Annotated in this window: 56 protein-coding genes; 30 read left to right on the top strand and 26 right to left on the bottom strand. The window is 62.8% G+C overall.

What is annotated here, in order from left to right:
* Window positions 1-195 precede the first annotated feature (195 nt).
* Entirely contained in the window at window positions 196-1,401 is a 1,206-nt protein-coding gene (locus ACFRJ9_RS08360) for a hypothetical protein (RefSeq protein ID WP_377666352.1), read from the bottom strand.
* A gap of 529 nt (window positions 1,402-1,930) precedes the next feature.
* Window positions 1,931-2,350 (bottom strand): hypothetical protein, encoded by a 420-nt coding sequence (locus ACFRJ9_RS08355; RefSeq protein ID WP_377666350.1) that lies wholly within the window; start codon window positions 2,348-2,350, stop codon window positions 1,931-1,933.
* 779 nt (window positions 2,351-3,129) lie between these two features.
* Here ACFRJ9_RS08355 and ACFRJ9_RS08350 point away from each other — a divergent pair.
* Complete coding sequence (locus ACFRJ9_RS08350; RefSeq protein WP_377666348.1) at window positions 3,130-3,465, top strand: FxLYD domain-containing protein; 336 nt, start codon at window positions 3,130-3,132, stop codon at window positions 3,463-3,465.
* A gap of 153 nt (window positions 3,466-3,618) precedes the next feature.
* Complete coding sequence (locus ACFRJ9_RS08345; protein WP_377666346.1) at window positions 3,619-4,068, top strand: hypothetical protein; 450 nt, start codon at window positions 3,619-3,621, stop codon at window positions 4,066-4,068.
* Window positions 4,069-5,149: 1,081 nt separating this feature from the next.
* Here ACFRJ9_RS08345 and ACFRJ9_RS08340 read toward each other — a convergent pair.
* The 6 genes from ACFRJ9_RS08340 to ACFRJ9_RS08315 form a co-directional block, all read right to left on the bottom strand.
* A complete protein-coding gene (locus tag ACFRJ9_RS08340) occupies window positions 5,150-5,956 on the bottom strand; it encodes a hypothetical protein (RefSeq protein ID WP_377666345.1) in 807 nt (268 codons plus the stop codon).
* A 263-nt stretch (window positions 5,957-6,219) separates the two neighbouring features.
* Complete coding sequence (locus tag ACFRJ9_RS08335) at window positions 6,220-6,879, bottom strand: ATP-binding cassette domain-containing protein (RefSeq protein WP_377666343.1); 660 nt, start codon at window positions 6,877-6,879, stop codon at window positions 6,220-6,222.
* Window positions 6,870-7,904, bottom strand: a complete 1,035-nt coding sequence (locus tag ACFRJ9_RS08330) for a hypothetical protein (RefSeq protein WP_377666341.1) — start codon at window positions 7,902-7,904, stop codon at window positions 6,870-6,872. Before ACFRJ9_RS08330 ends, ACFRJ9_RS08335 begins: the two co-directional genes overlap by 10 nt.
* A 2-nt stretch (window positions 7,905-7,906) precedes the next feature.
* Window positions 7,907-8,434 (bottom strand): hypothetical protein, encoded by a 528-nt coding sequence (locus ACFRJ9_RS08325; RefSeq protein WP_377666339.1) that lies wholly within the window; start codon window positions 8,432-8,434, stop codon window positions 7,907-7,909.
* Between the two features lie 149 nt (window positions 8,435-8,583).
* Window positions 8,584-8,976 (bottom strand): hypothetical protein, encoded by a 393-nt coding sequence (locus ACFRJ9_RS08320; protein ID WP_377666337.1) that lies wholly within the window; start codon window positions 8,974-8,976, stop codon window positions 8,584-8,586.
* Between the two features lie 233 nt (window positions 8,977-9,209).
* On the bottom strand, window positions 9,210-10,565 hold the full coding sequence (locus ACFRJ9_RS08315; protein ID WP_377666335.1) for a uracil-xanthine permease family protein: 1,356 nt from the start codon (window positions 10,563-10,565) through the stop codon (window positions 9,210-9,212).
* A gap of 244 nt (window positions 10,566-10,809) precedes the next feature.
* Here ACFRJ9_RS08315 and ACFRJ9_RS08310 point away from each other — a divergent pair, with 244 nt between their 5' ends.
* On the top strand, window positions 10,810-11,415 hold the full coding sequence (locus ACFRJ9_RS08310) for a malonic semialdehyde reductase (RefSeq protein ID WP_377666333.1): 606 nt from the start codon (window positions 10,810-10,812) through the stop codon (window positions 11,413-11,415).
* Between the two features lie 68 nt (window positions 11,416-11,483).
* Here ACFRJ9_RS08310 and ACFRJ9_RS08305 read toward each other — a convergent pair whose 3' ends face one another.
* Window positions 11,484-12,956: an MFS transporter gene (locus ACFRJ9_RS08305; protein ID WP_377666331.1), complete on the bottom strand. Its 1,473-nt coding sequence runs from the start codon at window positions 12,954-12,956 to the stop codon at window positions 11,484-11,486.
* Window positions 12,957-13,062: 106 nt separating this feature from the next.
* Between ACFRJ9_RS08305 and ACFRJ9_RS08300 the strand changes: the two genes are divergently transcribed.
* Together ACFRJ9_RS08300 and ACFRJ9_RS08295 are read left to right on the top strand one after the other, a co-directional pair.
* Window positions 13,063-13,725 carry a TetR family transcriptional regulator gene (locus tag ACFRJ9_RS08300; protein WP_377666329.1) on the top strand — a complete coding sequence of 221 codons (663 nt, stop codon included), beginning with the start codon at window positions 13,063-13,065 and terminating at the stop codon, window positions 13,723-13,725.
* A gap of 207 nt (window positions 13,726-13,932) precedes the next feature.
* Window positions 13,933-14,430, top strand: a complete 498-nt coding sequence (locus ACFRJ9_RS08295) for a 2'-5' RNA ligase family protein (protein ID WP_377666327.1) — start codon at window positions 13,933-13,935, stop codon at window positions 14,428-14,430.
* Here ACFRJ9_RS08295 and pgm read toward each other — a convergent pair.
* Window positions 14,427-16,097, bottom strand: coding sequence for a phosphoglucomutase (alpha-D-glucose-1,6-bisphosphate-dependent) (gene pgm, locus ACFRJ9_RS08290; protein WP_377666325.1), 1,671 nt, complete (start codon window positions 16,095-16,097; stop codon window positions 14,427-14,429). The two genes, ACFRJ9_RS08295 and pgm, sit on opposite strands and share 4 nt — an antisense overlap.
* 200 nt (window positions 16,098-16,297) lie before the next feature.
* On the bottom strand, window positions 16,298-17,053 hold the full coding sequence (locus tag ACFRJ9_RS08285; RefSeq protein WP_377666323.1) for an SDR family NAD(P)-dependent oxidoreductase: 756 nt from the start codon (window positions 17,051-17,053) through the stop codon (window positions 16,298-16,300).
* 218 nt (window positions 17,054-17,271) lie between these two features.
* Here ACFRJ9_RS08285 and ACFRJ9_RS08280 point away from each other — a divergent pair, with 218 nt between their 5' ends.
* On the top strand, window positions 17,272-17,949 hold the full coding sequence (locus tag ACFRJ9_RS08280) for a DUF4190 domain-containing protein (RefSeq protein WP_377666321.1): 678 nt from the start codon (window positions 17,272-17,274) through the stop codon (window positions 17,947-17,949).
* Window positions 17,950-18,043: 94 nt separating this feature from the next.
* Here ACFRJ9_RS08280 and ACFRJ9_RS08275 read toward each other — a convergent pair whose 3' ends face one another.
* From ACFRJ9_RS08275 to ACFRJ9_RS08265, 3 genes are read right to left on the bottom strand one after another with little or no spacing between them, the layout of a single operon-like run.
* The gene (locus tag ACFRJ9_RS08275; protein WP_377666319.1) at window positions 18,044-19,543 is read right to left on the bottom strand and encodes a peptide MFS transporter; all 1,500 of its coding nucleotides are present in this window, start codon (window positions 19,541-19,543) and stop codon (window positions 18,044-18,046) included.
* Window positions 19,544-19,584: 41 nt separating this feature from the next.
* Window positions 19,585-21,045, bottom strand: a complete 1,461-nt coding sequence (locus ACFRJ9_RS08270) for an amidase (protein WP_377666317.1) — start codon at window positions 21,043-21,045, stop codon at window positions 19,585-19,587.
* On the bottom strand, window positions 21,038-21,781 hold the full coding sequence (locus tag ACFRJ9_RS08265) for a Type 1 glutamine amidotransferase-like domain-containing protein (protein WP_377666315.1): 744 nt from the start codon (window positions 21,779-21,781) through the stop codon (window positions 21,038-21,040). Before ACFRJ9_RS08265 ends, ACFRJ9_RS08270 begins: the two co-directional genes overlap by 8 nt.
* Before the next feature lie 150 nt (window positions 21,782-21,931).
* Between ACFRJ9_RS08265 and ACFRJ9_RS08260 the strand changes: the two genes are divergently transcribed.
* The 3 genes from ACFRJ9_RS08260 to ACFRJ9_RS08250 all read left to right on the top strand — a co-directional run bounded on the left by ACFRJ9_RS08260 (window position 21,932) and on the right by ACFRJ9_RS08250 (window position 23,567).
* Window positions 21,932-22,258, top strand: a complete 327-nt coding sequence (locus ACFRJ9_RS08260) for a rhodanese-like domain-containing protein (RefSeq protein ID WP_377666313.1) — start codon at window positions 21,932-21,934, stop codon at window positions 22,256-22,258.
* Between the two features lie 43 nt (window positions 22,259-22,301).
* Window positions 22,302-23,234: a prephenate dehydratase gene (gene pheA, locus ACFRJ9_RS08255; RefSeq protein WP_377666311.1), complete on the top strand. Its 933-nt coding sequence runs from the start codon at window positions 22,302-22,304 to the stop codon at window positions 23,232-23,234.
* A gap of 102 nt (window positions 23,235-23,336) precedes the next feature.
* On the top strand, window positions 23,337-23,567 hold the full coding sequence (locus ACFRJ9_RS08250; protein ID WP_377666309.1) for a hypothetical protein: 231 nt from the start codon (window positions 23,337-23,339) through the stop codon (window positions 23,565-23,567).
* On the opposite strand, the gene ACFRJ9_RS08245 is transcribed toward ACFRJ9_RS08250, so the two are convergent.
* Complete coding sequence (locus ACFRJ9_RS08245) at window positions 23,564-24,625, bottom strand: diacylglycerol/lipid kinase family protein (RefSeq protein ID WP_377666308.1); 1,062 nt, start codon at window positions 24,623-24,625, stop codon at window positions 23,564-23,566. The genes ACFRJ9_RS08250 and ACFRJ9_RS08245 overlap by 4 nt on opposite strands.
* A gap of 112 nt (window positions 24,626-24,737) precedes the next feature.
* Here ACFRJ9_RS08245 and serS point away from each other — a divergent pair, with 112 nt between their 5' ends.
* On the top strand, window positions 24,738-26,018 hold the full coding sequence (gene serS, locus ACFRJ9_RS08240) for a serine--tRNA ligase (protein ID WP_377666306.1): 1,281 nt from the start codon (window positions 24,738-24,740) through the stop codon (window positions 26,016-26,018).
* Here serS and ACFRJ9_RS08235 read toward each other — a convergent pair.
* Together ACFRJ9_RS08235 and ACFRJ9_RS08230 are read right to left on the bottom strand one after the other, a co-directional pair.
* Window positions 26,015-26,143, bottom strand: a complete 129-nt coding sequence (locus tag ACFRJ9_RS08235; protein WP_377666707.1) for a hypothetical protein — start codon at window positions 26,141-26,143, stop codon at window positions 26,015-26,017. The genes serS and ACFRJ9_RS08235 overlap by 4 nt on opposite strands.
* Window positions 26,097-26,510, bottom strand: coding sequence for a class I SAM-dependent methyltransferase (locus ACFRJ9_RS08230; protein ID WP_377666689.1), 414 nt, complete (start codon window positions 26,508-26,510; stop codon window positions 26,097-26,099). The genes ACFRJ9_RS08235 and ACFRJ9_RS08230 overlap by 47 nt, the downstream gene beginning before the upstream one ends.
* 288 nt (window positions 26,511-26,798) lie before the next feature.
* Here ACFRJ9_RS08230 and helR point away from each other — a divergent pair, with 288 nt between their 5' ends.
* From helR to ACFRJ9_RS08210, 4 genes are all read left to right on the top strand, one after another.
* Entirely contained in the window at window positions 26,799-28,985 is a 2,187-nt protein-coding gene (gene helR, locus ACFRJ9_RS08225) for an RNA polymerase recycling motor ATPase HelR (RefSeq protein WP_377666304.1), read from the top strand.
* 90 nt (window positions 28,986-29,075) lie between these two features.
* On the top strand, window positions 29,076-29,921 hold the full coding sequence (locus tag ACFRJ9_RS08220; protein WP_377666302.1) for an HAD family hydrolase: 846 nt from the start codon (window positions 29,076-29,078) through the stop codon (window positions 29,919-29,921).
* Window positions 29,922-29,980: 59 nt separating this feature from the next.
* Complete coding sequence (locus tag ACFRJ9_RS08215; RefSeq protein WP_377666300.1) at window positions 29,981-30,820, top strand: DUF6597 domain-containing transcriptional factor; 840 nt, start codon at window positions 29,981-29,983, stop codon at window positions 30,818-30,820.
* 79 nt (window positions 30,821-30,899) lie between these two features.
* Window positions 30,900-31,295, top strand: a complete 396-nt coding sequence (locus ACFRJ9_RS08210; RefSeq protein ID WP_377666298.1) for a DUF1761 domain-containing protein — start codon at window positions 30,900-30,902, stop codon at window positions 31,293-31,295.
* Between the two features lie 21 nt (window positions 31,296-31,316).
* Here ACFRJ9_RS08210 and ACFRJ9_RS08205 read toward each other — a convergent pair whose 3' ends face one another.
* From ACFRJ9_RS08205 to ACFRJ9_RS08170, 8 genes are all read right to left on the bottom strand, one after another.
* Window positions 31,317-32,399: an aromatic acid exporter family protein gene (locus ACFRJ9_RS08205; protein ID WP_377666296.1), complete on the bottom strand. Its 1,083-nt coding sequence runs from the start codon at window positions 32,397-32,399 to the stop codon at window positions 31,317-31,319.
* A 77-nt stretch (window positions 32,400-32,476) separates the two neighbouring features.
* Entirely contained in the window at window positions 32,477-33,076 is a 600-nt protein-coding gene (locus ACFRJ9_RS08200) for a hypothetical protein (RefSeq protein WP_377666294.1), read from the bottom strand.
* A gap of 58 nt (window positions 33,077-33,134) precedes the next feature.
* The gene (locus tag ACFRJ9_RS08195) at window positions 33,135-33,353 is read right to left on the bottom strand and encodes a hypothetical protein (RefSeq protein ID WP_377666292.1); all 219 of its coding nucleotides are present in this window, start codon (window positions 33,351-33,353) and stop codon (window positions 33,135-33,137) included.
* Window positions 33,354-33,359: 6 nt separating this feature from the next.
* Complete coding sequence (locus tag ACFRJ9_RS08190) at window positions 33,360-33,785, bottom strand: hypothetical protein (RefSeq protein ID WP_377666291.1); 426 nt, start codon at window positions 33,783-33,785, stop codon at window positions 33,360-33,362.
* Complete coding sequence (locus ACFRJ9_RS08185) at window positions 33,757-34,392, bottom strand: hypothetical protein (RefSeq protein WP_377666289.1); 636 nt, start codon at window positions 34,390-34,392, stop codon at window positions 33,757-33,759. Before ACFRJ9_RS08185 ends, ACFRJ9_RS08190 begins: the two co-directional genes overlap by 29 nt.
* 46 nt (window positions 34,393-34,438) lie before the next feature.
* Window positions 34,439-35,215: a hypothetical protein gene (locus ACFRJ9_RS08180; RefSeq protein ID WP_377666287.1), complete on the bottom strand. Its 777-nt coding sequence runs from the start codon at window positions 35,213-35,215 to the stop codon at window positions 34,439-34,441.
* Entirely contained in the window at window positions 35,212-36,192 is a 981-nt protein-coding gene (locus ACFRJ9_RS08175) for a hypothetical protein (protein ID WP_377666285.1), read from the bottom strand. Before ACFRJ9_RS08175 ends, ACFRJ9_RS08180 begins: the two co-directional genes overlap by 4 nt.
* Before the next feature lie 164 nt (window positions 36,193-36,356).
* Entirely contained in the window at window positions 36,357-36,845 is a 489-nt protein-coding gene (locus tag ACFRJ9_RS08170; RefSeq protein ID WP_024818962.1) for an inorganic diphosphatase, read from the bottom strand.
* 211 nt (window positions 36,846-37,056) lie between these two features.
* On the opposite strand from ACFRJ9_RS08170, the gene dacB reads away from it, so the two are divergent.
* From dacB to ACFRJ9_RS08145, 5 genes are all read left to right on the top strand, one after another.
* The gene (dacB, locus tag ACFRJ9_RS08165) at window positions 37,057-38,502 is read left to right on the top strand and encodes a D-alanyl-D-alanine carboxypeptidase/D-alanyl-D-alanine-endopeptidase (RefSeq protein WP_377666687.1); all 1,446 of its coding nucleotides are present in this window, start codon (window positions 37,057-37,059) and stop codon (window positions 38,500-38,502) included.
* A 60-nt stretch (window positions 38,503-38,562) separates the two neighbouring features.
* Window positions 38,563-39,684: a zinc-dependent metalloprotease gene (locus ACFRJ9_RS08160; RefSeq protein ID WP_377666685.1), complete on the top strand. Its 1,122-nt coding sequence runs from the start codon at window positions 38,563-38,565 to the stop codon at window positions 39,682-39,684.
* Between the two features lie 116 nt (window positions 39,685-39,800).
* Entirely contained in the window at window positions 39,801-40,871 is a 1,071-nt protein-coding gene (tilS, locus tag ACFRJ9_RS08155) for a tRNA lysidine(34) synthetase TilS (RefSeq protein WP_377666683.1), read from the top strand.
* Between the two features lie 32 nt (window positions 40,872-40,903).
* Complete coding sequence (gene hpt / locus ACFRJ9_RS08150; protein WP_011772910.1) at window positions 40,904-41,455, top strand: hypoxanthine phosphoribosyltransferase; 552 nt, start codon at window positions 40,904-40,906, stop codon at window positions 41,453-41,455.
* Between the two features lie 683 nt (window positions 41,456-42,138).
* Window positions 42,139-42,759: a hypothetical protein gene (locus ACFRJ9_RS08145; protein ID WP_377666283.1), complete on the top strand. Its 621-nt coding sequence runs from the start codon at window positions 42,139-42,141 to the stop codon at window positions 42,757-42,759.
* Window positions 42,760-42,998: 239 nt separating this feature from the next.
* Here the strand turns inward: ACFRJ9_RS08145 and ACFRJ9_RS08140 are convergent, their stop codons facing one another.
* Window positions 42,999-43,991 carry a hypothetical protein gene (locus ACFRJ9_RS08140; RefSeq protein WP_377666281.1) on the bottom strand — a complete coding sequence of 331 codons (993 nt, stop codon included), beginning with the start codon at window positions 43,989-43,991 and terminating at the stop codon, window positions 42,999-43,001.
* 800 nt (window positions 43,992-44,791) lie between these two features.
* Here ACFRJ9_RS08140 and ftsH point away from each other — a divergent pair.
* The 11 genes from ftsH (at window position 44,792) to ACFRJ9_RS08085 (ending at window position 55,282) form a co-directional block, all read left to right on the top strand.
* Window positions 44,792-46,861: an ATP-dependent zinc metalloprotease FtsH gene (gene ftsH / locus ACFRJ9_RS08135; RefSeq protein WP_377666279.1), complete on the top strand. Its 2,070-nt coding sequence runs from the start codon at window positions 44,792-44,794 to the stop codon at window positions 46,859-46,861.
* Between the two features lie 10 nt (window positions 46,862-46,871).
* Window positions 46,872-47,504, top strand: coding sequence for a GTP cyclohydrolase I FolE (gene folE, locus ACFRJ9_RS08130; RefSeq protein ID WP_377666277.1), 633 nt, complete (start codon window positions 46,872-46,874; stop codon window positions 47,502-47,504).
* A 7-nt stretch (window positions 47,505-47,511) separates the two neighbouring features.
* A complete protein-coding gene (folP, locus tag ACFRJ9_RS08125; protein WP_377666275.1) occupies window positions 47,512-48,417 on the top strand; it encodes a dihydropteroate synthase in 906 nt (301 codons plus the stop codon).
* 12 nt (window positions 48,418-48,429) lie between these two features.
* Complete coding sequence (gene folB / locus ACFRJ9_RS08120) at window positions 48,430-48,789, top strand: dihydroneopterin aldolase (protein WP_377666273.1); 360 nt, start codon at window positions 48,430-48,432, stop codon at window positions 48,787-48,789.
* Complete coding sequence (gene folK / locus ACFRJ9_RS08115) at window positions 48,786-49,325, top strand: 2-amino-4-hydroxy-6-hydroxymethyldihydropteridine diphosphokinase (protein ID WP_377666271.1); 540 nt, start codon at window positions 48,786-48,788, stop codon at window positions 49,323-49,325. The genes folB and folK overlap by 4 nt, the downstream gene beginning before the upstream one ends.
* 2 nt (window positions 49,326-49,327) lie before the next feature.
* Complete coding sequence (locus ACFRJ9_RS08110) at window positions 49,328-49,849, top strand: DUF3180 domain-containing protein (protein ID WP_377666269.1); 522 nt, start codon at window positions 49,328-49,330, stop codon at window positions 49,847-49,849.
* The gene (locus tag ACFRJ9_RS08105; protein WP_377666267.1) at window positions 49,830-50,342 is read left to right on the top strand and encodes a PH domain-containing protein; all 513 of its coding nucleotides are present in this window, start codon (window positions 49,830-49,832) and stop codon (window positions 50,340-50,342) included. The genes ACFRJ9_RS08110 and ACFRJ9_RS08105 overlap by 20 nt, the downstream gene beginning before the upstream one ends.
* Entirely contained in the window at window positions 50,339-51,886 is a 1,548-nt protein-coding gene (locus tag ACFRJ9_RS08100) for a PH domain-containing protein (protein WP_377666265.1), read from the top strand. Before ACFRJ9_RS08105 ends, ACFRJ9_RS08100 begins: the two co-directional genes overlap by 4 nt.
* Complete coding sequence (locus ACFRJ9_RS08095) at window positions 51,879-52,787, top strand: Rossmann-like and DUF2520 domain-containing protein (protein WP_377666263.1); 909 nt, start codon at window positions 51,879-51,881, stop codon at window positions 52,785-52,787. Before ACFRJ9_RS08100 ends, ACFRJ9_RS08095 begins: the two co-directional genes overlap by 8 nt.
* A gap of 5 nt (window positions 52,788-52,792) precedes the next feature.
* Window positions 52,793-53,695: a pantoate--beta-alanine ligase gene (gene panC / locus ACFRJ9_RS08090; protein WP_377666261.1), complete on the top strand. Its 903-nt coding sequence runs from the start codon at window positions 52,793-52,795 to the stop codon at window positions 53,693-53,695.
* A 102-nt stretch (window positions 53,696-53,797) separates the two neighbouring features.
* Window positions 53,798-55,282, top strand: a complete 1,485-nt coding sequence (locus ACFRJ9_RS08085) for a DHA2 family efflux MFS transporter permease subunit (protein ID WP_377666259.1) — start codon at window positions 53,798-53,800, stop codon at window positions 55,280-55,282.
* Window positions 55,283-55,890 lie beyond the last annotated feature (608 nt).

Genomic DNA, 55,890 nt, shown 5'->3' with positions numbered 1-55,890 from the left:
TTCGCAAGATAGGCGGGTGGAAGCGTCCACCAGCCCCGACCGCGTCTGAAGGAATGCGCAAAGCCGCCTGCACGGCACGGTGCGACGGCAGGAAAGCTTCGAACGGCCCTGAATCCGCAAATGGGCGGTGTCCCACCAGGAGCGTCCCAGTTCCAAGGAAGTGAAACATTCTCGTAGTTGGGATTGGCTAAGCGACTAGTCAGTCCAGACATGAGGTTCGACGCGGGACTCCTGCAGACGTTGTGGAATGTTTGATGCCAAAGCCAAGGGGGAAACTACGCCCTCTTGATAGACGGGGGAGTACTCGGCGGGGATCCAAGGCTTGGTCGAATCTGAGAGCAGGGCTGTGAGCATATCCCGGTTGGCGGGTGCCTCGGCCCACGAATGGAACAGCCCGCCTGGATACTCCTCCAGATGGCCGGAGAGGTGCGGGCGGACAGCGTCTGCGTAGTGTGGCCCAAACCACATCCACCACTGTGAATGTGGTTTTAGGCCCACCCAGCCACTAGCCAATCCCAACAATCGATACTCTTCCGCGCCAGGGCCGTCTACGAGTTGTTTTCGTTCGAGCGTGTAGTCTCGCAAGACTTCAGCAGCTGCGTGAAATGCCCGACTTTCCTCCGCGAACCGGATAAAGAACTCCCGCACTCTCGTGCGGAACGATTCGTCGAGTAGGGCTTCCGATGCGATTGTCATGCGCATGGTCCGAACGTCGGTCGCGCTAGTCGATATCCGCGAACTGAGCGATACCCAAGTCACTGGGTACTTCGGCTTAAAGCTGACAGCAGAGGCAGGCTCCTGCCAAGCTTTCGAAAACGCGAGGTCACCATCTCGGGTTAGGTCCCACTGAGGAGGATGTTGTGTTCCGAACTTCCCAGGGACTGCCAAAGGCAGCAACTCTCGCGCTAACGCCAGGTACTTCTGCGGGAGGTCGCCGGGCATCTCGTCTGCGAGGCAGTACCAGGCAAACTCCACAGCATCAACGCGGGGGTAGACCGTGTAAATGGAGCCCCGGGGGGGTTTAGGCAGGGGCCACACTTGCGCGGTTTGTTCGTCGAACACAACGCCGCCAACGTGCTTAGCAAGTTTTCTTGCGAACCGTACACCGTGGGGGATTTCGGCCTCGGACGTCCCCTCGACCAAGACTTGGAACATCGTTACCACGTTGGGCAGGACCGAAATAACTTCTGCCGGTACGTCTGCTGAATCGGTTTCGAACGGCCCGTCTACCGTGAAGCAATAAGACTGCTTGACACCACGGTTAACTCGAATCGAACGTGAAAGTTCGGCGACTTCCGTCTCAGAAGAATCCGCTTCTAAGCCTTTGGCGCTCTCAAGCAGTGACAGCACTGGCTCCAAGGTCTGCTTTCCAGGGCCGTAAACCGTCACATCGTAGGACAAAGCCGTCTCCATTTCAAAAGCTATTGCTGTACTACATTGTCGGGCCGATCGTACCGTCTAGCGAATAAGGTATCTCCTCCTTCAGGATCTCCCCGCATTTGATCATGTCCTTCAGCTCTTGTGAGAGCACAGTATCCCCTCGACCGTAGAGGATTAGCTTTCCGGCCGGCTTACCGTTGACAGGCGTTTCTGCGTATACCATAAAGTCTTTCAGCTGCCTGTTCTCAGCCTTGTTCTGGGGGCTTGGTCAGTACTCATCGCAACATGGGGCTTTGGTTCAATGGACTACAGCGGTACCCCGGGTGCTGATCGGAATACTTTGCTTGCTTCTATCGTTGTCGTTGTCTTGGTCGGCATGCTGATCTTGAAGGAACGATCGCGAAAGTAAATCCAAGTCATAAGGGCCACCGCGGTCTTCCACGGTGGCCCTTGTCATTGGTTTACGAGTACACGTTTGTTCGAAGTCTGACCGGAATCTACTTCCTTTAGCCGGATAGGAAGTATTTCATCTTCCGCACCTACCCAATATTTAGCGAACAGGATGGTCGGGTTCCAGGGCTATGGCGTAGCCAGAGCTACTGCAGGCGTCCACCAATTTATCTCGTGCATCGTCAAGCCAGCCGCGCACGTCCAGGAATGAATAGGGAACATCAGCTCCAGTGGCTGTTTTCGTGTACATGTCTTCGAGCTGGACAATGCGGTCCAAGTTGCTTTTTACTTCACCAGAGGCTTGGGCAGCACCGGCCCCCGCCGTAGCGGCAAGTTTCTTTAGCGATGGTCTGTAATCTTCACCGCGCCAATCAACCACTATCAGCTTGTCTCTCAGGTCGACAGCGTTATACATCCTTTCGAAGTCTTTGCAAGGTCCTTCATTTTGAGTTGATGAACACCCGCTGAGAGATACCGATCCCAGGGCCGCTCCGAGGAAAAGGGTGATGGTCTTCTTCATAAGTGCAACCTTAGACACTTAGGAAAAAATCGTTGTCACTGGCATCCAGTCGATGCCGTAACAAGTCAATCGAAACTGTCACCATCGCTCTGGCATTGATTTCCTGGCCCTGAGGATCAGCCTCTTTTAGATTGGGACGTCGCGTCTGTAATGACAGTGTTAGTTCAACGAATCCTGGACTACGTCATATAGAGCGGATCTCAAGTCGCACGCGGTGCCTAGGTCGGGAATGTCATTGCCGTCGGTTATTCTCAGGGTTGTTATTCCACCGCTGGTGGATGAGTAACTGATAACGACTAGTGGGGGAACAAATGAATAACCGTTTGGTAACAATGGCTGCCGCCCTGAGTGTGCTTATATTGGGCGCCTGCTCTTCGCCCGGCACCTCGCAAACTGGGGGCGGAACAGCTACGGGGGGCCAGCCTGCTGCGGTGGCAACCACGACGAAGGCCACGGAGGTCAAACAGGGAACACTGGCTGATGCCGTCGCTCAGGGTTGGCTTTCGGGTACGGCGAGTGCTTCGCTTGGGGCTGGGACTTCTGGGAAAGTGGATGTGGTCGCGTCAGGTCCGATCACCTCAGGGTACGGTGGCACATCGGTGCCCATTGCTGTTCGAAACAACACTACTGACACGATCAGCAGCGTGGATGTCACTGGCGCAGCGACGGACGCGGCCGGCACAATTGTCGGTTCGGGTCAGAGCCAAGGGTTTAATCCTTCGAGCATCCCACCAGGTGGAGTGGCACTCGGCTTTGTATATTTCCAACCCAATACCCCGGTGAAGACTGACTCAAAGATCGAGTTTACGGTTGCATCCCGTCCAGTGACAGGCAAGCCCTACTTCCGGGATCTGAAAGTTGACCAAGCGAACATCGCCGGGGAAAACGTGACTGGTAAGGCCACCAATTCCTCAGATGACAAGCTGAGCGGCCCCTACTCCGTGCATGTGACGTGCTTCGACGAGAAGGGCGCAATGCTGGACACACTGACGGGATACGCCTCGCCTTCGGCCGATATCGCTGCAGGTCAAAGCGTGACCTTTCAGATCGGGCTGGCTGACAAAGCCTGCCCATCATTCCTCCTGGGAGTTTCAGGGTATGAGGCTCTGAAGTAGTTCAAGCAAGATTAGCCCCCAGTACGGTCGGCGAGGCCGGAGATGCCATCAAGCACTGAGGGCTTCATACAAATTCCTTCGTGCTGACCAACCTCGTAGCCCAATCCACAACCAAGCAGTCATCGCCGTTTATCGTCAAAATATGGAGACACCATGAAGAAACTCATCACGCCTGTCCTACTGGTAGCAGCCCTTACCTTGACCGGGTGCGCCGGTGCGGCCCCCGCCACGAACGGCACTGCCGAATCCAAAACCACTCAAGAGGAACCCAAAACCCCGGACCTGACCGGTGGCTGGAAGCAGAGCAACCCCGCCAGCGAGAAGTCCTATCAGCAAGCCACAATCACCGCCGACAAAATAACGGTTGAATGGGTCACCGACAGCGGCAATACCACCTCGATCTACTGGGTCGGGACGTTCGCGGCGCCTTCAAGTGCCACCGAACCGTATACCTGGACCTCCGCGAGGGACGTCGAAGCGACTAAATCAGCGCTCCTTGCATCCAGCGATGACGTCAAAGAGTTCAAATACGAAGCCGGCACCATCAGCTACAAGGTCAGCGCGCTTGGAACCACAACAACGGTGAATCTCAAGAAGAACTGACAGCAATAGGGTGCCGCCCCAACCAGCAGAGCGCGCGTTGGGGCGGCAAGCTGTCCAGCCTGACACGTTTCTTGCCTGCTTAATGGGTGTCCGGCTGCGAATATTAGAGCTCGAGTAATAAAGGAGATGGCTGAGCTGAGGGCGCCAGCAATCAAGGGCCTCTTTCGCTTGCAGCCCGGAATGCCTCGCCCGGAAGGTGTCCGGTGGAGGATCCTCTACCGGACGGCGAAACCGAGTATGGCTTGAACTCGCACTATCGGGCGCGAAGAGAAATTGCAGCTGAGGGAAAGCGATGTAGGGAGCGTGGTTCTCCAAGGCCTAACGGCACAAGGCCGGAACATCATCGACCGAGCGAATTTCGGCGCCGCCTCTGCCGCCGGGTTGATATTCGCACCACTCCCCGGCGAAGGCTTGTGCGGCAACCCAAACTATAGGGGCGGACGCTGCTACAACGAGGAAGATGGCCAAGCCTGCCCATACCCAGGTTCTACGGGCGGTAACGCTTCGTCGCATCATCACAAAAGCCACTAAGCCGGCTATAAACGTTGCCAGAACGGCGCTGACTTGCAGCGCCTGGTTCGACGTAGCCCCGGTCCCGGTGAGTACAGAGGTAACGGTGGCACCAGCGATAAGAGCGGATAGAATCGCGGGCAGAACTGACAGTGAGCAGAAGATCGTAGCCAGGACCACGGCTAGACGTGGTCTATCAGGTCTTACCCTGGCAAATTCGGTGTCCAATATGTTCCCCCCAAGTGTTCGTTGCCCGACGCTACCAGACGACCGCCCCACACCGCTCTGTATCAGGCAGCTCACTTCGGTCCCGTAAGCGGTGGCGAACGAGCGCCCTCAGCGTTCGATTGGGGATCCTCTAACGGGCCTGCAGGAGACCGCCTGGCTGGCCCCTGCGTAGGCGAATAACCCGGACGGTGTGCAAAATGATCAACCCCACTCCAATGCTGACGAATATGGCGTCTGGCCAGCGAAGCGCTTCTGTGGCAAGCCTGACACTAAGTTCGGGAGCGGTAAGTAAAGTTCGACGGCGGTCGTCGCCTCAGTCTGAGGCGAGGACCGCCGTCGTGGTTCAGCTACGTTCCTTGAAGTACTTGAAGAGACGAGACTCGCGGCTGAAGGTCGCTATGAGCAGGCTTCCAGTTATAGCGCCGAGGCTGCCCAAGCCGCCTATCAGGAGGAAATGGCTATAAAGGTCCTCAGCAATCAATGGCACCGCAAAGCGCGCAACAAGGACGACACTCGCTGTGGCAACAAGGCCAGCAACTCCGGCCCAAACCGCTGCCTCAACCAAAGCCGTGAGGGTGAGATCACCGCTCGTCACACCCGCATGGAGCGATGACGCGTATTCGAGCCGTCGACGTGCCCCTCCCAAAAGTCCGATGACGAGTCCCAACGCGGCTGAAGCGGCCGGGGAGTACCGGGTTAGCCGCGCTTGGTACTCGTCCGCCCCTGCAAAAACCAAGCCGAAGGTAGGGTTCAAAGTCGAAACCGACGCAGCAGCTTCTCCCGAGCCGGTGCCCTGAGAGGCGCGAATGAGGGAGTCGAAGCCTGCAGTCGAGGGCCATACATCTGCCCAGCATTCATCGAACGTGCCTGTCGGCAGCGAGGGGAACAGCACTGCATTGGCAAGGCGGCTGTCTCGACCATCATTCTCTGGATACGGGAAAATTGCCGCCACGGAAATGGGTCCTTGATCAGTTTCCAAGAGATCGCCGCTCCGGATCTTCCAGCGTTTCGCGAGTGGTTCTGAGATGAGGACCCCAGTGTTCAGTGCGGCGCCCAAGCCGAGGACCTTTTGGAAACCCAGCGTCGTCGCAAATGATGGAGTTGTGACTCCGGGCAGGCTGGTGATGCCGATCGGCGCCACGGACTTCATCGCTCCGGCCGAGAGAATGCCACTTGTATTGGAAAGGGCATCACATCGTTTCGGGTCGATGCCAGCATCGACCTTCAGGACACGGACTGACGCGCCCGCGGAATGATAGTCACGTGCGCGCTTATCCAGTGCTGAGACAGTCCACAGCTCCGCGCAAGATGCAAACGAGATGGCGAGTATGAGTGCGATGGCGAGCCAGCCAGCCTTTGATGCTCCGCTCTGTACGTTGCGCCAGGCTTCTCGAAAAATCACATCCGCCCGCATCACGTGGCAGTGCTCCCGGCACCAAGTGTCGTGAGGTCCAGAACTTCCGAACACGCATCCAGGGTGTCCTGGTCGTGGCTGGCCACGATGACTACAGCTCCGCTTTTGGCTAGTCCGCCAAGCACAGAGTTGACTGTGCCAGCGGTTGCTCGATCTAGCTGCGCCGTTGGCTCATCGACGAGGATGAGATCAGGATTTCCGGCCACTGCCCGCGCGAGCATCAAACGTTGTGCCTCGCCGCCTGAAAGTAGAGAGAATCGCTTGCTGGCACTTCTTTGCAGCCCGAAGTCCGCGAGCCGCTCAAAGGCCAGTTCCTCGCTGTGATTCCGGGAGAGTCCCGTGGCCAGGTAAGGTAGCGCGACGTGATCGAGTGCCGTCCGCTGCGGCACGCCCAGAGGATTTTGAAATACCCAGCGAACAGTAGAAATTCCAGTTCGTTCGACGTGGCCTTCTTTTGGCATTTCCCAACCGGCGATGATGGACAATAGTGTTGATTTTCCCGAACCGGAGGGTCCTCTGAGTCCCCTTGCCGAATTTGCCGGGAATTCAGCATTCAAGTTTCGGAAAAGGAAATGATTCGCTTCAAATCCGTGACCGACGCCGTGAAGACTCAGCTTGGTTTGGGGTTCCGCTTGACCTAAGGAACCGTCTATGGGCATTCTCTGGCTCCTATGGCCTCGCCCAACAGGATTTCTTTCGGTACCTCTTTCTCGAAGGTAGCCAGCACTGATCCTGCGCTTGAGCCAGCGATGGTGATGGGAATGATGGTTCCTTCCGCGGACTTCACGCAAGCTGTGCTTTGGTGTGCGCCGAACACCCCGGAGACAGGAACTTTCGCAACTTCCAGGGGAGAAGCCAGTGACGTCTTGATGCTTAGCGGCTTCGGGCTATTGCTTGACTGAGTCGCAGCAAAGTCGGGACTCCGAGATATCTCGCCCAGCAGGGTCGGATCCGTGACCATACCATCGGCAGACACCGGAGCGGACACGTTCCCGAAGGACACGAGCCTGGCACCCGGGGCGGGTGGTTGGCCGGGAGGATAGACAACACGCAGGCTGCTAACAGACCCAACGATGGTAATGAACGGGGACCCGGGAGCGTATTGTGACCCGAGCAACGCATTGCAGGACTTCACTCGGACGCTGTCAGCAGGCAGCCAGAGTGTTTCTTCATGGTGGAGGACGGCGTCGTGGTTCTTCAGCGCCAGATCCGTTTGGATCTTGAGGATCGCTGCCCTCAGATCTGCTCCGTAGGCGCCCTTCTCCGCCACATCGAGGCCCGTCGCCTTGAGCTGTGCGCGGAATGCGTCGACATCCGCCCCCGCGGTTCCTGGACCTATATCTCTATAGAAAGGCACCGCGGAATGGAGGCCGAGGACCGGCCGGCCGCTCAATGAGGCCACGACGTGTCCCGATTTGATCTCGCCGCCGGCCGTGCACGCCGACGATGTGACGGTGCCCGAGAGCCCCAGAGTCGCTTCCACGGGTTCTGATGCCTCAATTTCCCCCGCCACAGTGCGTTCATCTCGATACCCGGTCATCGTGACGGCAGCAGACATAGCTTCGCCTGGAGGGCTCAGGGATGCGGGCGCAGCGAGGGCCGTCGCCCCAAGCACGGCGACGACGGCCACAGCCGCACTAGAGACGCCAACGAGCGCATACGACAACCAACGGGTTCTTGACACGTCTACGACGTCTCCTTCCCGAGGGCCATGTTGGCCCCGACGAAGCAGGCTTGAGCTTCATCGCTGTAGGGGTCAAAGGGAAGCCGGTCTTCCAGGGTGGACCCCGGACTTCCGGGGGAACCCATGATCTTCCGTAGATCTTCATGAGAGAAAGTCGAATCAACGATGCCCTCGGCTTCGAGGCACTTGTGGGCGATTTCATAGGGGTTGGCGAGCAGCTCGGGGTTTCCTTGCTGGATGCCGTAGAGTTCGCCGACCTCGTTGGTTGTTCCCTTCTCGCACTGAGTCACGATTGACATGGCAGTTTGGACCGACTCCCCATCCGCCAGTGGAGTGTTCTCAATTCGGTACAGGCCGTTGCTAAGTTTCTTTAGGGTGACGGGTTTCCCCGATGTCGCCATGCACTGCGCGAAACGGCTATAGGCCTCGTCGTAGTCCGCTTGCTCGATTCGTCCTGAGACTTTGGCTCGTTCCAGGACGTCCCTGTCGAACTCCTGGAGCGTGGGATCGTTCAGTGCGGTGGCGACCAATTCGCCAAAGTTGTTCGCAATATGTCGGCGCTCGGAACTCCCTTGGTCGCCACCTGAGCAGGCGACAACCAAGGGAAGTATGCAAGCGACGAGGACAACGGATGCGGAGGATCTGATTTTCGTCGAGGTATTCAACTTGAATGCTCCGATTAGGAGATGCGAATCTGGTAGGCCTCGTGGGTCCAGCTATAACCAGTTACCTCAGCCCAAGAGTAGGAGTTCGATGGCGCGCCATAGAACCAAGTATTGCCAAGATGGGCAATAGATCGAACTCGCTGACTCGGATTGAAAACCCAAACCTCTGCGTGAGCAGTCCACCAGTTGGTCCAATTGTTCGTCATGCCATCCACTGCGGCAGACGACGGCCCAGCCGTGGATAGTGCAATTCCGCCGGCCACCGCGACAACAGTGGCGCAAGAAACAAGCTTCTTAACAAGATTCGAACTCAATGTAATTCCCCAATATTCAGCCAAGGTCGTATGCCTCGGATGAGTATTGCCTACCAATGCCCGTTGAATTTGGCAATCAAGAACTTCAGCCAATCGAGAATGCTAAGCCGCGACCCGGCGCCTGAGATTATGAAAGTACCCTTACCAGTGGCTTTTTGCCGCTATTTTCCGCGGCCTGAGAGTCAGCCAGTCATAATTGTGATTTGAATCACATTACGAGAGATTGGGGGTTTCTCACCGCAAGGAGGCTGGAGCGGCATTGGTGAAGTCGGCGACGGCGTTCACGGCAGCTCGTGCGTGACGGAACAGAAGATTGAGAGTCCGGCCTACTTCCCCTTCTTCCCCGTCCGCTTAGCCGCAGCATTCATCGCCGACTTCACCGCAGGTGGCAGCCCCGCCGTCTCGGTCTCCGGCTCAGCCACGGTCCCGCGCCAGTGAGCCAGTCCCTTCATGCCGTGGTAGATCACCAGGGCAGCAGCGGAACCAAGGGCAATGCCCGTGAACTTCAGCTCGCCAATGGTCCACGTGTAGTCCGCGATGCCAATGATCAAAGCCACAGCAGCTGTGGTCAGGTTGATCGGGTTGGAGAAGTTGACCTTGTTCTGAACCCAGATCTTCACGCCGAGCACGCCGATCATGCCGTACAGCATCGTCGCGGCACCGCCCAGGACACCGGCCGGCACAGTCGCGATCAGCTCGCCGAATTTCGGCGAAAAGCTCAGCAGGATGGCGAAGATACCGGCCACCCAGTAGGCCGCCGTCGAATACACCTTGGTGGCGGCCATGACGCCGATGTTCTCCGCGTACGTCGTTGTACCGGAACCGCCGCCGAACCCGGCAAGTACCGTCGCGGCGCCGTCGGCCATCAGTGCGCGGCCGGAGACGCCGTCGAGGTTCTGGCCGGTCATTGCGGCCACCGACTTCACGTGCCCAACGTTCTCAGCCACCAGCACCAGCACCACCGGCACAAACAGACCCACTACGCCGATGTGGAATTCGGGCGTCTGGAAAAACGGCAGGCCAACCCACGCAGCGGCATCCATCTTTTCGTAACTGACCTCGCCGCGCATCATCGCCACGAGGTACCCCACAACCACACCCACCAGGATGCTGAGGCGCCCCAGGATTCCGCGGAATAAAACAGAAACCAGGATGATCGTGACCAGCGTGATGAGTGCGGTGACGGGCGCGAGGTCGAAGTTCGCCTTCGCGGCAGGCGCCAGGTTAAGGCCGATCAGCGCCACGATGGCGCCGGTAACGATCGGCGGCATGAGCCGGTTGATCCATTCGGCGCCGAACTTCTGGACCACCGCACCAATAAGCGCCAGCACGACGCCGGCAAGCACCACGCCGCCCAAGGCGCCGGCAACGCCGTACTGCTGCTGGGACGCCATGATCGGGGCGATGAACGCGAAACTTGACCCCAGGTAGCTGGGCACGCGGCCCTTGGTGATAACGAGGAACAGCAGCGTGCCGATGCCCGAGAAGAACAGGGTGGTGGCCGGCGGCATGCCCGTGATGATGGGGACCAGGAAGGTGGCCCCGAACATGGCCACCACGTGCTGCATGCCGATGCCGATGGTCAGGGGCCAGGCCAGCCGCTCGTCGGGCGCCACCACGTGGCCGGGGCGAATGGACTTGCCGTTGCCGTGGAGCTTCCATTTGGTGCCGAGCATGCTCATGGCGGGCCTTCCTCAGAAGATTGTTGGGATTCGGTGCAACATTACCGCCATTGCGGGGCCCGCTCTACGCGCCTCGCGCGCCGGATGGAGCGCAAAGCGGGCCTCACAACGCAGATCCCACAGGGGCACTGTGCGCAACGTCACGGGCCGTCACGGGAAGAGGACAAGGGAACTTGAAGTTGCAACCATGGAAAGCAGAAGTGCCTGGCCGACCACAAGGCCCGGCCCAGCGAAAGGTTTACGAATGACGATCGCCCACGAAGAAGCAGTCATTGACGCCGCAGCAGTCGACGCCATTTTTGCCGAAGCCCGTACCGCCAACAGCTTCGCCGGTGAGGTCACCGACGAGCAGGCCCGCGCCATCTACGAGCTCACCAAGTTCGGCCCCACCGCCTTCAACTCCCAGCCCCTCCGCGTGACCTACGTCCGCTCGGACGAAGCCCGCGCCAAGCTGGTGGACACCCTCTCCAACGGCAACAAGGCCAAAACCGCGTCCGCTCCGCTGGTCGCCGTCCTCTCCTATGACACCGACTGGCAGGGTCAGTGGGACAAGTTCCTGCCCGCCTACGGCGCGCCCAAGGCAATGTACGACGCCGATGCCGCCCTGGCTGCATCCACGGGCAACAACAACGCCCACCTGCAGGCCGGTTACTTCATCCTTGCAGTGCGCTCGCTTGGTTTCGCCGCTGGCCCGATGACCGGCGCTGACTTCTCCGCTATCGACGCCGAGTTCTTCCCGGCGGGCGACCAGAAGAGCTTCCTCGTGGTCAACATCGGCCAGCCCGGCCCGGACGCCTGGGGTGAAGCAAAGCCGAAGTTCGCTTACGACGACGTTGTCCGCACCGTCTAAGACCTCACAGCAGAAACGCCCGCTCACATTTGTGTGAGCGGGCGTTTTTTGTTGGCCGGGGACGGTGGTCAGGCCGCTTCGTCGAAGTCGTCGATGCCTGCAGCTTCCGCGTTCCGGCGCCGCTGCACCCGGGAAGGCACAACGAGGGCCGCGAGCAACGCCAGCACACCTACGCCGGCCGAAACCCAGAAACCGATGGTGAAGGCATCGTCCGACGGTGCGCCCTGCGGTGTGATGTTGGAGGAGATCAGTGCGGCGATGACTGCCGTGCCAATGCTGCTGCCGATGGTGCGCAGCACGGTGTTCGCGCTGATGGCTTCACCGGTCTGAGTGGCCGGCACACTCTCCACGATCGCGTTGGACGTCGCGGCGAGGGCCATGCCGATGCCGATGCCGGTCAGGATGCCGGACACCACGATGTGCCATTCTTCCCCGTGCCCCAGGGCGGGAATGACGAAGGCGACGGTGACGGCCACGGCGCCAAGAATCATGGGGATCTTGGGTCCGACCTTGCGGATCAGGGCACCGGCAATGACACCCGAAATAACCATCGCGACGACGGTGGGCAGCAGATAGATGCCAGCCTCACTGACGGTCTTGCCAAATCCGTAGCCGAGGACGCTGGGCAGCTGGAGGATCGTGGGAACCAGAACGAAAGTGCCGAACATCGCGAAACCAAACGCCAGCGCAACGATGTGGGCCGTCCACACGCCGCGGTTGCGGAACAGCCGCACATCGATCAGCGGCTCAGCAACGCGCAGTTCAACCAGGACGAACGCCACAAGCGCTAAACCGCCACCGACAAGCAGCGCGATGGTCTTGCCGTCGCCCCAGCCCCAGGTCTGGCCTTCGCTGATGGCGAGCAGCACCGCAACAAGGCCCACGGAGAGGATGCCGGTGCCCAGGAGATCGAGCTTGCCTGGGGTTTTGACGGGTGATTCTGGCATGCCGAAGATGGCCCCAAGGAGGGCGATGAGGACGAGTCCGGCCGGCAGCCAGAACAGCCAGTGCCAAGAGAGGGCCTCAACAATCGGACCTGCGGCGACGATTCCAACACCAGCACCGATGCCGAAGATGGCCGACAGCAATCCGATGGTGACGCTGACGCGTTCCTTCGGGAGTTCGTCGCGGACGATGCCGATGGACAGCGGCATCACTGCGCCGGCGGCCCCTTGGAGCACGCGGCCGATGATCAGCACGGCCAGGTTGGGGGCGAGGGCGGCGAGAACAGTGCCCACCAGGAGCAGGGAAAGCACAACTATCAGGACTTTTCGCTTGCCCACCATGTCGCCCAGGCGTCCGAGGATCGGCGTCAGCACTGAGGCGGACAACAAGTAGGCCGTGAGCACCCAGCTGGCGTCGCTGGTTGCGACGCCGAGGTCTTTGCCAATGGTGCCAAGCGCCGGCGCAACCAGTGATTGCAGGACTGCGAAGGAAAGGCCGCCGAGGGACAGGTACGCGATGATCGCGGTGCCGCGCTTGCGGTGTGCCTCCGGACCCGGTGTCGAAGCGCTTTTCGCGCGCTCAATGGTGCTGGACATGGTGCTCCTCGGCATGTAAACGGTTGATTACTTAGAGAATAAAGCGTGATGGTTGCTCATGTCAACAATCGTTTACTTGATGCGTCGTGGAGCTAGAGTTGGGTGTGTGAGCAACGAATCGCAGCAGTCCACAGCAGCCCTCGAGGATGCGCCAGCCATGGCGGATGAGGAGTTGGTTCGATCCGGACGCGACGCGGACGTCACTCGACGCGCATTGGTTCGCGCCGCCCGCAGACGGTTTGCCACAGAAGGCTACCGGGCCACCACGGTCCGCCATATCGCCGCGGACGCGGGCGTCAATGTGGCACTCATTAACCGGTACTTCGGGTCGAAAGAGGGCCTTTTTGAGGCGTGCATGAACCGCACGGTGGATGAGCTCGATCCCCGCATCAGGACAAGGCCTGCCAGTGTCGACGACGTGATCGCCAGGCTCCTCACACATGTCGTCGAAGCCCCCAATGCCGACGATCCCCTGCAACTCCTGCTCCTGTTGCGTTCATCCGGCGACGAAAACGCCGATCGGATCCGCCGCAGGACCCTGGAATCCTTCACGGAGCAGCTCGCAGCTGCAGCCGGGTGGAGCGCAGATGATCCCGCTACCGAACCGCTGCTCCTTCGCGCGCAAATTGCCATTGCCACCATGCTCGGCCTCGTCATGCTGCGAACAGCCACGGGCGTGCAGCCGCTTTCGTCGGCGTCGTCCCGGGAACTCAATGAACCGCTCGGACAAGTGTTCAAGGTTCTCTTGGCGGAACAAACCCGCAAGTGAGAAAGCGTTGGCGATCACCCGCCGGGATGTGAGAGAGGGCCGGGAATTCCCGCCGGGATGTGAGAGTGCATCGGGAACCTACGGACGCTCTCTCAGATCACAACACCTTTCCGGGCGACCCTCTCGCAGTTCCCGACGCCTTCTCCGGAACCCTCTCGCAGTTCCCGTCAACGGGCTTCGGGCCGGGACCGGTGGCAAACTATGCCTATGCGGAACCTCATCTGGGTGGCGTTCACCGAGCCCGTCGCGCCGGGGCTGGTTTTTCCGCGCAGCGATTGGCCGCTTCACATCACCCTGTTAAGGTTCGACGTCGGCACCCAGGCAAGTGCCGACGTCGAAGGTGTCCTGAGCGAGCTGGCCGAAGCACCCGTCAAGGGAGCGCTCGGAACCCAACTGACTGTGGGCGGAGAGGCGGGTTTCGGGCATCTGGGTTCGATCCCCGTGAGCCTGATCGACCACAACCCGTTGCTCCAGGGCCTTCATGAGGAAATCGTCCAAGCCGTTGCCGCCGTGGGTGGAAGGATCGCGACCCCGAACTACGTTCTCGAACGGTACCGGCCGCACATCTCGCACCACGACGGCAAACGCCCCAGGTCCGGAGACGTCGTCGTGCTTGATCAAGTAGCGCTGGTGGACATGGCTCCCGAAGGCGACCACACCATCCGGCGGATCCTCAGGCTCTGGACCCAGGAGACTCGGACCTAGGCGATCACCCCGTCCACCAGTGCTTTGGCTTCCTCTTGCACGAGGGCAAGGTGGTCGGCGCCCTTGAAGGACTCGGCGTAGATCTTGTAGACGTCCTCGGTGCCGGAGGGGCGGGCAGCGAACCAGGCGTTCTCGGTGACAACCTTCAGGCCGCCGATCGAGGCGCCGTTCCCCGGAGCCTCGGTGAGCTTCGCCGTGATCTCTTCGCCCGCCAGCGAGGTAGCGGTGACGTCTGCAGCCGAGAGTTTGCCCAGCTTGGACTTCTGCTCACGGGTGGCGGCGGCGTCGATGCGGGCGTAAACGGGTGCGCCGAACTGGTCGGTAAGCCCCTTGTACAGCTGCGACGGAGAAGACCCCGTAACAGCCGTAATCTCCGATGCCAGCAGTGCCAGCAGGATGCCGTCCTTGTCGGTGGTCCACACGCTGCCGTCGAGCTTGTTGAAGGATGCGCCGGCCGATTCCTCGCCACCGAATGCGCCCTCGCCGGAAAGCAGGCCCGGTACGAACCACTTGAAGCCAACAGGGACCTCAACCAGCTTGCGGCCCAGACCGGCAGCAACGCGGTCGATGATGGAGGACGAAACCAGCGTCTTTCCCACCACGGATTCCGGGTTCCAGCCGCTGCGGTTCCGGTACAGGTAGTCGATGGCTACGGCGAGGTAGTGGTTCGGGTTCATGAGCCCGCCGTCGGGAGTGACGATTCCGTGGCGGTCTGCGTCGGCGTCGTTACCGGTGGCGATGTCGAACGCGGAACCAGCGCCGGAGGAGCCCGTTGAGTCGGACATCCGCTTGATCAGCGATGCCATGGCCGACGGCGATGAGCAATCCATGCGGATCTTCTCGTCCCAGTCGAGGGTCATGAACGCCCACTGGGGATCAACAGTCGGGTTCACGACGGTGAGGTTGAGTTGGTGGCGCTCGCCGATCTCGCCCCAGTAGTCCACGGACGCACCGCCCATGGGGTCGGCGCCGATGCGGACACCAGCCTCACGGATCGCGTCCAGGTTCAACACGGAGGGGAGGTCGTCCACGTAGCTGCTGAGGAAATCGAACTTGCCGGTGGTCTCGGCGTTCAGGGCATCGTTCAAGGGGATGCGCTTGACTCCCCGCAGCCCGTTTTCGAGCAGTTGGTTGGCGCGGTCGGCAATCCAGCCCGTGGCGTCGGTGTCGGCCGGGCCGCCGTGCGGAGGGTTGTACTTGAAGCCACCATCGCCGGGCGGGTTGTGGCTGGGGGTGACAACGATGCCGTCGGCCTGAGGAGTACCCGGCGCAGCTTCGTTGTTGTATTTGAGGATCGCGTGGCTCAGGGCCGGCGTGGGTGTGTAGCCGTGGCGGGCATCCACCAGGACGGTCACGCCGTTGGCAGCGAGCACCTCCAGCGCGGAGTTCTGGGCCGGCTCGCTCAGTGCATGGGTGTCCCGCCCGATGAAGAGCGGACCCGTGATTCCTTGACGGCCGCGGTATTCAACGATCGCCTGCGTGATGGCAAGAATGTGCGGTTCGTTGAACGATGATTTCAAGCTGGATCCGCGGTGTCCCGACGTTCCAAACGCCACGCGCTGCGCGGGATCGCCCAAATCCGGAGCTACGTCGAAATACGCGTCCAGCAGGGCTGTGATGTCAACAAGGTCCTGGGGAAGGGCAACTGTGCCCGCTCGGCTAGCCATGGGGTCCAGCATGCCAGACCCTCGCGCCCGCTCACAGGAAATGACCCTCTTAAGCGCCCTGTGACGCCGAATGGCGGCGGCAGCATTCCTGGAGCCTAAAGTTTCACTTCACGTTCAGGAATGACTGCTAGCAGACAAGAACGCTCCGGACCCGGTTGAAGCAACCGGGACGGAGCGAGGTTGTTGCATGATGCCGAGCATTAGACGGCGGTGTAGCCGCCGTCTACGAGGACGTACGAACCTGTCATGAAGCTGGCTTTGTCGGAGAGGAGGAACGTGGTGACGTTCGCGATCTCCTCTGCCTTGCCCAAGCGGCCGAGGGGATGCTTGGCCTCAAGCCCGTTGATGACTTCCTTCGGTGCGGCTGCCAGCAGGGGAGTGTCGATGTAGCCGGGACCGATTGCGTTGACGCGGAGGCCCTGGGCTCCATATTCGGCCGCAGCGTTCTTGGTCATGCCCACCACTCCGTGCTTGGCCGCTGTGTAGGCGGCGTTGCCGGGAGCAGCTACGGCGCCGTGGATCGATGCCATGTTGATGATGGCGCCTTCGGAGGCGCCCGAGGCGAGAATGGCCGGGATTTGGTAGCGCATTCCGTAGAGGACGCCGCTGAGGTTGATGGCGATAACCCGATCCCAGTCCTCGATGTCGAGTTCGCCGACGGGAGCGCTGGCTCCGCCAATTCCGGCGTTGTTGACGGCGTAGTTGAGGGCGCCGTACGTCTCCACGGCGAAGTCGACTGCCTTCTTGCTGTCCTCAGCCACGGCCGTGTTGCCTTGGAACGGAACGGCGCTGCCGCCGTCGGCCGTGATCTCGTTGGCCACGCGGGTTGCGGCGTCGAGGTTGACGTCCGCAACCACAACGTTGACACCGTTCTTTGCGAGGTCTTTGCTGATCGCTTCTCCGAGCCCGGAGCCGCCGCCCGTGACGAGTGCGGTCTTGCCTTCGAAGTTACCCATGATTCCTCCTTCGCGGGACGGATCCCGCAGTTTCCGTAGTGAGCGCTTCTTGAGGCGCTATCTCGGTAAACCGAGTCGGACTCGGAAAAATTCCATGCGTATGCATGAATATGACATTCCTCGCATTTGTGGCCGCGACCATGGAGCGCGGGCTACCTTATGCGGCGCCCCTGACGGCGGTAGTGTTGGGATCAAAGACCAAATCCAGGGGGATTCCTATGTCAGATCAGCCATCCAAGGGCAACGAGGACAAGCCAGCCGGCTACGAGCCGCCGCAGTACGTTCCGCCGGCCCAGTTCAGCGCGCCGGAACCACTCGCGCCGGAACCACTCGCGCCGGAACCGGGCGCACAAGGACAGGCCGCGCCGGAACAGGGCGCACCCGTATCGCCGCCGTTCGAGCAGCCTACCCAGCAGTTCGACCAGGCGGCCTACAACACCCAGCCGCTCCCTCCCTACGAGCAGAACCCGTACGGCCAGCCTGCCGAGCAGAACCCGTACGGCCAGCCGCCCACCCAGAGTGCCTACACGCCGGGCGACTACAGCCAGCAGCCCCCGTCGCCGTATGGCCAGCCGCCCAGCCCGTACCAGCAGCCCTACGGCCAGCCGAGCCCTTACGGTCAGCCCGCGTACTACGGCATGCCGGCCCAGCCCAAGGCGCTCAGCATCGCCAGCATGTGCTGCGGTATCGCGATCTTTGTTGGCTTCGGTTTCTTCATCCTGCCGCAGATCGGTGCCGTGGTCCTGGGCCACCTGGCCTTGAAGCGCGAGCCCGCGGGCAAGGGCATGGCGATCGCCGGCCTGGTAATGGGTTACATCGGCGTTGCTCTGACCCTCATCTTCGGCATCATCTTCTTCGCGGCCATCGCGTCGTCAAGAAGCAGCTTCAACTACTAAATAAACACGTACGACGGCGACCCTTGGGTCAGGCGGGAATCCCACCTGACGCAAGGGTCGCCGTCGTTGTTCGAGGCTCGGGCGCGGAAGGCAGCTACCGTACGCCGCCCATGAGTTTCTTGATCGCGGGTGTGGCAGCAGCCAGGCCGATGGCGAGGACCATTGCCACGCCGCCGATGCCCAGGAAGTACGGGAGCTCGTCGTCGGGGTTGTACAGGCCGGCAAGGATGCCTGCCATCGTGGTGCCGAGCGAGACGGACAGGAAGAACAGCGCCACCATCTGGGTGTGGAACGCCTGCGGGGCGAGTTTGGTGCTCACGGACAGGCCGATGGGGGAGAGGAACAGCTCCGCCAGGGTGAACATGAACAGGATGCCCACCAGTGCCAGCAGCGGGGTTTTTCCGTCGCCGGCCAGCGGGATGAAGGCCAGGAATGCCAGGCCCATGATGAACAGGCCGGCGGAGAACTTCAGCGGGGAACTCGGCTGCTTGGGGCCCAGCTTGGTCCAGAGTGCGGCCATGACACCGGCGAAGATGATGATGAACACCGGGTTGATGGATTGGACCCAGGCCGCCGGCATTTCCCAGCCGAACAGGTTGCGGTCCAGCTTTTCCTGCGAGTACACGGCGATGAACGTGAACTGCTGCTGGAACAGAGCCCAGAAGGCAGCCGACGCGATGTACAGCGGGATGAAGGCGACAACGCGCTTGCGCTCCACGCCCGTGACGAGCGGGCTGCGGAAGATCAGGAACAGGTAGATCACCGAAGCGGCGATAGCCGCGTAAGCCATGCTGCGGGCCAGGTTTTCAGCGTTCACGAAGCCGGTGCCGAGCAGCACGCCGATGACAATCAGGATGCCCAGGAAGATCAGGCCGTAACGTGTGCGGTCCTTGGCCGGGAGCGGGTTGGGTACGCGGTGCGCTTCTTCGGGGAGGCGCTTGCGGCCCAGGGAGTAGATGACCAGGCCGATTGCCATGCCTACGGCCGCGGCGCCAAAGCCCACATGGAAGCCATAGCTTGTTTGCAGGAAGCCGGTGACCAGGGGGCCGATGAGCCCGCCGATGTTGATGCCCATGTAGAAGATGGAGAAGCCGGCGTCGCGGCGTTCATCCTTCTCGCCGTACAGGGTGCCCACCAGGGCCGTGGCATTGGCTTTCAGGCCGCCGGAGCCGATTCCCACCAGCACCAGGCCGGCGATTAGGCCCGGAATGCCCGGAATAAGTGCCAGTGCTATGTGGCCGGCCATGATCATGATGGCTGAGCCGAACAGGACCTTTTCGGAGCCGAAGAGACGGTCGGCGAGCCATGCGCCGAGGATCGTCGACAGGTAAACGCCACCACCATATGCGCCAACCAAACCTGCGGCGAGCCCCTGGTCGATGGCAAGGCCGCCTTGTTCGGCAGTGAAGTACATGTAGTAGAGCAGGATGCCCTGCATGCCGTAGAAGGAGAATCGCTCCCACATTTCCACGGAGAAGAGGCTGGCCAGCATCTTTGGGTGGCCGAAGAATGACGTATCGCCCGATGGCTTCGCGGACTCAGCCGTGGTTTGAGGTGTGCTCATTTTCTCAATGCTGGCACTGACTGCGGGCATTGTCACATCGTTGAATGCTCCGGGCAACCACTTTCCATATGCTAGACAGGCACAGCGGGAGCGTCGGTCAGCGCCTCCACCACGGCAGCCAACTGCAGAAGCTGGAGTTCCGAACCCATCCTCCCGATCAGTTGGATGCCCATGGGCAAACCAGCCGCCGTCATGTGCACCGGGATGCTGATCGCCGGCAGTCCGCAGACATTGACCATGGATGACCACGGCGCGTACTCGCACTGCCTTTTGTAGTCCTCATCGGCGTCGCCAGCCCACTCGCTCGGCCATGGATCGCCGCTGTGTCCGCCACCGGTGAACCAGCCGACGGGTCGCGGAGTTTGCGCCAATGTGGGCATCAGGATGACGTCCCACTCCGAGTACTGCGCAATGGTGTCGTGCTCGAACTGGCGCAGGAAACCCAGCGCCTCATTAACCTTGGACGCGCTCCGCTGTTGCGCCCGACGCCGGAACGTCCGGGTCAGCGGTGTCAGCAGCGCTTCCCGCTGGGGTGCTATCCGGGCGCTCCCGACGCCGGCGGTCCAGGCCGCGGTGAACGACTCGGGGTAGCGGTTGTCGTAGCGGATCTGCGCGTCGGTGACACTGTGCCCGGCCTTCTCCAGTAGCTCGCTTCCACGGGCAAGGGCTTCCAGCGCATCCCGCTCGATTGCGAACGGATAGACCCCGGCCCATGGACTGTCCAGGCTCGCGCCGATCTTCAACGGTTCCGGCGCCCGCCCAACGTTGGCGAGGTAGCCGCCGTCGGGCGCCTGCTCCCGGGGAACCAGCGCGTCCATGAGCAACGCCGCGTCAGCAGCCGTCCGCGCGAGCGGTCCCGCCACCACCAACTTGGCGGCGTCGCCCGCGCTCGCCCCGGACGGCACCACGCCCCGGCCCGGCTTCAGTCCCACCAGTCCGCAGGCGCCGGCAGGAATCCGGATGGACCCGCCGCCGTCGGTCCCGGGCGCGAACGGAATAAGGCCTGCTGCCACTGCAGCAGCGCTGCCGCCCGACGAACCACCGGAACTTCGGCCCAGCGAATATGGATTGCGCGACGGCGGTGACACCCGGTTTTCGCTGTACGCGGTGAGTCCGAATTCCGGGACCTGTGTCTTGCCCAGCGAGATGGCGCCCTGTCTCTTCAGGGTGGCTGCGAGGGCCCCGTCCTCCGGAGCAGATATGTGTTCCAGGGCGGCGCTGCCGTGAGTCGTTGGCACGCCGGCCACGTCGGTGAGGTCCTTGAAGGCGATTGGCATGCCGTGAAGGAGCGGCAACTCTTGGGACCGGCCCTCCCGGACCAAGCGGGCGTGAAGCTGATCGGCCACAAGGGCGTCGGACATGGCTTGGTCCGCAGTGACGGTGATGAACGCACCCAACTGCTTGTTGCGTTGTTCGATCACGGAGAGGAAGTGTCCGGTGGCCTCACGGGACGACAACTCGCCGGAAGCCAGGGCATCGCGGAGTTCAACGGCGGTCAGTCGTGACAGGTCGAGATATGAAGTTTCAGCCAAGGAAACGCGGCTCCAAGCGTTCTTCCACCGCAACGGCGTCCACGCTTTCGCCTGCGCCGGCGGTGACCCGGAAGGCCGCTTTGTTCGTCACCTCGGACACCACCTCCGAGAGTTCAGTGCCCCGGTACACCAGCCCCACGCCGTCGTCGGTGCAGTGTGTCTCGCCCAGCGTGCCGTTGGCCACCAGCTTGTGGATGGCGGGCGCGCGACGAGGTTCGGAGTCGTAGTGCACGCCGTTGCCGTAAGGGAGGAAGCCGAGGGCGTTGGTGACAGGACGCAGTTCCGGGCCGAAGGAATCGGTCACGCCGCCTTGGAACCAACAAATGGAGCCCGCGGAAACGCCTGCCAACACCACTCCGTGGTCCCATGCCTTCCGCAGGATGCCGTCCAGTCCATGGGCACGCCAGACCGCCAGGAGGTTCACCACGGATCCACCGTTGACCCACACCACGTCCTGCTCCAGGAGGTGGGCTTCAGGGTCTTCGAGATTCGGCATGGTGAAGAGGTCGAGGTGGCTGAAATCGAATCCTGCGATCCTTGCGGCCTGGTCCATTTCCGCGGCCCACCAACGTTGATCTCCGGAGGCCGTCCCGATGTGGGTCACCCGGGGAGCCCGACCCGAGACGCCGGACAGTTCAACGGCGTAGTGCATCAAGTGGTTGAACTCGATCCTGGTGCGGTCGCCCGGCTTGTATCCGCCGGATGTCGCCAGAATGGTGGGTTGCCCAGCAGCCATGGTTGCTCCTAACAGCCGAATCGCGGGTTGCTTGGATCCCAGTCTTAACGTCCCGGCCACAGGAAGCAACCACGGCGCCCAATCGCGTTACCACGCTGAGCTGCGGGGACTAGGCTGGATGCTGACCTGAATCAATGGGAAGGGACCGCCATGAGTGACTTCGATACCGTGCCTGTGGGCGATATTCCGGCTGACGCCAGCATCCTGGACGTCCGCGAAGATTACGAATGGGTAGCCGGTCATGCGGAAGGTGCACGCCACATCCCCATGGATCAGCTGCCAGCGCGTTTGGATGAGCTGGACCCGGATGATGACCTCTTTGTCATTTGCCGCACCGGCGGGCGCTCCTATCGGGTGGTGCAGTGGCTTGTTGGCCAAGGGTACTCGGCCGTAAACGTTGCCGGCGGAATGGACATGTGGTTTGAGGCTGACCGGCCCATGGTCTCGGACAACGGACTCAAGCCCGTAGTTCTCTAGCCTGCTCAGCCAGTCCACGCATATAACCAGCAAGGAATATTTGATGCCAGCAGCAACCTACACGTTCCTCGGCCCGGAAGGTACGTTCACCGAGGCCGCTCTCATGCAGGTTCCCGGAGCTGCTGACGCGATCCGAATTCCGTGCACCAACGTCAACACCGCGTTGGACCGGGTGCGGGCCGGCGAAGCTGACGCGGCCATGGTTCCCATCGAAAACTCGGTGGAAGGCGGGGTTACGGCCACGCTGGATGCGATTGCCACCGGCCCGGAGCTCCGGATTATCCGGGAGGCCCTTGTTCCCATCACGTTCGTGCTTGTGGCGAGGCCCGGCGTCGAACTTTCCGACATCAAGCGGATCTCGACGCACGGCCACGCCTGGGCGCAATGCCGCCTGTGGGTGGACCAGCACCTTCCGGAGGCCGACTACGTTCCGGGATCATCTACGGCTGCATCCGCCATGGGCCTCCTGGAAGACGACGCCCATTACGAGGCCGCTATCTGCGCTCCACTGATCGCCGCCGAACAACCAGGGCTCAACGTCCTGGCCGAGAACATCGGAGACAATCCGGACGCCGTCACGCGGTTCATCCTTGTGAGCCGTCCGGGCGCCCTGCCCGAACGCACCGGCGCGGACAAGACCACCGTGGTGATCCCGCTGCCCGAGGACCACCCGGGCGCGCTCATGGAAATCCTGGACCAGTTCGCCTCACGGGGAGTGAACCTGAGCCGCATCGAATCACGGCCCACCGGACAGTACTTGGGCCACTACTTCTTCAGCATCGACGCCGATGGCCATGCTTCGGATTCGCGCGTCGCCGACGCCCTTGCCGGCCTCCACCGGATCAGTCCGGCCACCCGGTTCCTGGGTTCCTACGCCCGCGCGGACAAGGCACCGGCAGTGGTGGCCCCGCACACCTCCGATGCTGCATTTGCTTCGGCGCACGCATGGGTTGACTCGATTTTGAAGGGGCACTAAGAGCCTGAATCCTTGACGCTTCAAGCCCTTTCGCGGTGCTGCAAGTCTGCGTATGCTTGCTTGATCCATAAACGATGGATGAATGTCATGAAAGGAGCGGTCATGTCTGTTCACAGCGATGACAAGGACGGCCAGGGCATGATCGTTAATCCGAAGCCCTCGGATAACAACCAGGCTGACTGGGACGGAGACGAGGCTGATCGCGCCGATCGCCTGCGTTTCGAGGAAGAACAGGCAATGATCCGGGAGCAGTCCGAGGCCCGTGCCGCAGCCAAAGCCGCGGCGGAGCAGGCTGAGAAGAGCGCTGCCCAGCCTGACAAGGGTGCTGTTTAGGCGGACGCTGCTTTCGGCACGCGGACCAGCAGGGATCCTGGCTCCACCTGGACGGTGACCTTTGTTGCTTCACCGGACGGGTCGCCGTCGAGTTGTGTAGCCATGGGTTCCTGGCTGTGGATGGTGACTTTTCCGGAGCGGTAGAAGCTCATCATCGGCAGGTTCCTGTTGTGCTTGAACAGGATCTTTGTGTACATCGCGATCCAGCCGAACGCGCTGCGCGGGCTCATGACCACAATGTCCAACATTCCGTCGTCGATCATGGCCTGTGGAATGAAATCGATGCCGCCGGGAATCAAGCCGCAGTTCGCGAACAGGACGCTGCGGATTTTGCGGGCCTGCTCCGGCTGGTCGTCCATGGTGATGGTGACCCGTTTGCGGCGGCCGGGCAGATGGCGGACGCCCGCCTCCGTGTAAGCGAGCCAGCCAACGGTTTTCTTGAGGTCTTCCTTGGTGTCGCCCACAACCTCGGCGTCCAAGCCCATTCCGGCAATGACCAGGAATGTGTGGCTGGATGATTCGCCTGTGATGTTGTTGTCGATGCCCATGGTGGCGGTATCGATGAAGCGCTGGTGTCCGAACAGTGCGGTCTGGATGCAACCGGTCAGGTCAGTGACGTCCAGGTCCACGTTGCGTGCCAACAGGTTTCCGGTGCCCAGGGGGATCAAGCCCATGGCTACGTTCTTGTGGGCCAGCGACTCGGCCACCACGCGCACTGTACCGTCACCGCCGCACGCCAGAACGACGTCGGCGCCGTAGGCCAGCGCCTGGCGCGACTGCCCGATGCCGGGATCGTCCGCCGTGGTTTCGAAGAACCGGGGGGCGTCCCAGCCGGCCAGATCACAAGCGTCAATGATCGCTTGCCGGGCAACCTCGGCATTGTTCTTCACCGGATTGAGAATCACCGCGACTCGTTGGTCCCCGGCGTTGGGCTTGTGGGATTCCTCCCGTACCGCGCTCCTGATGTGCCGGGCTTTCAATCGGCGCACACCCCACCAACTGGAGACGGCAAATGCCACGCCCCCAGCGAGAATCACGTACAGGATCCAGTCGCTCATGGTGCTCCAACACTATCCTCCTGGAGGGCCCCGTCTTGGCCGTGCTGACGGACGGGCGGTCCTTTGACCTCCAAGGGCCGGGAATTTGCGGCCGATTCGATACTCTTGTCTGGTGATCGACGTAAAAGACCTCAGCGAAAATCCGGACAAGTTCCGTGCCAGCCAGCGCGCCCGTGGCGCCGACGAGTCCGTTGTGGACGCGATCATCTCCGCTGACTCCTCCCGCCGTGCCGCTCTGATCCGCCATGAAACCCTGCGCGCCGAGCAGAACGCCTTCGGCAAGAAGGTGGCGCAGGCCAAGGGCGAGGAAAAGCAGGCCCTGCTGGCAGAGGTCAAGGAACTGGCCAACTCGGTCAAGGCCGCTTCCGCTGAGGCCGAAGCAGCTCAGGCCAAGCGCGATGAGCTCCTGCGCGTCATCCCCAACCTGGTGGTGGACGGCGTGCCCGAGGGCGGCGAGGACGACTACGTTGTGGTCAAGACCGTGGGCACCCCGCGCGAATTCACGGACTTCGAGCCGAAGGACCACCTGGAAATCGGTGAACTGATCGGCGCGATCGACATGGAACGCGGCGCCAAGGTCTCCGGCTCCCGCTTCTACTTCCTCCGCGGCGTTGGTGCCCGGCTGGAAATGGCGCTGCTGCAGATGGCCATGGACCAGGCCATCCAGGCCGGTTTCGTCCCCATGATCACCCCTACTTTGGTGCGCCCCGAGACCATGCAGGGCACAGGTTTTGATGTAAAGCACGACGCCGAGATCTACCGTCTCGCTGAAGACGACCTTTATCTTGTGGGAACCTCGGAGGTGGCCCTCGCCGGCTACCACGCCGATGAGATCCTGGACCTTTCTGCCGGCCCCATCCGCTACGCCGGCCAGAGCTCCTGCTACCGTCGCGAGGCCGGTTCGCACGGCAAGGACACCCGCGGCATTATCCGCGTGCACCAGTTCAACAAGGTGGAGATGTTCATCTACACCACCGTTGAAGAGGCTGCTGCCGAACACGAACGCCTGCTGGCCTGGGAAGAGGAAATGCTGGCCAAGTGCGAGCTCCCCTACCGTGTGATCGACACCGCCGCAGGTGACCTTGGCATGTCCGCGGCCCGCAAGTTCGACTGTGAAGCCTGGGTTCCCGCGCAGAACGCGTACCGCGAGCTCACCTCGACGTCCAACTGCACCACGTTCCAGGCGCGCCGCCTGAACATTCGCGAACGCGTGGTCAACGACGAAGGTGTTGCCAAGGGAACCCGTGCCGTTGCCACCCTGAACGGCACGCTGGCCACCACGCGCTGGATCGTTGCCATCCTTGAGCACCACCAGAACCCGGACGGCTCGGTCAACGTTCCCAAGGCGCTGCAGAAGTACATCGGCGGGCTTGAGGTTCTGCCGGTTCTTTAGTGGGGTTTGCGGGCAACGACGATCAGTTCGCGGTGCCCGCTGCCCACGTCTTCGCCGGCCCAGCCACCAAGGACTCGCTCAGCAGTGAAACCGGCGATGCCAAGATCGTCCCGCAGCTGAGCCATCGGGAAGGAATCGGGTGCCTCGAGTGTTGGCCGGTGTCCACCGCTCCCACGCCCGAGCATCAGGATCACGCGAATCGAAGGCCAACCGCCCGCCGGGTACGATCGCCCGGTGCACGTCGGCAAGCGTCCGGGACCAGTCGGCGTCGTCACTAATTGCTTGGGCGACGTGCGCTGTCATGATCGCGACGTCAAAACTCCCTTCAGGGATCTGAGCTGATGTGCCGTCGATCCACGTCACGCCTTCAGCGCCGCGTTTCCCGCGAGCGGCCGCAAGGGAATTGGCGTTGGGGTCGATGCCAACGACGCGATGGCCCGCGGCTGCAACGGCGAGGCTGACTCGGCCCGTGCCGCAGCCCAGATCCAGCACCCGGCTGTGGGGCCGCTCGTTCACGAACGCCAGGAAGAGTCGTCATCCGCGGCCCATTGATTCTCAGCGTCATAGAGGGCTGAGAGCTGGGCTCCGGACATCTGTGAAGGCATCCGCCCACCCTATATAGTTCCGGGCTGCGTTCAGCGGGTATTGGGCACAAAAAAGGAAGGGAATTATCCCTTCCATATTCAATTTATAACGCACAGGGGGGCTTGCGGCAAGGGCCCCCTGGTGCCGAACAATGGATCCACGAACCCCAAAGCAAACAGAAAAGGGAGTCGTGCCATGCCCGAAACCAGCCCCCTGAAAACCAGCGCTTTCGCCCTTCCTGAACACCTTGCCCGCAAGACCGAAGCAACGTTGATCGGCCGCGATGAGCAGCAATTCGAAGCCATCGCAGCCAGCCTTTCCGAAACCATTGCGGATTTGTCCGGCCGCCTGGACCTAACACGTAAACAGCCCGGTGGTCGTGGCCAAGCGGCATTGGACAGGGACCAGGAGATCCACCGGCTCACTGCACGCCTACGGGCCCTGCGGCGTTTCGGCTTGGACCTCTGTTTGGGTCGCATGGTCGGCGCGGACAGCCCCGAACCCGTGTACGTAGGCAGGCTGGGGCTCACCGACAGCAACGGCCGCCGACTCATGATCGACTGGCGCTCCCCGGCAGCCGAGCCCTTCTTCGGGGCAACCCACGCCAACCCCATGGGCTTGGTCAGCCGCCGACGGTACCGCTGGACGCGCGGCCGGATCAGTGACTACTGGGACGAAGTGTTCACCACCGACGGGTTGGAAGGGAACGCTGCGCTGGATGACCAGTCAGCCTTCATCGCCAGCCTGGGCAGCAGCCGCTCGGCTCGGATGCGGGACGTGCTGGGGACCATCCAAGCCGACCAGGACCAGATCATTCGCGCGGGCTCCGGCGGGGCCTTAGTGGTCGACGGCGGTCCGGGTACCGGTAAGACTGTGGTTGCCTTGCACCGTACGGCTTATCTGCTCTACTCGGATCCCCGGCTGAGCCATCGCAGCAACCACCGAAAGAGCGACGTCCTGTTTGTCGGGCCGCACCAGCGCTATCTCGCCTACGTAGCGGACGTCCTTCCCAGTCTGGGTGAGGAAGGAGTTCAGACCTGCACGCTGCAGGACCTGGTCCCCGAAGGTGCCGAGGCCGGCGTCGAAAGCAATCCTGACGTGGCCCGGCTCAAGTCTTCCGTGGAAATGGTGAAGGCGGTGGAGGCCGCAGTGAGGTTCTACGAGGAGGCCCCGTCCGAAGGCATGGAGGTCGAGACGCCCTATGCCGACATCTGGCTCAGCAGCGAGGACTGGGCCGAAGCATTTGACGCGGCAGAGCCGGGAACACCGCACAACGAGGCCCGTGACGACGTCTGGGAAGCACTGCTCGCTATCCTGGCGGACAAGCTCGACGAGCACGACGTACCGGAGGCCTCGTGTCGCAGGGTTTTGTCGCAGAACGCCGAGCTTCAGGCCAGGTTCAACAGAGCGTGGCCGCTCCTCGACTATGCACTGTTGGTGGCAGACCTGTGGCGGGTGCCCGCCTATTTGCGACTGTGCGCACCGTGGCTGCAGCCGGAGGACATTGCCACCCTGCAGCGCAAGGACCCCGCCGCGTGGACTACCGCAGACCTGCCGCTCCTGGACGCGGCGCGGCAACGGCTGGGCGACCCCGCGGCTTCGCAGCGAAAGCGACGGCACGAGGCATCCCGGGCAGCCGAACGGGAACTCATGGACCGCGTGGTGGATGACCTGATAGCAGCTGACGACTCCGAAAACCTGGAAATGTACATGCTCCGCGGGGATGACATGCGGGACAAGCTAGTGGACGAGGAGGCTTTGGAGTCAGTGGATCCGGACGTTCTCGCCGGGCCGTTCGCGCACATTGTGGTGGATGAGGCCCAGGAACTGACGGACGCGGAGTGGCGGATGCTGCTGCTCCGCTGCCCGTCCAGGAGCTTCACTGTGGTGGGGGACCGCGCCCAAGCCCGGCACGGGTTCACCGAGTCATGGGAAGAGCGCCTCGAACGGGTGGGCCTGGGCAGCGTGACGTTGGCGGGACTCAGCATCAACTACCGCACACCGGAAGAAGTCATGGCGGAAGCTGAGCCCGTGATCCGGGCCGTCCTCCCGGACGCCAACGTGCCCACATCTGTCCGCAGCAGCGGCATCCCCGTGCTGCACGGAGCAACCCACCAACTCACCACGATCCTGGACACGTGGCTGGCCGCGAACAGTGAAGGGACGGCCTGCGTCATCAGCCAGCCCGTGGGAACACCCGCGAATCCGGACAGGGCCCGCGTCAGCTGGCTCACCCCTGAGCTGTCCAAGGGGCTGGAGTTCGACCTTGTAGTCCTCATCGACCCGGAGGAATTCGGAGCGGGCATCGAAGGCGCCGTGGACCGCTATGTGTCAATGACGCGCGCCACCGGGCAACTCGTCATCCTCCGGAGCGGCGGGTAATCATCAAATGCCGACTGTTCACGCCCCGTTAATCAGCTGCTGTGGTGCCCGTCCTAGTCCGGTGTGGGAGGTGTCTGGTCTACTGTAAGTATGACTATTTTGACTGATACTCCAGTTGCTGGCATCGATGACCAGCCAAATAACACCAACAAGCTCATGGTTGCCTTGGACGTTGACGGGACTCTCGTAGACCACGATGGCCACATGTCTCCGGGTGTCCGCTCCGCCGCCCAAGCCGTCGTAGCCAGAGGACACGACGTCATGATCGCCACCGGCCGCTCACTGAATGCCACCCTTCCCATCATCCAGCAGATCGGCCTCGAGCGCGGCTACGCAGTGTGCTGTAACGGAGGCGTGACGCTCCGCCTGGACCCCACTCTGGACTCGGGCTACGAGATCATCCACAAGGCAACCTTCGATCCCGCTCCTGCCCTGAAGGCCCTGCGTGAACGGCTGCCCAACGCCAAGTACGCGCTCGAGGATGAGGACGGAAACTTCCTCTCCACGGAACGGTTCCAAGACGCCAGCTTCGGCGTGGAGTCCATCGGCGTCGACTTCCAGACCATGCTGGACGCCACGGCAGTCCGCGTGGTGGTCTTCAGCAGCGAGAACACCTCCGAGGAATTCAACCAGGCCATCCACCACATCGGCCTGTCCGGAGTGACCTACTCGGTGGGCTGGACTGCCTGGCTGGACATCGCGGCAGAGGGCGTCACCAAGGCCAGCGCCCTGGAGACCTTGCGGAAGAAACTCGGCACGGACCAGGCCAACACGATTGCTGTGGGTGACGGCCGCAACGACATCGAGATGCTCACGTGGGCAGGCCGTGGCGTCGCTATGGGCCAGGCTCCCGATGAGGTGCTCGCCGTTGCTGATGAAGTCACCGCGTCAGTGCTCGACGACGGCGCCGCCTTGGTCCTGCGCGGCCTGCTGTAACTGCCGCTCGCCACAGCCGTGGCGCCGGATTCGTGGGTGGTGCTGCCTAGACTGGGGCTGTGCTCTACGAAGAGTGCCCGGCTCCGCCCGGGCTGCAGCCGTTTGTCACCCAGCTGTGGTTCATCCGCGCCCAGCCCCAGGCCAGGTACGAGAAGATCTTGCCTGGGCCGGCAGCGCACCTGATTCTGAACCTGTCGGATCCGTACCGCCTCATCAGTCCGGCGGAGAATGCTGCGGAACCCACGGCAACCGAGGTGTCCACCGGGTTCTACGCCGGCCTGCAGCGCAGCTACTTGGTCAGCGAGAATCCGGACCAGATTTTCAACGTTGGTGCGCGCCTGACTCCCTTTGGCTTGGCAGCGTTTACCAACCAGCCGCCGTCGGGGTTCCAGAACCGCGTGGTGGACGCCGAAAGTGTCTTCCCGGGGTTCACGGAACTGCGCTCGCAACTCACGGACGCTGAGCCGGGGCAAGCCTTCGCGGCCCTAACGACTTTCCTGCAACAACAGATCAGGCCCGATTACCGGGCAGATCCCAGGGCCGTAAAAGGGGTTGAAACCCTTGCCCGGGAAGACAAAGAAGTGAACGTGCTGGCGTCGGAACTGGGGATCAGCACGTCCACGCTCGAACGAATCATGATGCGGGATTGCGGCACCACGGCCAAGGCGTACTCGGACGTGTGCCGCTTCAACAGGATCGTGACCCAGGCAGCAGCGCTTCCCAAAGGCTCAGTGCCCGGCCGTGAACTCCTGCATTTGGCCGACTACTACGACCAACCGCATTTGATCCGCGCCTTCAGGCGTTTCAGCGGTTTCACGCCGACCGAGTACCTGCACGTGGTGCAGAGCTACGGCGCCGAGTACGCCATATTCGTGCCCGTGGAGGATGTCACCAGATAACGTGCGGTGTTTTTACAAGACCGCCGGTCTCGCCGGGCGTACTGTCCACTCAGGAACTGAACCCCCTGAGAGGACACGCATGGACATTCAGATCAATTGGCTCGCAGTGCTCCTGGCTGCATTGGCGACGTTCGTGGTGGGCGGGCTCTGGTATTCGCTGCTCTTCGCCAAGCCATGGCAGAAGGCTGCCGGAGTGAGCGATGAGCAATTGAAGACCGGAACGGCTCGGGTGTTTGCGGGCTCATTCATCCTTGCTGTGGTGATGGCCATCTTCCTGGCCGCATTCATTGGCCGGGGCGGCTTCGCCTTTGGTACTTTCGCCGGTTTGGCGGCGGGCTTGGGGTGGGTGGCCACTGCGCTCGGCGTGAACTACCTGTTCGAGCGCCGCAACCTGGCACTGTTCGCCATCAACGGCAGCTACAACGTGGTCACCTTCACGGCGATGGGCGCCATCATCGGCGCGATGCAGGCCTGAGCGGGCCCGCGGGCGCTTCGGTCACTCGGAAGACAAGACAACCGTGAGGATCCGTCGCAGGCTCATGGCCACAGACGCCGGGGCGTTCACCGGCGACTGCCCCGCGGCAGCCTCCGCCACTGCCTCGCTGAGACCCGTTATGGTGTCCTTCGCTTCGGCCAGGCGACTGGCGAGTTCACCGGATTCCTTGTCCCGCCAGTGATCCACAACGGCCGCCACGGCTTCCAACGAGTCGGATAGATTGCCCACCACGGCGTCCGGGATTATTGTGCCGGCGTCCTTTTCCCAGATAGCGCTTGCCAGGACATCGGTGATGTCCTGGACGTGGAAAGTGAGCCGCTCCAGCGTCCGCAGTTCGGCCAGGTCTCCCGGCAGGCGGCTCGCCCGACGGCGGGACCTCGGGTTCGCTTTGGCGCTCAGCTCAGCCTGGTGAACCGCAGTTCGGACGGCTGCGGCCGTTAGGGACAGTTCGTCGCTGCGGCTGGCCCAGGCCTCGTGGTTGGGTGGCCAGGACTCCTGCATTGCCTTTGCCATGTCCTTGAGCTGTCGGGACAAGGCGCCTTGGTGGCCGGCGATTGCGGGGTCGATGTCGTCCAAGTGCAACGGCGGGAAGATCAGCCAATTCACTGCGAAGCCCACCGCCACGCCCAACGCCATCTGGAGCACGTACGCAAAGGAGAAACCCTCGGCATTTGAGTCGCCCAGCACCAGGACGAACAACGCGGCCATGGGAATCCACTCTGAGGCCGTGCCCAGCCGGGGGAGGCCGCCGATCAGCACACCAAGTCCCACCACCACGGCAACGGCCAAAGCGGTGGGCGCGGCCACCGTGGTGATGGCGAAGGCCATGCCGATGCCCAGGACCAGCCCCGCCAAGCTCTGCAACCCATGCTTTGCAGAGTCCGCAACCGTGGGGTGCATGCTGACCAGGGCACCCAACGGGGCGTAGTAGGGATAGGCGGCAGCAGACCCTGGCATGAAGGGCGCGAGGTACCAGGCCAAGCCGGCAGCGACCGCTGTCTTGGCGGCGAAGAGGAGGCGGTGGCGTGTGACGGTTTTTCGAAGCGCGGGGATCAGCCGTCGCCTTGAGGGCAGTTGGCTCATCAAGTCAACGTTCGCAGGTCTGCCCTCGCCTGTCGAGCGGAGGCAGGCAAACGTGCGCCGGATCATCCCTCAGGACGTCAGCGCACCTCGAGGATCAGCTGCAGCAAACGGGCGGCGGCAGGGCGGGCGGCGTGCTCCTCGGCCCATTGCGCACGGGCCAGTGCCTTGCTGACGGCTTGGGTGGTGATGCCGAGCTCCTGCGCCACGGCCTTTTGCTGGCCTCGGACGCCCGGTGTCAGAAGGTCAAGGACCCGCCACTCCGCGGCACTGCGGTGTTGCACTATATGCCCCAGAAGGCGCAATACTGCTTCCGCTTCCGAGGCGAGGGTAGCCAGGGGGCCGTCTACCGCCACCGGGATCCGTTCTTTGCCGTTGCGCAGCCGGTCCACTGCCCGGCGGGCATACACAAGGCCGTGCCCGGAGGCATCCTTGACCAGATTGGGCAGGGGCTCGTTAATGGGACCGACGCCGATCCCCACGTACCATTGGCCGGTCCGGAGTGCGATCAGGGCTGTTTCAACAGCTTGGTGGCTGGACTCGACTATGCCCTGCACCTCGTCCTCAACCGAGCGGTCAAAGTCGAGCCGCGCGGGGATGTGGCGCAGGTCCTTGAGGAGCTGCGGCACAAGATCGCCGTCGCGGCGACTGTCGCGTTGGTTGATGGTCAGAGTGAACATAGTGGATCACATGCTACCGGCTGGTAGGCGGTCTGCAAGGGCTTGAGTTGCCTGTTACTTAGTCCAGCGCGGTGCGTTGGGTGACGACGACGGCGGGCAACGCCCCCGCCGCAACGCGCCGGGCGTCGGGCTTTCCGGCCTCGTGCATGGCTGCGGCAATGACGCGTACCAACGGTGCGGGATCGTCATCGGAGGCAAATATCCAGAACGTGCCGCGGGCCTGGAAAACGACCGCGTTCTTGCCCCCGGCGCCCAAGGAAACCTTCCGGCGTGCCACAAGGCGTCATTCAGGATCGGTGCCGTCTGCCGTGGTCACGGCCCTGATGGTCCCCGACGGGATGTCGCCCCAGGGAATCACCAACAGGGTGTGTTCCTGTGAGTATTTAGCCACCATCCCGTGATCGAACACCAGAATTTTCCGGAAGCTGCCCAGGAAGGTCATGGACCACAGAACCAAGCCCGTCAGGATGCTGGTCACCACAAAGAAGGTGGGATCGCTGAAGTGTCCGGCTTGCCGCGTTGAGCGGATAGGGCTGACGAACTCGGCGATGGCCCCGAAGACAAACCCCACCATCAAGCAAGGGGCCAGGACTTTCCAGAAGATGCGCCGCGAAGACGCTACGTAGCGGAGTTGCCCAAGCTCGGGTCCGAGCTTCCGCTCAACCCGGCGAACCAGCCAGTTACGGCCGCGCATCCGGGCGCTGGCCATAGAGGTTGGGCAGGTTCTGCCGTTCGGCTTCAGCTGCCTGTTCAGCGGCAACAGCCTTCGGATCGGGAACGGGCTGCTGGCCTTGCGCCACCCCGGAACGACGATCGATCGCAGCGAACTTCGGGTCCCACGTATCGCCCCCGCCGCCACTGAACGCCGACGCGATAACCATCACCACGAAGAACGGGAAGAAGGACCAGCAAACGGCGCGCCATCCGCCCAACCAAGCCCCCGCCGTCGTGCCGTCCTTGATCCGAACGGAACGCATGCCCGCAGCGGCGTCACCTGCACTGCCGGCGGTACCCCAGATCATGCCGTAAACGAACAGGCCAACGAACCAGAGAACAACGTAGAGCGTCAGCCAGAAACCGTCGTTGAAGGCCAACAGCGAGCCGCTGTTCATCATGGCGTTGCGGGCTACCGCCGCGATCACTGCCACCACGGAGTAGCCCGCCAGGAACACCAACGCGTCCAGGACGCGTCCCCAGAAGTGGGCGCTTCCCGACGCTTTGACGAAGTACGCGCCGGTGTCGGTGTGGCGCCGGACCGGACGGCCGTTGGCGGCGTCCACCAGGCCGGTGGAGGTTGTGGACTTGGAAGTACTCATGAGGGGCTTTCAGCTCGACGGCGGCGGTGGGCGTGGGTGCGGATCGTCAGGCCGTGCCGGCCAGGCCGCTGAGGACGCCGGACAGGGAAGCCGCGGACGTTTCCCTTACCTCCAGCGAAACCGATTCACCGTGGACCTGCGGAGTGAGGACGTGGACGCCCGACGGGCCCGTATAGACGGTCACCGTGGGAAACTCGTTGGTATCCGAACTGAAAACCACAACATTGCTGGCGGCTTGGGTGTCGGCGAGGGCCGTTGCGGCGTACTCCTCGAATGCAGCTTCCGTATATACGGTGGGATCGGAGTCGCGGACGGCGGCGCTGTTGGGGTCCACGAACTCTGCCAGGCGCGGGGCCAGCTGGTCGCCGGTGACCACAGTGAACCCGTGCAGCCCGCCCTCGTCCACTTCCTCCAGCAGCACGCCGTCATCGTGGACGTACCCGTAAAGCCAGCGTTTGCCCGTGGACACGGTCCGTTCCACGGAGACCACAGTGCTTCCGCTGCGGCGCAGGGTCAAGGCTCCCGTGATGTCCTCGGTGGCGTGCAAACGGGAGGGCTCGGTCTCGCCCTCGAAAACTACCGGGTAGACGAGTTCCTTGGCGAGCAAGCCGCGCAAGGCGACGGCACACATCAGTTCCTTGCTGGCATCCTGTGCAGAAAGCCACGGGAGGGCCACCAATTGTTCGTGCTGGACCCCGTCCAACGCAACAATTTCTTCGTCGGTCAGTGTGGGCAGGGCTGCGCCTGTGGCGCTCGCCGTTGCCAGGACCTTGGCTGCGGCCTCAATGTCCCGCTGGGTCCATTTCATGGTGCTGGTGGTCATCCGAATATCCCTCCGACAAAGTTTCCGACTGACTTGGCGGCATTACTGACCCCGTCTGCCACCTTACTGCCTACATCCTTGGCGAAATTGCCCACTTCCTTGGCGCCGTCGGCTATGTAGCTGCCCGGATTGCGCGCGAAGTTGCTGATGGAATCCCAGTTGTCCGCTACTAGGTTCCCCAAAGCCCAGGCGCCGGCAACAATGCCCGCGCCGATCACGATGGGCGCCCCGATCGGTCCCAGCAGAGCCGCGCCGCCGGCAGTCATGAGCATGATGCTGCCGACTCCGCCCACCACGGACAACCCGCCGGCCACCCGGTCTCCCGTGCCACGCCAGCCGTCGTGCTCGGGGTTGATCATGTCGCTGATGCCGCCAACGATGTTCAGGGGTGCTGCAAGGGCTCCCGCAACCCGCAGGCCCTTGGAGAACTTGCTGGCATCCTGGAACGCCTGGCTGTACGGGATGTTGGCCTTGAGGTCCGTGATGACATCAGTGACCTTCTCGCCGTTGCGCAGGGCGGTCAAAGCATCGCGGACCACAGTCCCGCCGGCCCGCCAATTGGTGAGCACTTCACGGGTCTTGACCCATTCCGCGCGGCCCAGACTGCCGTATTTGTACGCAGTCCACAGTTGCGCGCCGAGCTCCTTGACGCCCATTCCGGTGTCGTAGACATCCTTCAGGACGCCCACCGACGTTCCCGAGCCATCATTGTGGCTGGCGAACTCCTGCTGGTTGGCGTGCTTCTTCAGCTGGCTCGCGTTCTCACGGAGCATGTTGGCGGCCTTCACCAGGCTCTGCCTGTGCTGGCTGTTCCAATCGCCCTTGAACACAGTGGCGTCGCGGCCCTGCCACGCCGTTGTTGAATTGATGGCGTTGGACAGCTGCGCGCTCTGCAGATTAATGGCGTCGGCAGCCTTCCCCATCACGCCGGCCAGACTGCGAAGCTGCGCGATGTCCGCGCCGTAGAACCCAGCCATGTGGAACCCCCTGTGTGCATGAGTCGAAAAGTCTCGTCCCAGCCTAGGCGGAGCCGCAAGCGGCCGCGATGGGGAGACATGCCCATGTGCATAAACCCCGCTTAAAGCACGACGGCGGCCGGTGGGGTTCGCGAGGAACCGCACCAGCCGCCGTCGGGGGAGAACTAGTGTGCTGCCGGAACGTAACGCTTGATGGATGCTTCCAGCTCCGCCTCGGCAGCGGCGCGGTCGCCCCAGCCTTCAGCCTTGACCCACTTGCCGGGCTCCAGGTCCTTGTAGCGCGTGAAGAAGTGCTCGATTTCCTTGATCAGGAATTCGCTGACATCGCTGACTTCCTGGATGTGGTCAAACCGTGCGTCAACGGGGACGCAGAGGACCTTGGCATCTCCGCCGCCGTCGTCGGTCATGTTGAAGACGCCGATCGGGCGGGACTCAACGATGACGCCCGGGTGCAGATCGAAGTCCTGCAGGAGCACCAGTGCATCCAACGGGTCGCCGTCTTCGCCCAAGGTGTTCTCGAAGAATCCGTAGTGCGTGGGGTACTGCATGGAGGTGAACAGGACGCGGTCCAGGCGGACACGGCCGGTTTCGTGGTCAACTTCGTACTTGACGCGCGATCCCTTGGGGATCTCGATGGTCACGTCGTGCTTCATGGAATGCTCCTTGACGGGTGTGGTGGGGCGTCGCTCCGCCGAAGCGGCCGTCACAGGTGACGGTGCCTCAGGCAGGCTGCTTAGCCCGGGGCTGGCGGCAGGCAAAAGTACAGCCGGTGCCGCCGACTACTATTGAGGATATAGCGAGAGGCCCGGGTTTCTTGAACCGGCGGGGACATTTCAGTACTGACAGGACCAAGCAACTTCCATGATGGGCGTTAAAAACGGGGATGCCCGGAAGAGGGTAACCACCGCGTGGGGGCGCTTGAGGTGGCCGTTGCTTTTGGCCGCGGTCCTGCTGTGTCTGGGTGCCCTGGTGGTGGCCGGGATGCTGCCGGAGTTCATGAGCGCACCCAAATCCTCGCCCTCGACGCCTGCGTGGCAGCAGGAACCAGGCAGCCTGTCCCAAGTCGATGGCGTGCTTCCGCTGGATGCCGAAGCTCCCGTCCCCGTGCCCGCCGAAGTTTCGAAGCTCCTCAATGGCACCTTGAAGCCGGACGGCGCGGGCAGCATCAGCGGTGTTGTCATGGATGCTTCCACGGGCCAGGTCCTCTTCGATCGCGACGCCAACGCCAACCGCATCCCGGCGTCGAACATGAAGCTGCTGACCGCCGTCGCTGCCCTCAAGGCGCTCGGGCCCGACTCGCGCTTCACCACCCGCGTGCTTGCCTCAGATGACCCTTCCACCGTGGTCCTGACCGGGGGAGGGGATGTGCTGCTGGGCGGTGCGAAGTCCGATCCTGCCGCCGTGATGGGCCGTGCCGGTCTTGCTTCGTTGGCGTCCGATACTGCGGCGTCGTTGACGAAGGCGGGGATCAAGGGCCCCATCACCGTGCGGGTGGACGATTCCCTCTTCGCCGGGGGGCCGCTGAACCCGGCGTGGAGCTTGGACGACGTCGCCGCCGGTGAGACCGCGCCCTTGTTTTCCCTCGCGCTGAATTCCGGCCGCTACTCACCCGAGGTCACCACCGGTCCGCGGCCCCAGGATTCCGCCGTCACCACAGCCCAGGCGTTCGCCGAGCAGTTGGCGGCCGCCGGCGTTCAGGTGAGTCCCGGCGTCGAACGCGGCAAGGGCGTCCCCGCCAAAGTGCTGGCTGCCGCCGAGTCGGCCACCGTCAGCGAGCAAGTGGACCTCATGCTGGAGACCTCGGATAACTTCCTCGCCGAAGCCCTGGGGCGGATGACGGCGGGCGCGTCCGGTAAGGAAACGACGTACGACGGCGCCACGGCGGCCGTGCGGCAAAGGCTGGGGGAGCTGGGAATCGCCACGGATTCGATGCAGCTGGCCGACGTTTCGGGTCTTGCTTTGGAGAACCAAGTCAGCGCCCGGCAATTTGCCGAGGTAGTCCGTGCCATCACCAGCGGGCCGGACCTTGCGTTGCGGACTGCGCTTGATGGCTTCCCGGTGGCCGGCCTGACCGGAACCCTGGGGGACAGGTATGTGGACGCCGGCACCGCCGAGGGCGCCGGGTTGGTCCGCGCCAAGACGGGCACACTCAATACGGTCATCGCATTGAGCGGCTACGTGGTGGACGCGGACGGCAGGCTGCTGGTGTTCTCTTTCATCGGCAACGGCCTCGACCCTGGTGCTGCGGGAAACAAGGTGGCGATGGACCGGTCGGCGTCGGTGCTTGCGTCGTGCGGGTGCCGGGGCTAATGCTCCGCGTGCAGCGAACTTAAGGGTTCACTGTCGGTTACGTGTGATGTGATGGACCTTATGGTGTCATCTGCCCGAGATTCGTCAGCAGGGGCCCCGTCCCTGATCAACTGGGACCTGGCTGCCTCCACGGCGGCGCGCCTTGCCCCTCCCGGCCCGGTACTGAGCCCAGGCGAGATTGGCAAGGCGGTGGAGAACCTGCGCTTCAACGCAGATATCTCCGTCCCGCACGTCCACGACATCACCGGACTCGACGCCGCGCGGGACCTGCGCGATTCTCACGTGCTGGTGGTGGACCGGGCTTCGTGGTCCAAGGCAAACACGCAGAGTTTCTCGGTGATGCTGCAGCCCGCGCTGAAGAAGATGCTGGACAGCCGCAGCGGCGTGGCCATGACCCCGGCCGCAGCTGCGGCCAGCGGCGCCATCACCGGTACGCAACTCGGTGCAGTGCTGGCATTCCTTTCCAGCAAGGTCCTCGGCCAGTACGATCCTTTCGCCGCCTTGGCCCCGGACGCCAACGTTCCTCCCGGCGGGCGCCTTCTGCTCGTGGCCCCCAACATCATCTCCGTTGAACGCGAACTCAACGTCCACCCGGACGACTTCCGCCTCTGGGTCTGCCTGCACGAGCAAACCCACAGGGTGCAGTTCGCAGCGGCGCCGTGGCTCCGGCACCACATGCTGGACGAAATCGAGAAGCTCAGCGGCAACCTGCTGGGCAATATGGATTCCCTTGTGGACCGTGCCAGTGCCGTAGCCAAGTCCTTGCGGGACCGCACCCCGTCAGAGAGCACGCCGGGCCGGGGAGCCATCCTGGATCTGCTGCAGAACCCGGAGGAAAAAGCTTCCCTGTCCCACATCACGGCAGTCATGAGCCTTCTTGAGGGTCACGCCAACGTGGTGATGGACGCGGTGGATTCGAGCATCGTGCCCTCAGTGAAGACCATCCGCCAGCGCTTCAACGAGCGCGGCAAGGACCGCGGTGTTGTGGAGAAGTTCATCCGCAACCTTCTGGGCCTCGATGCCAAGATGCGCCAGTACACGGACGGCGCCAAGTTTGTGCGCGGCGTAGTTGCAGTGGCAGGCATGGACGGCTTCAACCGGGTGTGGGACTCCGCCGAAAACCTTCCCACCGAACAAGAGATCCACGATTCCAAGCTGTGGCTTGAGCGGATGGGACTTTGAGCTTTCCTGCCAGCGGGCCTTCTGCCGGTGATGTCTCTGCCGCGGAGGTGCCCGGAAGCAAGGGTCGACGCCGGCCGGGACGTTTAGCACCGGTCGTCGGCAAGGCACGCAAACAGTTGCAGAACGCCCTGGCCGCTGCCGGCTTTCCTTCACGCGTGCTCGTGGCCTGCAGCGGTGGTCCCGATTCGCTGGCGCTCGCAGCTGTTGCGGCGTACTTTGCCAGGCGTGGCCACGTGGATGGGCGTCCGGTGACCGTGGCAGGTGTGGTGGTAGACCATCAGCTGCAGCCTGGGTCCGCGGAGGTAGCTGCCCGGACCGCGTCTGTGCTGCGCGGCTTGGGACTCTCGCCCGTGGAGGTACGCACCGTGGAGGTTGCGGCCACTGGCTTTGGGCCGGAAGCTGCCGCCCGCGATGCCCGGCACGCCGCCTTGGAATCCGCTGCGGAGGACCTTCGCTGTGAGGCGATCCTGTTGGGGCACACGCTCGACGACCAAGCCGAGCAGGTGCTCTTGGGGTTGGCCCGGGGCTCTGGAACCCGTTCCCTGGCCGGAATGAGGCCAGCCCGGGGTCTTCTCCTGCGGCCATTCCTTGGCTTGCGCCGGAATGAGACCTTGGAAATCTGCGAAGTCGAGGACCTGGATCCCTGGCACGATCCCAGCAACGCCGATCCCGCTTTCGCGCGGTCCCGGACCCGTGTGGAAGTCATGCCGGTGCTGGAGGAAAAGCTCGGACCGGGTGTTGCTGAGTCGCTGGCGCGGACGGCGGCCATCCTCCAACAGGATGCAGATTTTCTTGAGGACCTGGCCAACGAGACCTATCTCTCACTTGTCCAACGGGCAGGCGGCGATGCTTGGTTGCCCGAGGATGCCGTCCGTGAGCTGCCCGCAGCGCTGAGGTTCCGCGTCATCGCGAAAGCGGCGGCCGACGTCGGGGGTCAACAACCAGGCTACGGTCGCCTCCAAGCCGCGGAAGCGCTGCTTCGCAGGCAAGGCTCGGCTGGACCCGTGGAGCTTCCCGGCCACGTCAGCGTGTACCGCCTGTCCCTTAGCGATTTGGAGCAGGAACGGTCTGCTTCCCCTGGTCCCGCGGCTGCCGCTGCAGGGCCTGATTCGGCCCAGGCCGGTCCCCGCGAAGCCGCGCGCTGTGGGAAGCTAGTATTCCGGCATCAGAAACCGTCCCAACAGTAGCCGCACCCCGAGCATCAAAACAGGAGCCATTGGTGGATTCAAACGACGTCCAGGCAGATCTCAAGCACGTTCTTTACACCAAAGAGCAGATCCAAACGCGCATCGCGGAACTCGCGGCGCAGATCGATAAGGACTACGAAGGCCGCGACATCCTCATAGTCGGTGTCCTCAAGGGTGCCGTCATGGTCATGGCTGACCTGGCTCGCGCCCTGCACAGCCACGTGAGCATGGACTGGATGGCTGTCTCGTCATACGGATCCGGTACCCAGTCCTCCGGTGTCGTCCGGATCCTGAAGGACCTCGATACCGACCTCATGGGCAAGGACGTTCTCATTGTTGAGGACATCATCGACTCCGGCTTGACCCTTTCCTGGCTCAAGTCCAACCTCGAGTCCCGTGGTACTGCGAGTGTTGAGATCTGCACGGCTTTCCGCAAGCCGACCGCGGCCAAGGTTGAAATCGACGTCAAGTACGTCGGCTACGACATCCCCAACGAATTCGTGGTCGGCTACGGCCTGGACTACGCCGAGAAGTACCGCAACCTGGACTTCGTGGGCACCCTGGCCCCGCACGTTTACGAGTAAACCCCTTCTTTTCCGGCCTTTCCCGCCCCGCCGCGCCCCTTTCCGCCTTTCGCACCCATAACCTCCGGTGCGCTTGACGGAAACAGGCGCGGCGTTGGCACTTAAGGGGTGCGCCCGGCGGGAAGGGGTGAGCCCGGCACAAGAGGGTGCGCCCGGCACGGAAGGGGTTCGCCCGGCACAAGAGGGTGCGCCCGGCGCGGAAGGGGTTCGCCCGGCACAAGAGGGAGCGCCCGGCACAAGAAGGAGCGCCCGGCGCGGAAGGGGTGCGCCCGGCACAACAGGGAGCGCCCGGTGCGAATAGGGAGCAAACGGCGCGAAGAATGGCTCAGCTGGAGGCGTCGAGCCTGGGCGAGTGCCCCGAAGCCGGGCTAAACTGAACCATGAGCCGCGCCCGTCTGCGTCTCCTCCTTCTTACTTGGTTCGTCGTCCTGGCGACTCTCCTTGTGGCCTGCACGCCCCCGGCCGTAGTCCACGAGGCCGCCACCAATGCGCCGATCACGAATTCTTCCGCCGGGCCAGATGCGGGGACCAATCCCTCTGGCGGGCCGACGGTGCCCTCGTCTGGCGGGCAAAGTGTGCTCCCGTCCGGTGCGTCTAGTGCGCCTTCTTCTGCTGGACCGGATGCGGGCAATGCTGCGACGACTCCCGGCCGGACGTTGCCCCCAACTCCGCTACCGGTTCCTGTGCCAGCCCCAGTCGCCCAGGCGTTCGCACTCGACCTCTACCAGGAGGGCGACTTCGTTCCGCAATACACCTTCGACTGGTGCGTTGCGGCGAGCATCCAGATGGCGCACAACCTCGTCGACGACACAGGCGGCGGCACGTGGGCCGACCGCGCTCAGCAGGCCCAGTTGTGGGAGATGGCCCGGGCGAGATCCTCCGACTCCTTCAACGGGGCCAACCCCTTCGGCTGGGCGCAGGTACTGACTGAGGTTGGCATGGGGCCCTACTCGGTGGTCAGCATCCCCGATTTCCAGGATGCGATCCGGACCGCAGCCAAGGCCATTGCCGAAACAGGCCGGCCCGTGGGGCTGGTGATGTGGAGCGGCCGCCACGCGTGGGTAATGAGCGGGTTCGAATCGCTCGGCGATCCGCACCAGTTCCCGGAGTTCGCAGTCACCGGCATCCACGTCATGGATCCGCTCTACCCTTACGGCAGCGGGCAGTGGGGTCCGTCGCCCGCGCCCGACACCCTGCTCACCCCCGAGCAGTTGGCTACGCAGTTCGTGGTCCGAGAGCCGCGTCGTTGGAGCAGCAGCCTGCCTGCCGGATACCTGCTCGTACTGCCGCAGGCTAAGCCCTAACCAATCATTCCCTCGCGCCCTAGCGTTCGCCTGCACCAGGTTCCGCCGTTCGCCACCGCAACTACTGGTGCGCCCAGCGATAGCGGGTGCGGGGTTGGTGTTGCATGGGGTGGGTGCAGGGTTCGCGTTGAGGGGGACCGTACAGGGAAGCGGGTGCGGGATTCGCGTTGTACGGGTGGGCTGAGGGGAGCGGCGGGCTGGCGATGAAGGGGCGCGCCCAGGAGGAGCGCCATTCACAGTCAGGCCGCCCTTAGGGACCGGAGCCCACCATCATTCAAGATTTGGGAGAACATCCGTGGATTCATCATGTCGGCCCAATCCCAACGAACAACAGTAAGGCCCAACGCACGCAAACCGTTCTCACGGGCCTTTTCGGACATAACTACCTGCTGGATGGTCTGGTTTCCTCGTAATTTGTTCCGAAGGTATTTTCCTGCCCCATCGAATTCCCCCACCAGGTCGAGTTCAGGCCACCAGAAGTCTGTCCGGGCGGTACGACCGTTTCTCAACGTGAAAGAACCCTGAAGCCTGGGCACCGGGAAATTCAGCATGATCATGTGGGCTCGGCTCATGGATTCGCCGACCGATTCGGACCTGTCAGTGGACATTTCGATAATCCTTTTGGCTTGTGTTTGTTTGGACATACTGGTGAGCCGGGAAACGGCGGCAGCCAGATCGGCCGTGTCTGCCGGTGGACCCCAGGCTGTGTCCTTGTTCCAGTCGCCAATGTCAGGAGCTCCGCCATCGCGGCCTTCGCGCAAAGGCAGCTTCCTCCGGCTCGAGTCAATAACGGCCAATGCTTCGCCAAATTTCAATCTGCTGGCGAGCTCCACGGCTGTACGGTGTTTGTCCGTAACGCGAAAGTCACCGACTTGGGCGACCCCTTCGTCAGTTGATCCGAGAGTCCGCCGCACGCCGTGCTTGGACCGGCCACCGTTCGGATCTTCCGTGACCGTGCAGAGGTGATCCGGAACGCCAATCACGCCCAATCCCCAAAGCAGCCCGGCCGTCTGGAGATTAAAAGTTGGGGGTGTGATCGTCGTATTGACCAGCGCGGCAGCCCTAAGTCCGTGGCGCTCGCGGTCGGTTATCTGCGCCCAGTAGCCAGCCCGGACGTACACCCCGCGGCGTACTCGGACGATTTCACCTCGTTTGCAGCGTTTTGCGAGAAGGCGTGGGTCCTGTCCGATCCGTGTAACTTCCGACGCGAGTATGAGCTCCGTATTTGCCATGAATCAAGGCTTTCAACATCGCATCAAGTCCACCACCGGAAACCCGGCGTATGTGGATAAAGCGGCGCGACGACTGCCACGAAGCCACAATGTCCGTGCCAGCCCCGCGCCACTTTCCGCCTGGCGCGCCCAGTGGTTGTTGGCTTCGCACCCTTACTCAGCCTGCGCACCAGTGGTTACGGGTGCGCGCGGCGCGAACGGGTGCGCCGCACCAGTGGTTACGGGTGCGCCCGGCGCGAAGGGGTGCGCGGCAGCTGAGTGGAGCCTGCGCACAAGTGGTTGCGGGGGCGCGCGGCGCAAGGGGTGCGCGGCAGCTGGGTGGTGGTCCCGCACCGGTCGTCACGGGGGCGCGCGGCGCGAGGGGGTGCGCGGCAGCTGAGTGGAGCCTGCGCACCAGTGGTTGAGGGAGCGAGGGGGTGCGCGGCGCGAACGGGTGCGCTGCAGCTGAGGGGAGGTCCCGCGCCACTTTCCGCCTGGCGCGCCCAGTGGTTGTCGGCTTCGCACCCTTACTCAGCCTGCGCACCAGTGGTTACGGGTGCGCGCGGCGCGAACGGGTGCGCCGCAGCTGAGTGGAGGTGCGCCCGGCGCGTACGGTAGCGCCGCCGCCAATCCGCACCAAGAAACCCTGTCCTGTCGCCCCGGACGCGAGTATCCTGTGTACGCCCAGAGGGAACTTTTGGACTTTCCGGTGCGTGAATTACTGGGAACGGTGTATAGCTTGAAACTGAAGCAGCACCACTCGCGCGCAGAAGTTGCGCCTAGCAGCACTACCAGGAGGGACGGGGCCAAACCCCGATCAGATGAAAGCTAAGAGTTTCTTCAAGGGCCCGGGCATCTGGATTGTTGTCGTCGTTGGCTTGCTCCTGGTGGCATTCGCAACACTGGCGCCGGGCGGTTCTACTCGCATTGACACCAAGGACGGCCTCGATCTCCTTTCCCAAAGCGGCAAGGTTGAGCAAGCCAAGATTTTCGACGCCGAGAATCGCGTTGACCTGGTACTCAAGGACAACCTGAACCTGGATGGCCAGGACAAGGGCAAGAACGTTCAGTTCTTCTACGTCACGGACCGCGGTCCGGATGTTGTGAAGGCTGTAACAAACGCAAACCCGGACAAGGGCTTTACGGACCAGCCGGTGGAGAACAACTGGTTCTCCGGCCTGTTCTCCCTGCTTATCCCGGTGCTGCTGCTCGGTGTCCTGTTCTGGTTCCTGCTTTCCCGCATGCAGGGTGGCGGCTCCAAGGTCATGCAGTTCGGCAAGTCCAAGGCCAAGCTGGTCAACAAGGACATGCCACAGGTGACCTTCTCGGACGTCGCAGGCGCTGAGGAAGCCGTGGAGGAACTCCAGGAAATCAAGGAATTCCTCGCAGAACCCGCCAAGTTCCAGGCCGTTGGTGCCAAGATCCCCAAGGGTGTGCTGCTCTACGGCCCTCCGGGCACCGGTAAGACACTCCTGGCCCGCGCTGTTGCGGGTGAGGCTGGGGTTCCCTTCTTCTCCATCTCCGGCTCCGACTTCGTTGAAATGTTCGTCGGTGTTGGTGCTTCCCGTGTTCGCGACCTCTTCGAACAGGCCAAGGCTAATTCGCCGGCCATCATCTTCGTGGATGAAATCGACGCCGTTGGCCGTCACCGTGGTGCCGGTATTGGCGGCGGCAACGACGAACGCGAGCAGACCTTGAACCAGCTCCTCGTGGAGATGGACGGCTTCGACGTCAAGACCAACGTCATCCTCATCGCTGCCACTAACCGTCCGGACGTGCTTGACCCCGCCTTGCTGCGCCCGGGCCGTTTCGACCGCCAGATAACTGTGGAAGCCCCGGATATGATCGGCCGCGAGCAGATCCTCAACGTCCATGCCAAGGGCAAGCCGATGGCACCCGGCATCGATCTGAGGGCTGTTGCCAAGAAGACGCCCGGCTACACGGGTGCGGATTTGGCCAACGTTCTGAACGAGGCTGCACTGCTGACCGCCCGTTCCAATGCCAACCTGATTGATGACCGTGCTCTGGACGAGGCGATCGACCGCGTTATGGCCGGCCCGCAGAAGCGCAGCCGCGTCATGAAGGAACTCGAGCGCAAGATCACGGCGTACCACGAAGGTGGCCACGCACTGGTGGCTGCTGCGTTGCGCAACTCCGCCCCGGTCACCAAGATCACCATCCTGCCCCGCGGCCGTGCGCTTGGTTACACCATGGTGATTCCCGAGGACGACAAGTACTCGATCACCCGCAATGAACTCCTGGACCAGATGGCCTACGCCATGGGTGGCCGTGTCGCTGAGGAAATCGTGTTCCACGACCCCTCCACCGGTGCCTCCAATGACATCGAGAAGGCCACGTCCACGGCCCGGAAAATGGTCACGCAGTACGGCATGAGCGAACGCGTTGGCGCTGTAAAGCTTGGCCAAGGCGGCGGAGAGCCGTTCCTGGGCCGCGACGCCGCGCAGGAGCGCAACTTCTCGGACCAGATCGCCTATGTGGTGGATGAGGAAGTGCGTCGCCTGATCGACCAAGCACACGACGAGGCATACGCCATCCTCACGGAAAACCGCGACGTCCTGGACCGTTTGGCCTTGGAGCTGCTGGAGCGGGAAACCCTGAACCAGCAGGAGATCGCCGAGATCTTCCACGACATCCGCAAGCGCGATTTCCGCGAGATCTGGTTGTCCAAGGAGTCCCGCCCGGTCCAGTCGATTCCGCCGGTGGAAAGCCGCGCTGAGAAGGCCGAACGCCAGGCCCAGGAGGAAGCCAAGAAGGCCCGCTTGGACGAGCCGCTGGACGTCGTCGCCCCGCATGCACAGGGTGTCAGCAGCCAGGACTCCTTCCAGGCGCCAAAGCCCGACGCCGGCAACGACTCTCCGCTTCACGGCTAAGCTTTCTGCTGTGACTCATTTAGACGACGACGACCTCGCCGCCGCCCACGATCCTGCCGCAGGCTCCAAGCATGGCTACAAGGTGGACCGCCCGCGCATTGAAGCGGCCGTCCGAGAGATCCTTCTGGCGATCGGCGAGGACCCCGACCGCGGAGGCCTCCTGGACACGCCCAAGCGCGTTGCGAAGGCCTATGCCGAGGTCTTCGCAGGGCTGCACCAGCACCCCGCGGATGTCCTCTCCACCACGTTCGACCTCGACCATGAAGAGCTTGTCCTTGTGAAGGACATTCCCTTCTACTCGACGTGCGAGCATCACCTGGTTCCGTTCCACGGAGTCGCGCATGTCGGTTACATTCCGTCACATGACGGCAAAGTGACCGGGCTTAGCAAGCTGGCGCGGCTGGTTGATATCTATGCGCGCCGGCCCCAGGTGCAGGAGCGCCTTACTACGCAGATCGTCGAAGCGCTCGTGAAGCACCTCAACCCGCGGGGGGCGATTGTCGTCGTCGAGTGTGAACACATGTGCATGTCCATGCGCGGCATCCGCAAGCCCGGCGCGAAGACCGTCACCAGCGCGGTGCGCGGTCAACTCCATGACCCGGCCACCCGCGCCGAGGCCATGAGCCTCATACTCGGAAGGTAAGCAATATATGGATTCCCTCGCTGCAGCACCCGGAACCGGCCCGGCCACAAGCCCGCTGCCGATTCTCCGCAAGCCGCGGCCGGCGGCCAGGTTCGAGGACCTGCCAACGGACCGCACGCTCGTCATGGGAATCCTCAACGTCACCCCTGATTCGTTCAGCGACGGCGGCTCCCACCGGACGGCCGATTCGGCCATCGCGCTTGGGTTGCGCATGTTCTACGCCGGCGCGGACATCGTTGATGTCGGCGGGGAATCCACGCGCTCCGGCGCTGAACCTGTTTCCCCCGAAGAAGAACAGCGCCGGGTCATCCCGGTGATCGAGGCCCTGGTGAAGGCCGGTGCCCTGGTCAGCATCGACACCATGCACGCGTCCACGGCGGCTGCGGCCATCGAGGCAGGTGCCGCCATCATCAACGATGTTTCCGGCCTGACCATCGAACCGGGCATGCCCGAGCTCGTGGCCCGAACCAAAGTGCCGTACATTCTCACGCACCGCCGTGGCGACGCCCGGACCATGGACAGCCTGACGGACTACAACAACGTCACCGAGGACGTCGTGGCTGAACTTAGCGGCGTCCGGGACAAGCTGTACGCGGCAGGCGTAGCCCCGGAGCAGATCATTGTTGATCCGGGCTTGGGCTTTTCCAAGAACGAGGACCAGAATTGGGAGATCCTCAAGAACCTGGACCAGCTGTTCGGGCTGGGCCATAAGGTGATGGTGGCTGCCTCCCGCAAGCGGTTCCTTGGTTCTCTTCTGACCGTCGCCGGAAAGTCGGCTGCTCCCTTGGAAAGGGACGCAGCGACAGCCGCCATAACTGCCCTTAGCGCCAGGAACGGCGCTTGGGCTGTACGCGTCCACGACGTCGGCCCCAGCCTTGACGCCGTCAAGGTCGCCGCCCGTATCGCCCGCTGATTGGAATTCGCTGTGGACAGGATCACGCTGACCGGCGTCACCGCCGTCGGTTATCACGGGGTGTTCGATTTCGAACGCCGTGACGGTCAACCCTTCGTGGTGGACGCCGTGCTCCACACGGATTTCACCAAGGCTGCCCAGACCGATGACCTCCAGTACACAGCGCACTACGGTGAAGTGGCCGAGCTGATCACCAAGTACATCGAGGGCGAGCCCTTGAACCTCATTGAGGCGTTGGCTGTCAGGATCGCCGAGGGCATACTGGCCAACTACCACGTGGCGGCAGTCGACGTGACGATCCACAAGCCCAAAGCCCCAATTGAGGTGCCGTTTGGGGACGTCACCGTCAGCGTCCACCGGGAGCGATCATGATGTCCGGCTATACCAAGGCCATCCTGGCGCTCGGCAGCAACCTCGGGGAGCGCAACGACACCCTGTCCACGGCTGTCGCCGATCTTGTCGACCCACCGGACATCAGGCTCCTGGGCGTGTCACCCGTCGTTCAGACCAAGGCTGTGGGCGGGCCAGAGGGCCAGCCGGATTTCCTGAACATGGTCATGGCTGTGGAAACCACATTGACTCCGTTGGAGTTGCTGAAGCACTGCCACGACGTAGAACAGAAGCACCACCGGGTACGCGAAGTCCGTTGGGGTCCCCGGACTCTGGATGTGGACATCGTGGTGTTCGGTGACTTGGTGAGCGATGACCCCGTCCTCACCCTTCCGCACCCGCGGGCTGCGGAGCGCGCATTCGTCCTCTACCCCTGGTCCTTGTTGGAAGCGAACGCCGAACTGAACGGCAAGAGTGTTGCCGAACTTGCCGCCGTCGCCGATGACATGCCGGATATCCGTCGTTTCGACGGTTTTGGCGACGTAGCGGGCGTCCCAGCCACGGGAGCGGTGGAGTAGCCATGAAAGCCATGCGCCCGGTGGTTCTGCTGATCATCGCCGTCGTCGCTGCCGTCATTGGCTGGTTGGCCACAACAACCACCAACCGTTTCAACATGCCCACGCCGGTCCTGCCGGTTTCTGCCCTGGTGACCATGGGCGTCATCGCCGGGCTCACGCTGTTCATGGGTGTCCGTGTCCTGCGTTGGCGGAACGGCAAGAAGAAGAACATGCTGAACCCGATTCTGGCGGCAAGGACACTGATTCTGGCCCAGGCCTGCGCCTACGCCGGGACGCTTCTCCTGGGTTGGCATGCCGGGATTTCCTTGGACCTTCTGCGAGTCGGCGGCCTTCGGGGCGGTGAGGGCATTCTGTGGAACGCCCTGCTCATGGGCGGCGGCGGTGTGGTGATGGTGGTGGTCGGACTGGTTGTGGAGCGATTCTGCCGGATCCCCCCGGAGGACTTCGAGGGTGGAAGCGCCGGACCGGAAACGCGTCGCGGGGAAACCAAGGGCGAAGGCGAATATGCATACCGCGGCGATTGATCCTCCCGGTGTCCAGTGGCTGAGGGTCTCCCCGAAGTACGTCACGGTTCGTTTGGTTGAGTGGGCAATCGGCAATTTGCTGATGGTGGCCATCCTTAGCCTCCCCCTGGTTTTCGTGCTGCTCGGATGGTGGAGGTGGCCGCCGCTGTGGCTGGCCATTACCGTCCCTGCGGTCATGTTTGTCCTTGCGCTGTGGCGGCTGGTGCTGATCCCGCGCCAGGTCCGTGCCATTGGTTACGCGGAGCGCGACGACGATCTCCTTATCCGCCGCGGCATTTTCTTCCAGCGGACCATGGTGGTTCCTTATGGACGCATGCAGTACGTGGATGTGGCAGTTGGACCAGTAGAGCGCGGCCTGGGGCTGTGCACTTTGAAACTTCATACGGCTTCCGCCGGAACGAACGCCCACCTGCCAGGCCTCCCCGCTGAGGAAGGCGCCCGGTTGCGCGAGCAGCTTTCGGCACGCGGAGAAGCCAGGCTGGCCGGGCTGTGAGCCCGGAGGGTAGCGCGGTTCCGAGCATCCCCGCCAAAACCGTCGACGGCGATTGGCAGCGCGTCCACCCGGCGTCGCCGTTCGTTCGCGGCTGGGTGGCGCTGGCCGCCGTCGGGTATTTCTTTGGCCGTGACGCTTTCGAGCGCATGCTGCAGGGCAGGGAATTCCTGGACCCGAACCTCAACGGCCGTGTTCCGTGGCTGTTGGCGGGCGGCGGTCTGGTGCTGCTCCTTACTGTGGGCGGCTTCATTCTCAGCTGGTACTTCACGCGTTATCAAGTAGCCGAGGGCTACGTCCGTGTGAATACGGGGTTCCTGTTCAAGCAACAGCGCCAGGCCCGTTTGGACCGCATTCAAGCCATCGACATTGTGCAGCCGCTTCTGGCGCGGATCTTCGGCTTGGCGGAGCTCAAGTTTGAAGTGGCCGACGCCGGCGAGTCGGCTGTGAGGCTTGCTTTCCTGCCGCTCGCCCAGGCCAAGAAGTTGCGCGCCACGATCCTGGCCCGCGCAGCCGGCGTAGTGACCGGGCCGGAGACGGTAGAGGAAATCCCGGAGGCTCCGGAGCAGGTGGTCCTGTCCGTGCCGCCGTCCCGGCTCATCGGATCCCTGCTGCTGAGCGAGCAGACCATTGCAATCTTGCTCGGTGCCGCCGCCTCCGTAGCGATCTCCGCCTATACCGAGAACAACGCCATTTTCCTTGCCCTCATCCCTGCCATCCTGGGTATCGGCGCCGCCTACTGGAGCTCCTTCAACAAGGGCTACAACTTCACCGCGGCCATTTCGCCGGACGGCATCCGCATGCGTTATGGCCTGCTGGACACCCAGGCGCAGACCGTGCCGCCGGGGCGGATCCAAGCCGTCAAGGTCACCCAGCCTCCTATCTGGAGGATCTTCGGCTGGTACCGGATGCACGTGAATGTGGCCGGCTATGGCGGTGTGGCCGGGAACGAGAACGCTGCCCGCACCACGCTGCTGCCAGTGGGACTGAAGCCGGACGTTATGCGGATGCTGTCCCTGGTCCTGCCGGATCCGGGCGTCGATGACCCGCTACGGGTTTTCACTGCAGGGCTGGAGGGATTGGCCCCTGTTGGCGGGGCTGAATCTGGCACTCCCGGCGATGGCTTCGTTACGACTCCTCGACGCGCACGGTTGCTGGCCCCGCTGGGCTGGCGACGCAACGGTTTCCTTGCCACTGAAACGGCCCTGCTGGTCCGATCCGGCCGGTGGTGGCGGACGCTGGTGCTCATTCCACACCAGCGAACACAGTCCATGGCCTTGCAGCAAGGTCCTCTGGCGAGGCGTTTCGGCGTGGCTGACTTGGTCTTGCACACCACTGCCGGACCCGTGGCTCCCCGGCTTTACCAGGCTGGGGTCGGGCAGGCTGTGGACCTCTTCGACCAACAAGCCGCCCGGGCCCGCGAAGCCCGGAAACGGCAGACCAGCGAGCAATGGCTGGCGCAAGTAGCGCCCGAGATTGCCGCAGCACCCCCGGCGCCCGAGCAACCCCGGACAACACCACAGCAGGAGGATCAGCACCATGGCTAGGCCAGGACGACTCGGAGTTGGCATCATCGGCGCCGGCAAGGTGGGTGCCGTCCTTGGTGCCGCGTTGCGCTCGGCCGAGCACGCCGTCGTCGGGGTTTCCGCGGTTTCCGAGGCCAGCCGGGAGCGAGCCGAGAACCTGCTGCCCGGGGTTCCGGTCCTGGAAATCCAGGACATCGTGGAGCGATCCGAGCTTGTCCTCCTGGCTGTTCCGGACGACGCCCTCGGCGAGCTGGTGGCGGGACTGGCCAAGCTTGGAGCCTGGCAGCCCGGTCAACTGGTGGCGCACACATCAGGTCGCTTCGGCGTCGGAATACTGAATCCTGTCAGGGCGGTTGGCGCGATTCCGTTGGCATTGCATCCCGCCATGACGTTCACGGGTATGAGTCTGGACCTCACCAGGCTGATGGATTGCACGTTTGGCGTCACAGCGGATGCGGCCATGCTGCCGATTGCCCAGGCCCTGGTGGTTGAGATGGGGGCAGAGCCGGTTGCCATTGCCGAGGCCGACCGCACCCTCTACCACGCAGCCCTGGCGCACAGTTCGAATCACTTGGTGACCCTCGTGGCGCAGGCATCACAGATGCTGCGGGAGATCGGCGTCGAAACTCCGGAGTCCATGCTGGGTCCGCTACTGCGGGCGACGCTGGAAAACGCGCTGGCTTCAGGTGAATCAGCCTTGACGGGACCGGTGGCGCGCGGCGACGTGGGCACCGTTTCGGCGCACGCCCAGGCGCTGAAGGAGTACGACGGCGGTGCAGGCGGCGACGTTCTGGCGGCTTACCAGGCCATGGCGAAAGCTACTGCGCGCCGGGCCGCAAACCGGGGACTTCTGCGTCCCGACCAATTGACTGAGATTGACGAGGCTTTGGGAACCAACCCCGAGGCGCCGGAAGGAAACTGAACAGCATGGCCATCAAACTCGTGACCACAGCGGCCGAACTGCGTGCCGAGAGTGCCCGGCTCCTGGCTGAAAAGCAGGGGAGTTCACAGGGCCTGGTGCCGACGATGGGTGCGCTGCACTCGGGCCATGCCGCTTTGGCACGGACTGCCGTGGCGGAGAACGACGTCGTGGTGGCCACTATCTTCGTGAACCCGCTGCAGTTCGGTGACGCCGTGGACCTTGACCGCTACCCCCGGACGCTCGACGCCGACATGGCCCTGCTTGATGCCGAGGGCGTTGACCTTGTATTCGCGCCTTCCGTGGACGAGGTGTACCCCGGCGGCCAACCCTTGGTACGCGTGACCTCCGGACCGCTCGGCGACAAATGGGAGGGCGCCTCGCGCCCCGGGCATTTCGACGGCGCCTTGACGGTAGTGGCCAAATTGCTGCACTACGGACTCCCCGGGGGCGCCGCGGCGGACGGCTCGACGGCGGCCTACCGGGCCTACTTTGGCCAGAAGGACGCGCAACAGTTGACCTTGGTGAAGCGGATGGTCACGGACTTGAATTTTCCCGTGGAGATTGTTCCGGTGCCCATCGTCCGCAGTGACGACGGCCTGGCACTCTCAAGCCGCAACCGTTTCCTCTCTGACGATCAGCGCGAGGCTGCACTGGTGTTGTCGCGGGCGTTGCGTCTCATTGAGTCCCGCGCATCGGCACACGAACCCCTGGACTTGGACTCCGCCGTCGCGCTGGTTGAATCCCAGCCGCTGGTGGAACTGGACTATTTCGACGTCGTTGACCCCGTCACGCTGGAACCCCTTGCGGAGAATTGCAAGGAGACGCCGTTCCGCGGCGAAGGACTGGCCATCGTTGCCGCGAAGGTAGGGCCGGTGCGATTGATTGACAATGCACCACTAAATTCCTAACGTTTGGATTTACTGCTGACGGGAATGTCGCGGACGTTTAGACTGTTGCTGTCTTCACCGGCATCGATCGCCGGACACCAAATCCAAACCCGAGGAATCCTCATGTCTACCGACGTCACGTCCGACGCCAACGGCGAGCCTGTTTCCGGCGCGCCCGCTACCGGTGCCGCCGGCCTTAAAGAGGCAGCGTCCCCGAAAGCGCCGGTGTCGGGAAAGATGTCACGCGAATCCGTGACGGTGATCGTCACGCTGTTGGTTGCCACCTTCGTGGTGATTCTCAACGAGACCATCATGAACGTTGCACTTCAGCGGCTCATGACCGATCTCCAAGTGGATGCGGCTACGGTGCAATGGCTGGCAACGGGCTTCATGTTGACCATGGCCGTTGTCATTCCCACCACTGGCTTCATTCTGCAGCGGATGAGCACGCGCGGGGCGTTCATGCTGGCGATGGGGCTTTTCAGTGGCGGAACACTGGTGGCCGCACTGGCTCCCGGGTTCGTGGTGCTGCTGCTTGCCCGCGTCGTCCAGGCCGGCGGAACGGCCATCATGCTGCCGCTGCTGATGACCACTATCTTGACGCTGGTGCCCTTGTCCCGCCGCGGTGCTGTCATGGGCAACGTGAGCATCGCCATTTCGGTTGCACCGGCCATGGGTCCCACAGTTTCCGGCATCATTTTGGATCACTTCTCGTGGCGCTTCATGTTTGTGTTCGTGCTGCCCGTTGCGCTGGCTGCATTCGCGATCGGCGCCAAATACCTCACCAACGTGGGGGAGCGCGGCAAGACCACTCTGGACATCGCTTCCGTGATTCTGACCGTCCCGGCTTTCGGTGGACTGGTGTACGGCTTGAGCCAGATCGGCGGCTCCAACGCCGGAGTTGTCCCGGTCATTGCGTTGGTAGTTGGTGTCCTCTGCCTTGCGTTGTTCGTCTTCCGGCAGCTGAAGCTTCAGAAGTCCGACGCTCCATTGTTGGATCTGCGGGCCTTCAATTTCCGGATGTTCACCGTATCCACGCTGCTGATGGTGGTGGCCATGATGGCATTGTTCGGCGGTGTCATCTTGCTCCCGCTTTACCTCCAGAACACCTTGCACCTGCAGCCGATGGAAACGGGTCTGGCTTTGCTGCCTGGTGGCTTGGCCATGGGGTTGCTGGGACCGGTGATCGGGCGGATCTTCGACAAGGTTGGTCCCTTGCCGCTGACCGTCTCCGGCTCTGTCCTGATGGTCCTGGCGCTCTGGCAGTTCTCGCGACTGGATGAAGGCAGCGCCCTGGGCTGGGTGATCGCCCTGCACGTGACCCTGAGCCTGGGCTTGGCGCTGATCTTTACGCCTGCCTTCACCACAGGCCTGAACCCGCTGCCCCCGCACCTCTATTCGCACGGTTCGGCAATCATCAGCACGGCCCAGCAGGTCTCCGGTGCAGCTGGTACCGCGCTGCTCGTGTCCATCTACGCTGTGGTATCCGCGTCATCCGGACTGGTAGCCGGCATGCAGGCGGCATTCCTGGCGGCGACCATCATTGCGATTGGCGCCGTGGTCCTCGGTGCGATGATGCGCAAGACCGAAGGCACTGGCGGCCACTGACGAAGCCCGGGTTGGACCGGCCGGAGCGGGCCGGGAACGTGACGGTGCCTGACGCTCTCTCACTTCCCGGCCTGTTTGATCGGTCCTTCTCTCGGATTTCAATGCTGATCGACGAACGCTCTCTCACTTGGTGGGGGAGCGTTGTTGTTTCTGTTGTGGTTTTCGTGCTGCGTGCGTGCGTGCGTGCCTGCCGGGTGGTTTGGTTGGTGTTCGACGGCGGTGCCCGGCGTGGGTGCCGGGTGGTGTGATGGGGTTCACTGGGGTCTGTTTTGGCGTGGCGGGGTTTGTTGTGGGGTGTTTGGGGGTTGTTTGGCCTGTGTTTGTGCGGGTTTTGGGTGGTGTTGGGGTGGATTTGTTCCCGGGGTGGGGCGCGTGTAAAGTTATCTGAGTCGCCGCCGCTGATGCGGGAATGTTGGTGACAGACTCCCTTCAAATTGCCGGTTTCGGTAGTGCTTTTGTGTGCTGCTGGGGTGGTGCGGGAGGCCTGGGGCTGGTTTGCTTTGTGCGGCTGGTTCGGGTAAGTTTGAAAAGTTGCTCCGGAGCGATCCTGGACCCTGTGGGGGTGTGGGTGGTGCCGGTAGTGTCTGTTGTTTGAGAACTCAATAGTG

This window comes from Paenarthrobacter sp. NPDC056912 (assembly GCF_042786555.1).
Lineage (GTDB): Bacteria > Actinomycetota > Actinomycetes > Actinomycetales > Micrococcaceae > Arthrobacter.
This window is presented reverse-complemented; position numbering and strand designations above follow the sequence as displayed.

What these genes read in the sequence shown, in the direction of transcription:
- ACFRJ9_RS08235 (WP_377666707.1), bottom strand. Translation starts at nt 26,143, where the DNA reads ATGGCTCAGCTGCGGGACGATCTTGGCATCGCCGGTTTCACTGCTGAG.
- ACFRJ9_RS08205 (WP_377666296.1), bottom strand. Translation starts at nt 32,399, where the DNA reads ATGAGCCAACTGCCCTCAAGGCGACGGCTGATCCCCGCGCTTCGAAAA.
- ACFRJ9_RS08245 (WP_377666308.1), bottom strand. Translation starts at nt 24,625, where the DNA reads ATGAGCGACTGGATCCTGTACGTGATTCTCGCTGGGGGCGTGGCATTT.
- folP (WP_377666275.1), top strand. Translation starts at nt 47,512, where the DNA reads ATGGATTCCCTCGCTGCAGCACCCGGAACCGGCCCGGCCACAAGCCCG.
- ACFRJ9_RS08260 (WP_377666313.1), top strand. Translation starts at nt 21,932, where the DNA reads ATGAGTGACTTCGATACCGTGCCTGTGGGCGATATTCCGGCTGACGCC.
- ACFRJ9_RS08265 (WP_377666315.1), bottom strand. Translation starts at nt 21,781, where the DNA reads ATGGCTGCTGGGCAACCCACCATTCTGGCGACATCCGGCGGATACAAG.
- ACFRJ9_RS08305 (WP_377666331.1), bottom strand. Translation starts at nt 12,956, where the DNA reads ATGTCCAGCACCATTGAGCGCGCGAAAAGCGCTTCGACACCGGGTCCG.
- ACFRJ9_RS08315 (WP_377666335.1), bottom strand. Translation starts at nt 10,565, where the DNA reads ATGAGCATGCTCGGCACCAAATGGAAGCTCCACGGCAACGGCAAGTCC.
- ACFRJ9_RS08175 (WP_377666285.1), bottom strand. Translation starts at nt 36,192, where the DNA reads ATGGCTGGGTTCTACGGCGCGGACATCGCGCAGCTTCGCAGTCTGGCC.
- helR (WP_377666304.1), top strand. Translation starts at nt 26,799, where the DNA reads ATGCCCGAAACCAGCCCCCTGAAAACCAGCGCTTTCGCCCTTCCTGAA.
- ACFRJ9_RS08180 (WP_377666287.1), bottom strand. Translation starts at nt 35,215, where the DNA reads ATGACCACCAGCACCATGAAATGGACCCAGCGGGACATTGAGGCCGCA.
- pheA (WP_377666311.1), top strand. Translation starts at nt 22,302, where the DNA reads ATGCCAGCAGCAACCTACACGTTCCTCGGCCCGGAAGGTACGTTCACC.
- ACFRJ9_RS08095 (WP_377666263.1), top strand. Translation starts at nt 51,879, where the DNA reads ATGGCTAGGCCAGGACGACTCGGAGTTGGCATCATCGGCGCCGGCAAG.
- folK (WP_377666271.1), top strand. Translation starts at nt 48,786, where the DNA reads ATGATGTCCGGCTATACCAAGGCCATCCTGGCGCTCGGCAGCAACCTC.
- ACFRJ9_RS08105 (WP_377666267.1), top strand. Translation starts at nt 49,830, where the DNA reads ATGCATACCGCGGCGATTGATCCTCCCGGTGTCCAGTGGCTGAGGGTC.
- ACFRJ9_RS08285 (WP_377666323.1), bottom strand. Translation starts at nt 17,053, where the DNA reads ATGGGTAACTTCGAAGGCAAGACCGCACTCGTCACGGGCGGCGGCTCC.
- ACFRJ9_RS08085 (WP_377666259.1), top strand. Translation starts at nt 53,798, where the DNA reads ATGTCTACCGACGTCACGTCCGACGCCAACGGCGAGCCTGTTTCCGGC.
- ACFRJ9_RS08275 (WP_377666319.1), bottom strand. Translation starts at nt 19,543, where the DNA reads ATGCCCGCAGTCAGTGCCAGCATTGAGAAAATGAGCACACCTCAAACC.
- ACFRJ9_RS08250 (WP_377666309.1), top strand. Translation starts at nt 23,337, where the DNA reads ATGTCTGTTCACAGCGATGACAAGGACGGCCAGGGCATGATCGTTAAT.
- ACFRJ9_RS08190 (WP_377666291.1), bottom strand. Translation starts at nt 33,785, where the DNA reads ATGGCCAGCGCCCGGATGCGCGGCCGTAACTGGCTGGTTCGCCGGGTT.
- ACFRJ9_RS08160 (WP_377666685.1), top strand. Translation starts at nt 38,563, where the DNA reads ATGGTGTCATCTGCCCGAGATTCGTCAGCAGGGGCCCCGTCCCTGATC.
- panC (WP_377666261.1), top strand. Translation starts at nt 52,793, where the DNA reads ATGGCCATCAAACTCGTGACCACAGCGGCCGAACTGCGTGCCGAGAGT.
- ftsH (WP_377666279.1), top strand. Translation starts at nt 44,792, where the DNA reads ATGAAAGCTAAGAGTTTCTTCAAGGGCCCGGGCATCTGGATTGTTGTC.
- ACFRJ9_RS08170 (WP_024818962.1), bottom strand. Translation starts at nt 36,845, where the DNA reads ATGAAGCACGACGTGACCATCGAGATCCCCAAGGGATCGCGCGTCAAG.
- ACFRJ9_RS08335 (WP_377666343.1), bottom strand. Translation starts at nt 6,879, where the DNA reads ATGCCCATAGACGGTTCCTTAGGTCAAGCGGAACCCCAAACCAAGCTG.
- dacB (WP_377666687.1), top strand. Translation starts at nt 37,057, where the DNA reads ATGGGCGTTAAAAACGGGGATGCCCGGAAGAGGGTAACCACCGCGTGG.
- ACFRJ9_RS08220 (WP_377666302.1), top strand. Translation starts at nt 29,076, where the DNA reads ATGACTATTTTGACTGATACTCCAGTTGCTGGCATCGATGACCAGCCA.
- ACFRJ9_RS08185 (WP_377666289.1), bottom strand. Translation starts at nt 34,392, where the DNA reads ATGAGTACTTCCAAGTCCACAACCTCCACCGGCCTGGTGGACGCCGCC.
- ACFRJ9_RS08210 (WP_377666298.1), top strand. Translation starts at nt 30,900, where the DNA reads ATGGACATTCAGATCAATTGGCTCGCAGTGCTCCTGGCTGCATTGGCG.
- pgm (WP_377666325.1), bottom strand. Translation starts at nt 16,097, where the DNA reads ATGGCTAGCCGAGCGGGCACAGTTGCCCTTCCCCAGGACCTTGTTGAC.
- ACFRJ9_RS08345 (WP_377666346.1), top strand. Translation starts at nt 3,619, where the DNA reads ATGAAGAAACTCATCACGCCTGTCCTACTGGTAGCAGCCCTTACCTTG.
- ACFRJ9_RS08110 (WP_377666269.1), top strand. Translation starts at nt 49,328, where the DNA reads ATGAAAGCCATGCGCCCGGTGGTTCTGCTGATCATCGCCGTCGTCGCT.
- ACFRJ9_RS08355 (WP_377666350.1), bottom strand. Translation starts at nt 2,350, where the DNA reads ATGAAGAAGACCATCACCCTTTTCCTCGGAGCGGCCCTGGGATCGGTA.
- ACFRJ9_RS08340 (WP_377666345.1), bottom strand. Translation starts at nt 5,956, where the DNA reads ATGAAGTCCGTGGCGCCGATCGGCATCACCAGCCTGCCCGGAGTCACA.
- ACFRJ9_RS08295 (WP_377666327.1), top strand. Translation starts at nt 13,933, where the DNA reads ATGCGGAACCTCATCTGGGTGGCGTTCACCGAGCCCGTCGCGCCGGGG.
- ACFRJ9_RS08310 (WP_377666333.1), top strand. Translation starts at nt 10,810, where the DNA reads ATGACGATCGCCCACGAAGAAGCAGTCATTGACGCCGCAGCAGTCGAC.
- ACFRJ9_RS08200 (WP_377666294.1), bottom strand. Translation starts at nt 33,076, where the DNA reads ATGTTCACTCTGACCATCAACCAACGCGACAGTCGCCGCGACGGCGAT.
- ACFRJ9_RS08280 (WP_377666321.1), top strand. Translation starts at nt 17,272, where the DNA reads ATGTCAGATCAGCCATCCAAGGGCAACGAGGACAAGCCAGCCGGCTAC.
- ACFRJ9_RS08140 (WP_377666281.1), bottom strand. Translation starts at nt 43,991, where the DNA reads ATGGCAAATACGGAGCTCATACTCGCGTCGGAAGTTACACGGATCGGA.